46 protein-coding genes, 1 tRNA gene and 1 pseudogene (1 of these 48 only partly in view) are annotated in these 57671 nt (G+C 69.0%); 18 read left to right on the top strand and 30 right to left on the bottom strand.

From position 1 onward, the window contains the following. Positions 1-6 precede the first annotated feature (6 nt). The 5 genes from ACIA8E_RS00575 to ACIA8E_RS00595 form a co-directional block, all read right to left on the bottom strand. Positions 7-78: transfer RNA gene (locus tag ACIA8E_RS00575), tRNA-Gln, on the bottom strand. Between the two features lie 87 nt (positions 79-165). Continuing rightward, positions 166-885: an HAD family hydrolase gene (locus ACIA8E_RS00580; protein WP_399292790.1), complete on the bottom strand. Its 720-nt coding sequence runs from the start codon at positions 883-885 to the stop codon at positions 166-168. 96 nt (positions 886-981) lie between these two features. Beyond that, positions 982-2493, bottom strand: coding sequence for a glutamate--tRNA ligase (gltX, locus tag ACIA8E_RS00585; RefSeq protein ID WP_399292792.1), 1512 nt, complete (start codon positions 2491-2493; stop codon positions 982-984). Continuing rightward, the gene (locus ACIA8E_RS00590) at positions 2486-3271 is read right to left on the bottom strand and encodes a fumarylacetoacetate hydrolase family protein (RefSeq protein ID WP_030978713.1); all 786 of its coding nucleotides are present in this window, start codon (positions 3269-3271) and stop codon (positions 2486-2488) included. Before ACIA8E_RS00590 ends, gltX begins: the two co-directional genes overlap by 8 nt. A gap of 82 nt (positions 3272-3353) precedes the next feature. Then, positions 3354-3542, bottom strand: a complete 189-nt coding sequence (locus ACIA8E_RS00595) for a hypothetical protein (RefSeq protein WP_030978711.1) — start codon at positions 3540-3542, stop codon at positions 3354-3356. Positions 3543-4120: 578 nt separating this feature from the next. Here ACIA8E_RS00595 and ACIA8E_RS00600 point away from each other — a divergent pair. From ACIA8E_RS00600 to ACIA8E_RS00635, 8 genes are all read left to right on the top strand, one after another. Continuing rightward, a complete protein-coding gene (locus ACIA8E_RS00600) occupies positions 4121-7831 on the top strand; it encodes a nitrate- and nitrite sensing domain-containing protein (RefSeq protein WP_399292795.1) in 3711 nt (1236 codons plus the stop codon). Positions 7832-7840: 9 nt separating this feature from the next. Further along, positions 7841-8254 (top strand): roadblock/LC7 domain-containing protein, encoded by a 414-nt coding sequence (locus ACIA8E_RS00605; RefSeq protein WP_024495006.1) that lies wholly within the window; start codon positions 7841-7843, stop codon positions 8252-8254. Between the two features lie 134 nt (positions 8255-8388). Continuing rightward, on the top strand, positions 8389-8796 hold the full coding sequence (locus tag ACIA8E_RS00610) for a DUF742 domain-containing protein (RefSeq protein ID WP_030978706.1): 408 nt from the start codon (positions 8389-8391) through the stop codon (positions 8794-8796). Next, entirely contained in the window at positions 8777-9358 is a 582-nt protein-coding gene (locus ACIA8E_RS00615) for an ATP/GTP-binding protein (protein WP_073738725.1), read from the top strand. Before ACIA8E_RS00610 ends, ACIA8E_RS00615 begins: the two co-directional genes overlap by 20 nt. A gap of 361 nt (positions 9359-9719) precedes the next feature. Then, on the top strand, positions 9720-12902 hold the full coding sequence (locus ACIA8E_RS00620; RefSeq protein ID WP_399292797.1) for a nitrate- and nitrite sensing domain-containing protein: 3183 nt from the start codon (positions 9720-9722) through the stop codon (positions 12900-12902). 10 nt (positions 12903-12912) lie between these two features. Next, positions 12913-13326 (top strand): roadblock/LC7 domain-containing protein, encoded by a 414-nt coding sequence (locus ACIA8E_RS00625; protein WP_030980891.1) that lies wholly within the window; start codon positions 12913-12915, stop codon positions 13324-13326. Positions 13327-13415: 89 nt separating this feature from the next. Next, positions 13416-14081: a DUF742 domain-containing protein gene (locus ACIA8E_RS00630; protein WP_399292799.1), complete on the top strand. Its 666-nt coding sequence runs from the start codon at positions 13416-13418 to the stop codon at positions 14079-14081. Beyond that, on the top strand, positions 14062-14643 hold the full coding sequence (locus tag ACIA8E_RS00635; protein ID WP_014048542.1) for an ATP/GTP-binding protein: 582 nt from the start codon (positions 14062-14064) through the stop codon (positions 14641-14643). The genes ACIA8E_RS00630 and ACIA8E_RS00635 overlap by 20 nt, the downstream gene beginning before the upstream one ends. 85 nt (positions 14644-14728) lie before the next feature. Here ACIA8E_RS00635 and ACIA8E_RS00640 read toward each other — a convergent pair whose 3' ends face one another. From ACIA8E_RS00640 to ACIA8E_RS00650, 3 genes are all read right to left on the bottom strand, one after another. Next, positions 14729-14935 carry an acyl-CoA carboxylase subunit epsilon gene (locus tag ACIA8E_RS00640; RefSeq protein WP_399292801.1) on the bottom strand — a complete coding sequence of 69 codons (207 nt, stop codon included), beginning with the start codon at positions 14933-14935 and terminating at the stop codon, positions 14729-14731. 63 nt (positions 14936-14998) lie between these two features. Then, positions 14999-16582 (bottom strand): acyl-CoA carboxylase subunit beta, encoded by a 1584-nt coding sequence (locus ACIA8E_RS00645; protein ID WP_030928728.1) that lies wholly within the window; start codon positions 16580-16582, stop codon positions 14999-15001. A gap of 518 nt (positions 16583-17100) precedes the next feature. Further along, positions 17101-20973: an endo-alpha-N-acetylgalactosaminidase family protein gene (locus ACIA8E_RS00650; protein WP_399292803.1), complete on the bottom strand. Its 3873-nt coding sequence runs from the start codon at positions 20971-20973 to the stop codon at positions 17101-17103. Between the two features lie 349 nt (positions 20974-21322). Here ACIA8E_RS00650 and ACIA8E_RS00655 point away from each other — a divergent pair, with 349 nt between their 5' ends. Beyond that, entirely contained in the window at positions 21323-22549 is a 1227-nt protein-coding gene (locus ACIA8E_RS00655; RefSeq protein ID WP_399292805.1) for a glycoside hydrolase family 64 protein, read from the top strand. An 80-nt stretch (positions 22550-22629) separates the two neighbouring features. Here ACIA8E_RS00655 and ACIA8E_RS00660 read toward each other — a convergent pair whose 3' ends face one another. Continuing rightward, positions 22630-23154 (bottom strand): hypothetical protein, encoded by a 525-nt coding sequence (locus ACIA8E_RS00660; protein ID WP_399292807.1) that lies wholly within the window; start codon positions 23152-23154, stop codon positions 22630-22632. A 237-nt stretch (positions 23155-23391) separates the two neighbouring features. Here ACIA8E_RS00660 and ACIA8E_RS00665 point away from each other — a divergent pair, with 237 nt between their 5' ends. The 5 genes from ACIA8E_RS00665 to ACIA8E_RS00685 all read left to right on the top strand — a co-directional run bounded on the left by ACIA8E_RS00665 (position 23392) and on the right by ACIA8E_RS00685 (position 28069). Next, positions 23392-24009, top strand: a complete 618-nt coding sequence (locus ACIA8E_RS00665; protein WP_399292809.1) for a YceI family protein — start codon at positions 23392-23394, stop codon at positions 24007-24009. 130 nt (positions 24010-24139) lie between these two features. Continuing rightward, entirely contained in the window at positions 24140-24793 is a 654-nt protein-coding gene (locus tag ACIA8E_RS00670) for a class I SAM-dependent DNA methyltransferase (protein ID WP_399292811.1), read from the top strand. Positions 24794-25168: 375 nt separating this feature from the next. Then, entirely contained in the window at positions 25169-26530 is a 1362-nt protein-coding gene (locus ACIA8E_RS00675; RefSeq protein WP_399292813.1) for an SGNH/GDSL hydrolase family protein, read from the top strand. Between the two features lie 315 nt (positions 26531-26845). Next, complete coding sequence (locus tag ACIA8E_RS00680; protein WP_399292815.1) at positions 26846-27745, top strand: aldo/keto reductase; 900 nt, start codon at positions 26846-26848, stop codon at positions 27743-27745. Positions 27746-27895: 150 nt separating this feature from the next. Continuing rightward, on the top strand, positions 27896-28069 hold the full coding sequence (locus ACIA8E_RS00685; RefSeq protein WP_158711173.1) for a hypothetical protein: 174 nt from the start codon (positions 27896-27898) through the stop codon (positions 28067-28069). A gap of 162 nt (positions 28070-28231) precedes the next feature. Here ACIA8E_RS00685 and ACIA8E_RS00690 read toward each other — a convergent pair whose 3' ends face one another. The 9 genes from ACIA8E_RS00690 to ACIA8E_RS00730 form a co-directional block, all read right to left on the bottom strand. Continuing rightward, on the bottom strand, positions 28232-29602 hold the full coding sequence (locus ACIA8E_RS00690; RefSeq protein ID WP_399292817.1) for a hypothetical protein: 1371 nt from the start codon (positions 29600-29602) through the stop codon (positions 28232-28234). 62 nt (positions 29603-29664) lie between these two features. Then, positions 29665-32766: a glycoside hydrolase family 3 protein gene (locus tag ACIA8E_RS00695; protein WP_399292819.1), complete on the bottom strand. Its 3102-nt coding sequence runs from the start codon at positions 32764-32766 to the stop codon at positions 29665-29667. A gap of 155 nt (positions 32767-32921) precedes the next feature. Then, a complete protein-coding gene (locus ACIA8E_RS00700) occupies positions 32922-34340 on the bottom strand; it encodes a GH1 family beta-glucosidase (protein ID WP_399292821.1) in 1419 nt (472 codons plus the stop codon). A gap of 27 nt (positions 34341-34367) precedes the next feature. Then, positions 34368-35381 carry an ABC transporter ATP-binding protein gene (locus tag ACIA8E_RS00705; RefSeq protein ID WP_399292823.1) on the bottom strand — a complete coding sequence of 338 codons (1014 nt, stop codon included), beginning with the start codon at positions 35379-35381 and terminating at the stop codon, positions 34368-34370. Then, entirely contained in the window at positions 35378-36355 is a 978-nt protein-coding gene (locus ACIA8E_RS00710) for an ABC transporter permease (protein ID WP_399292825.1), read from the bottom strand. Before ACIA8E_RS00710 ends, ACIA8E_RS00705 begins: the two co-directional genes overlap by 4 nt. A gap of 3 nt (positions 36356-36358) precedes the next feature. Then, positions 36359-37339, bottom strand: a complete 981-nt coding sequence (locus tag ACIA8E_RS00715) for an ABC transporter permease (RefSeq protein ID WP_399292827.1) — start codon at positions 37337-37339, stop codon at positions 36359-36361. After that, positions 37336-38382, bottom strand: a complete 1047-nt coding sequence (locus ACIA8E_RS00720) for an ABC transporter ATP-binding protein (protein WP_383367930.1) — start codon at positions 38380-38382, stop codon at positions 37336-37338. The genes ACIA8E_RS00715 and ACIA8E_RS00720 overlap by 4 nt, the downstream gene beginning before the upstream one ends. 20 nt (positions 38383-38402) lie before the next feature. Then, positions 38403-40079, bottom strand: coding sequence for an ABC transporter substrate-binding protein (locus ACIA8E_RS00725; RefSeq protein WP_399292829.1), 1677 nt, complete (start codon positions 40077-40079; stop codon positions 38403-38405). A gap of 204 nt (positions 40080-40283) precedes the next feature. Further along, entirely contained in the window at positions 40284-41258 is a 975-nt protein-coding gene (locus ACIA8E_RS00730; protein WP_399292831.1) for a LacI family DNA-binding transcriptional regulator, read from the bottom strand. Positions 41259-41538: 280 nt separating this feature from the next. Here ACIA8E_RS00730 and ACIA8E_RS00735 point away from each other — a divergent pair, with 280 nt between their 5' ends. Beyond that, on the top strand, positions 41539-43407 hold the full coding sequence (locus ACIA8E_RS00735; protein WP_399292833.1) for a ricin-type beta-trefoil lectin domain protein: 1869 nt from the start codon (positions 41539-41541) through the stop codon (positions 43405-43407). A 73-nt stretch (positions 43408-43480) separates the two neighbouring features. Here ACIA8E_RS00735 and cimA read toward each other — a convergent pair whose 3' ends face one another. Both cimA and ACIA8E_RS00745 read right to left on the bottom strand, forming a co-directional pair. Further along, positions 43481-45088, bottom strand: coding sequence for a citramalate synthase (gene cimA / locus ACIA8E_RS00740; RefSeq protein WP_399292835.1), 1608 nt, complete (start codon positions 45086-45088; stop codon positions 43481-43483). 278 nt (positions 45089-45366) lie between these two features. Beyond that, complete coding sequence (locus ACIA8E_RS00745) at positions 45367-46704, bottom strand: MFS transporter (protein ID WP_399292837.1); 1338 nt, start codon at positions 46702-46704, stop codon at positions 45367-45369. Between the two features lie 58 nt (positions 46705-46762). Between ACIA8E_RS00745 and ACIA8E_RS00750 the strand changes: the two genes are divergently transcribed. Continuing rightward, positions 46763-47065: a hypothetical protein gene (locus ACIA8E_RS00750; protein ID WP_399292839.1), complete on the top strand. Its 303-nt coding sequence runs from the start codon at positions 46763-46765 to the stop codon at positions 47063-47065. A gap of 12 nt (positions 47066-47077) precedes the next feature. Here ACIA8E_RS00750 and ACIA8E_RS00755 read toward each other — a convergent pair whose 3' ends face one another. The 6 genes from ACIA8E_RS00755 to ACIA8E_RS00780 form a co-directional block, all read right to left on the bottom strand. Continuing rightward, positions 47078-47677: a TetR/AcrR family transcriptional regulator gene (locus ACIA8E_RS00755; protein WP_399292841.1), complete on the bottom strand. Its 600-nt coding sequence runs from the start codon at positions 47675-47677 to the stop codon at positions 47078-47080. A gap of 97 nt (positions 47678-47774) precedes the next feature. Next, the gene (locus tag ACIA8E_RS00760; protein WP_399292843.1) at positions 47775-48794 is read right to left on the bottom strand and encodes an agmatine/peptidylarginine deiminase; all 1020 of its coding nucleotides are present in this window, start codon (positions 48792-48794) and stop codon (positions 47775-47777) included. A gap of 19 nt (positions 48795-48813) precedes the next feature. Beyond that, positions 48814-50496 carry an urease subunit alpha gene (locus tag ACIA8E_RS00765; RefSeq protein ID WP_399292845.1) on the bottom strand — a complete coding sequence of 561 codons (1683 nt, stop codon included), beginning with the start codon at positions 50494-50496 and terminating at the stop codon, positions 48814-48816. Then, positions 50496-51191: an urease subunit gamma gene (ureA, locus tag ACIA8E_RS00770; RefSeq protein ID WP_356391558.1), complete on the bottom strand. Its 696-nt coding sequence runs from the start codon at positions 51189-51191 to the stop codon at positions 50496-50498. Before ureA ends, ACIA8E_RS00765 begins: the two co-directional genes overlap by 1 nt. A 300-nt stretch (positions 51192-51491) precedes the next feature. Then, positions 51492-52580, bottom strand: coding sequence for a branched-chain amino acid aminotransferase (locus ACIA8E_RS00775; RefSeq protein WP_399292847.1), 1089 nt, complete (start codon positions 52578-52580; stop codon positions 51492-51494). A 241-nt stretch (positions 52581-52821) separates the two neighbouring features. After that, a complete protein-coding gene (locus ACIA8E_RS00780; protein ID WP_399292849.1) occupies positions 52822-53862 on the bottom strand; it encodes a 3-isopropylmalate dehydrogenase in 1041 nt (346 codons plus the stop codon). A 128-nt stretch (positions 53863-53990) separates the two neighbouring features. Here ACIA8E_RS00780 and ACIA8E_RS00785 point away from each other — a divergent pair, with 128 nt between their 5' ends. Further along, entirely contained in the window at positions 53991-55565 is a 1575-nt protein-coding gene (locus ACIA8E_RS00785) for a purple acid phosphatase family protein (protein ID WP_399292851.1), read from the top strand. A gap of 17 nt (positions 55566-55582) precedes the next feature. On the opposite strand, the gene ACIA8E_RS00790 is transcribed toward ACIA8E_RS00785, so the two are convergent. After that, positions 55583-55711 carry a hypothetical protein gene (locus tag ACIA8E_RS00790; protein WP_093772350.1) on the bottom strand — a complete coding sequence of 43 codons (129 nt, stop codon included), beginning with the start codon at positions 55709-55711 and terminating at the stop codon, positions 55583-55585. A gap of 184 nt (positions 55712-55895) precedes the next feature. Further along, positions 55896-56183: pseudogene (locus tag ACIA8E_RS00795) on the bottom strand (LysR substrate-binding domain-containing protein); the annotation flags it as partial. Between ACIA8E_RS00795 and ACIA8E_RS00800 the strand changes: the two are divergent. Beyond that, positions 56119-56475 (top strand): phospholipase domain-containing protein, encoded by a 357-nt coding sequence (locus ACIA8E_RS00800; RefSeq protein WP_399292853.1) that lies wholly within the window; start codon positions 56119-56121, stop codon positions 56473-56475. The pseudogene ACIA8E_RS00795 and the gene ACIA8E_RS00800 sit on opposite strands and share 65 nt — an antisense overlap. A 133-nt stretch (positions 56476-56608) precedes the next feature. Here ACIA8E_RS00800 and ACIA8E_RS00805 read toward each other — a convergent pair whose 3' ends face one another. Next, positions 56609-57154 carry a GNAT family N-acetyltransferase gene (locus tag ACIA8E_RS00805; RefSeq protein WP_399292855.1) on the bottom strand — a complete coding sequence of 182 codons (546 nt, stop codon included), beginning with the start codon at positions 57152-57154 and terminating at the stop codon, positions 56609-56611. A gap of 190 nt (positions 57155-57344) precedes the next feature. Further along, positions 57345-57671 carry the final stretch of an L-glutamate gamma-semialdehyde dehydrogenase gene (gene pruA, locus ACIA8E_RS00810; RefSeq protein ID WP_399292857.1) on the bottom strand. Its footprint extends 1305 nt past the window's final position, so the window shows 327 of its 1632 coding nt (coding positions 1306-1632); the start codon falls outside the window, past its right edge — the gene reads right to left on this strand; it ends in the stop codon at positions 57345-57347.

A 57671-nucleotide genomic window follows, 5' to 3' on the forward strand; every position in this document is an offset into this window, starting at 1 on the left:
TCTGCGCTGGGCTACCAGGACTCGAACCTAGAATGACGGTACCAGAAACCGTAGTGTTGCCAATTACACCATAGCCCACCAAAACTCAACCCCCAGAGGGGATTTTGTTTGGCTTGCGCCTCCCGGCCGGATCTTTCGGCCCGCTCGGGCGGCGCAGGAAGAACATTACCTGAAGGTGTCCGGCGCTCCAAAACGGGTATTGCCCGCCAAGAGCCCGGGGAGCTGCTCAAGGCCGGTGATCCGGACCAGCTCGGGCCGTCCGCCACGCCCGTCCCTGTCCAGCCAGACCCCTTTCAGCCCGGCCGCCACGGCCCCACCGGCGTCGATGTCCGGGTGGTCGCCGACGTACACCACGTCCTGCGGCGCCAGCCCGAGCGTGTCGCAGGCGGCGTGGAACGCCCCGGCCTCGGGCTTGGAGATGCCGAGCTCCACCGCGCACACCACGGCCTCGAAGCGGTCCCGCACGCCGAGGGTGCGCAGTTTGCGGTCCTGGTTGATGATGCTGGAATTCGACAGGACAGCATGCCGGTAGCGGTCGGCCAGCAGGTCCAGAGCCGGCACCGCGTCCGGGAAGAGCGCCCAGGCGGCCTCGTAGTGGACGACGTGCCGGCCGAACCAGTCGTCGGCCTCCGCGTCCGTCAGCGAGCGCCCGAGGAACGCACGGACCCGGTCCCGGCGCTGCCCCCGGAAGTCGGTCTCCCCGGCCGCGAAACGCGCCCACTGCACGTCGGTGATGGCCCGCCATGCGTCGAGGGCCTGCTCGACCGACGTGTATCCGGCAGGCAGGCCCTCGCTCGCCAGATGTTCGCGCATACCGACACGGTCGGCGCCCGTGTAGTCGAAGATCGTGTCGTCGATGTCCCAGATCACGGCTCGGATCGGCATGGGACCACGCTACCGCTCAGCCGGAGCTCGGCCACGCGGAAGGGGGCGGCCTCCGGATGAACCGGTGACCGCCCCCTTCGGGCGTACGCGAGACGCTTACGCGGCCAGCTTCGCCAGTGCCGCGTCGATCCGGGCGAGCGTCTTCTCGCGCCCCAGGATCTCAAGGGACTCGAAGAGCGGCAGACCGATCGTGCGGCCGGTGACGGCGACGCGTACCGGCGCCTGGGCCTTGCCGAGCTTCAGGCCGTGCTCCTCACCGGCGGCGAGGACGGCGTTCTTCAGGGCCTCGGCGTTCCACGCGGCGTCGACCAGCTTCGCGCGGGCGGTGACGAGCAGGGCGTCGGAACCCTCCTTCATCGCCTTGGCCCAGGACGCCTCGTCCTCGACCGGCTCGTCGAGGAAGAGGAAGTCGACGTTGGCCGTGATGTCCGAAAGGACGGTGACACGGGTCTGGGCGTAGGGGGCGATGGCCTCGAACCGGGCGGCGTCGAAGGCCTCCGGGGCCCACGGGGCGAACGGGGCCTTCAGCCAGGGACCGCACGACTCGGTGAAGGTCTTCACGTCGAGCATGCGGATGTGCTCGGCGTTGATGTGCTCGCACTTCTTCAGGTCGAAGCGCGCCGGGTTGGCGTTGACGTCCTTGATGTCGAACGCCGCCACCATCTCCTCGATGGAGAAGATGTCGCGGTCCTCGGCGATCGACCAGCCCAGCAGGGAGAGGTAGTTGAGCAGTCCCTGGGAGAGGAAGCCGCGCTCGCGGTAGAGGTTGAGCGAGGCCTGCGGGTCACGCTTGGAGAGCTTCTTGTTGCCCTCGCCCATGACGTACGGCAGGTGCCCGAAGACAGGGGTCTCCTTGGCGATGCCCAGCTCGATCAGCGCCTTGTAGAGGGCGATCTGGCGCGGGGTGGAGGAGAGCAGGTCCTCGCCGCGCAGTACGTGGGTGATCTCCATCAGCGCATCGTCGACCGGGTTGACGAGCGTGTAGAGCGGGGCGCCGTTGGCCCGGACGATGCCGTAGTCCGGCACGTTCTCCGGCTGGAAGGTCAACTCGCCGCGGACCAGGTCCGTAAAGGTGAGCGCCTCGTCGGGCATCCGGAAGCGGACGATGGACGTCCGGCCCTCGGCCTCGTACGCGGCGGTCTGCTCGGCGGTCAGGTCGCGGCAGTGGCCGTCGTAGCCGGACGGCTTGCCGGCGGCGCGCGCGGCGTCGCGGCGTGCGTCGAGCTCCTCGGTGGTGCAGTAGCAGTGGTACGCGTACCCGCCGGCGAGAAGCTTCTCGGCGACGTCCTTGTAGATGTCCATGCGCTGCGACTGCCGGTACGGGGCGTGCGGGCCGCCGACCTCGGGGCCCTCGTCCCAGTCGAAACCGAGCCAGCGCATCGAGTCGAGCAGCTGGTCGTACGACTCCTCGGAGTCGCGGGCCGCGTCGGTGTCCTCGATCCGGAAGACCAGGGTGCCGCCGTGGTGCCGGGCGAAGGCCCAGTTGAAGAGGGCGGTGCGGACCAGACCCACGTGGGGGTTGCCGGTCGGGGAGGGACAGAACCGTACGCGGGGGGGTACCCCCTGCTCGAGCGAAGCCGAGAGCTTGGGGGAGTTCGTGTTAGCCACGCTTGATCACCTTGTTGGTGAGAGTGCCGATGCCTTCGATGGAGACGGCGACCTCGTCGCCGACGTGCAGGGGTCCGACCCCTGCCGGAGTGCCGGTGAGGATCACATCGCCCGGGAGCAGCGTCATGGCCTCCGTGATGTGGACGACCAGATCCTCGATGGAGCGGATCATTTCGCTCGTACGTCCCAGTTGACGTTGCTCGCCGTTGACCGTGGCCTGAATGGCGAGGTCGCTGGGGTCGAGGTCGGTCTCCACCCAGGGGCCGAGCGGGCAGGACGTGTCGAAGCCCTTGGCCCGGGCCCACTGCTTCTCGCGCTTCTGGGCATCGCGGGCGGTGACGTCGTTGGCGCAGGTGTAGCCGAAGATGACGTCCTTGACGCGCTCACGCGGCACTTCGCGGCACATCCGGCCGATGACCACGGCCAGCTCGGCCTCGTAGTGCACTTCGTTGGAGAAGGAGGGGTACTCGATGGCGTCCCCGGAGCCGATCACCGACGTGGTGGGCTTGAAGAAGGCGACCGGTACGTCCGGGACCTCGTTGCCGAGTTCTGCGGCGTGCTCCGCGTAGTTGCGGCCGATGGCCACGACCTTGTTGGGGAGCACGGGCGGCAGCAGCCGGACCTTGCTCAGCGGGACCTTGGTACCGGAGAGCTCGAAGTCGGCGTACGGGATGCCCTTGATGATGTCGAGGACGAGGTCACCGGAGTCGACGGTGCCGTCGCCCTCAACCGCGCCGAAGGCGACATTGCCGTCGATGGAGAACCTGGCGATGCGCACGGGATGCTGTCGCCCCTCACTTGCTGGCTGGCTGAAGACTGACGCCCCAGGCTAACGCGGGTGAGGGGGACAATCGCGCGCATTACTCGGCGGTGGCGGCCATCGCCGGGGCTTCCATCAGGATGGTGCGACGCGGGTTGGCCGTCTGCGTCGGCAGGTCGACGGCGTGCTCCGGCTGTTCCGGCGTCTGCAGCACTTCGGCGTCCTTGAGGTGCGCCAGCGTGGTGCGCCGGGGGTTGGCAATGTTGCGGAACATCATCGTCGTCTTCATCTGCCGTTGAGACCCTGTCGGTACGGGCGCCTCCCGGAGGGGCGCGGGTTGTCGGATTTGCCATCCCTGTAAAGCGTCAGGCTAAACATCCAATTCCCTCCGGATCCCCGGAAGAGACGACGATCATCATGTGAGTTTGCTCACGAAGCAGTCGACAATTACCTCATTCCGGGCGCCCGATCTTGATCGAAGAAACGGACATTGCGTCACTGAATGAACCATTCCGCTGCTGATCATGTCGACTGGGACACCCCTCACCCCCACCACATCCGCCCATGATGAACCAGTTTGCCCCTAAACACTCTCCACGACTTGTTACCTGGCCATCACAACGTGTCACTCCGGTCACAGCGTGACGCGGGGGCCTTGTTGGAGATCCGGCACTGTGCTGGAATTCCACGCACCGCCGCGGGTTTCAGGCCGGCGCGCAGGGGCGCAACGCAGCGCCGAGTGGCGGCGGGAAGGGGAAGAGCGCCGGTCACTCACGACCACCATGGGGCGGGAAAAACGCCCCACGACGCCGACACCGTCCCGCCCGTCTACGCGGGGGGACGCCTGGTCCAGAGGTTGCGACGCTAGTGCAGGGACGTTTCAAGAGGGATGGCAGCGCTGCGGCGGAACAGGAGCCGCACGGCGGGACCGACCGCGGTTCCTCGCCCCAGCACGCCCAGAACCCCGGACCGGCCGCGGCCGGCGACAGCAGCGAGCGCGCCCCGCGCTCGGCCGGCCCGGCGAGCAGCAGCGCCGATCCGGTCACCCCGCTCATGCCCCGGGGCGCCGTCAGCACGGGCTCGCGACTAGCTCTTCGGAACTGGCGCATCAGTACGCGCCTGATCTCACTGCTCGCCCTTCCTGTAGTCGCTGCGACCACCCTGGGTGGTCTGCGCATCAACGACTCCATGAACGACATACAGCAGCTGGACCACATGCAGCTGCTCACCCAGATGACCAAGCAGGCGACCACGCTCGCCCAGGCGCTCCAGGAGGAGCGCGACCGGTCGGCCGGTCCGCTGTCCAACGGGGTCAAGGCCGACGACTACAAGGTCGCCGAGCCGCGCAAGCGGACCGACCGGGCGAAGTCCGCGTTCTTCGACGCGACGAACGCGATCGGCAACACCGACGGCGACGAGGCCCTCGAAGGCATCTACTCGAGCGTTTCGCAGATCGCCAGCCAGCTCAGCCAGATCCGCGACATCCGCAAGGACGCGTACACGCCGGGCAGCCCGAGCCTTCAGACCGTCGACGCGTACAGCCAGTTGATCACCTCGCTGCTGAGCCTCTCGCAGGACATGGCGCAGGCGACCAGCAACCCCGAGATGATCAAGCGGACCCGCGCCCTGGCGGCGTTCTCCTCCGCCAAGGAGTACGCGTCGGTCCAGCGGGCGATCATCGCCGCTGCGCTGCCGGGCGGCGGTGGCCAAAAGGGTTCCCACCTCGACCAGAACGACCGGCAGTTCGGCCGCGCCGCCCTCCACAAGGAGACGCTGGCGCTGAAGTCGTTCAACGTGACCTACTCGGCCTCGGGACAGAACGCCGAGGAGCTGACAGCGACGCTGGAGAACGGCAACAACCCGGAGATCAAGGCCGCCGACACCTATGCGCAGAAGGTGCTCGACAGCCCCACCGGCATGGCGGGCACGGCGCAGCGTTCGTACCTGGACTGGTACGAACAGAGCTCCACCAAGATCCAGGCGATGAAGACCATCGAGGAGACCCTCCTCAGCGACATGGAGGGCAAGGCCCGCGAGCTTCGCGACCAGTCGCAGCGCGAGGCCATCATCAGCGGTGCGCTCATCCTGCTGGTGCTCGGTGTCTCGCTGGTCGGCGCCTTCGTCGTCGCCCGGTCCATGATCCGCTCGCTGCGGCGGCTGCAGGACACCGCCACCCGGGTCGCCCAGGACCGTCTGCCGGAGCTCGTCAAGCAGCTCTCCGAGGCGGACCCGCAGGACGTCGACACCTCGGTCGAGTCGGTCGGTGTGCACTCCCGCGACGAGATCGGCAAGGTGGCCGCGGCCTTCGACGACGTGCACCGTGAGGCCGTCCGCCTCGCCGCCGAGCAGGCGCTGCTGCGAGGCAACGTCAACGCGATGTTCACCAACCTCTCGCGGCGTTCGCAGGGTCTCATCCAGCGTCAGCTCTCGCTCATCTCCGAACTGGAGTCCCGCGAGGCCGACCCGGACCAGCTGTCGTCCCTCTTCAAGCTCGACCACCTCGCGACCCGTATGCGCCGTAACGGCGAAAACCTCCTCGTCCTCGCGGGCGAGGAGCCGGGCCGCCGGTGGACCCGCCCCGTCCCGCTGGTCGACGTTCTCCGTGCCGCCGCCTCCGAGGTGGAGCAGTACGAGCGCATCGAACTGGCCGCGGTGCCCGCCACCGAGGTCGCCGGCCGTGTGGTCAACGACCTCGTGCACCTGCTCGCCGAGCTGCTGGAGAACGCCACGTCGTTCTCCTCTCCGCAGACGAAGGTCCGGGTCACCGGTCACGCGCTGCCCGACGGGCGGGTGCTCGTGGAGATCCACGACACCGGTATCGGCCTCTCCCCCGAGGACCTCGCGGCGATCAACGAGCGGCTCGCTTCGCCGCCCACCGTGGATGTCTCGGTCTCGCGCCGCATGGGTCTGTTCGTGGTCGGCCGGCTGTCCCTGCGTCACGGCATCCGGATCCAGCTGCGGCCGTCCGACTCCGGTGGCACGACCGCGCTGGTCATGCTCCCTGTCGATGTCGCGCACGGCGGCAAGCAGCCGGCACCGAAGCCGGCCGCGGGCCAGCAGCGCGCCGCCGGCAACGGCGCCGTTGCCGGCACCGGCAACCGGCCGGGGCTCGGCGCGGCTGCCGGTGCGCAGCGCGGACAGGTCGGTGCGGGCTCCGGTCCGCGGGCCGCACTGCCGGCGCGTGACGGCGGCGGTCCTCGCCAGCCGCAGAACCCGCAGGGCCAGCCGAATCAGCAGGGTCAGCCGAACCAGCAGCGTCAGCAGAACGCCGGGTTCCAGAGTGCCGGGCTCTCGGGCACCGGCCCGCAGGACTTCGCGCGGCAGGAGCCGCCGCGTCAGAGCGGCGGGCTCTCCGGCGCCTTCGGCGGCGGCGCCCGGCTCGGTGCACCGGGCGGTCAGGGCGATCCCGGCCGTACGGACCAGGGCCAGTCCAACCTGTTCGGTCAGAGCCGGCCGGGGCAGTACGACCAGCCTGGCCACCAGAGCGGTCCGTCCGGACGGCAGGCGCCGCAGCCACAGCAGGCCCGGCACAACACCCCCGACAACCAGGGCGGCTTCCAGCAGTCCGGCGGCCCGGGCAACCCCGGCCGTCAGCTGCCGCCCGTCGGTGGTCCCCGTGCCGAACTGCCCGGTGGCAACCCGCAGCCGCAGCGCCCGCAGACCACCAGCTGGGGCACCGAGAACCCGTCGGTGCCGCGGCGCAACCCGCTCGACGCCCCGCGCGGTCACGAGGAGCCCGAGTCCACCGGCCAGTTCCAGCGGCCGATGAACCCGGCCATGGGCCAGCGTCCCCCGCTGGACGACCGGCAGGGTCCCGGCTCCACCGCCGAGTTCGCCCGTCCGGACTTCTCGGCCCCGGCCCCGCAGGGCCACCTCCCGCAGCACCAGGACCCGGCGGGCACCGCGCAGTTCGCCCGTCCGGACTTCGGCCGTCCGCAGCCGTCGCAGGACCAGGGGCTGCCGGCTCCGCGTCCGCACGGCCGGGACAACGAGGACTTCCGTGCTCCGCGTCCGGCTGCCGCTCCCGCGGCTGAGGGGCAGTACCGTCCGGTCCTGCCGCCGCAGCCGCAGCCCGAGGCGCTGCCTCCGGCGGGCCCCGGGGACGGTCGTACGCCGCTGTACGACACCCTGGAGACGAACTGGTTCCACGGCCCGCAGCAGGGCGGTCAGCAGCAGCCCGCCGGGCCGCAGGCACCGTCCGCCCCGCAGCAGGCCCCCCAGGACCGTCCCGCTGCCCCGATGCCGCGTCGCGGTGCGGGTGACACGGGCGCCACCACCAGTACCTGGCGTACCTCGCCGAACGACGAACTCGTCCGGCAGGCGGAGCGGGCCAAGAAGCCCGCAGCAGGCGGAATTACCACTTCCGGTCTGCCACGCCGGGTGCCGCGTGCCAATCTGGTGCCGGGCACCGCCCAGCAGCAGAGCCACCAGTCGGGACCTCAGGTTTCGCGTGCGCCCGATGATGTGCGCGGGCGACTGACCAATCTCCGCCGGGGTATCCAGCAAGGTCGGCAGGCCAACAACGGCTCGTCGACCGGCAGTTTCCCACTCGGCCCCACTCACCAGCAGGAGCGTTAGTTGAGCCCGATGAGTCAGGCCGCACAGAATCTGAACTGGTTGATCACCAACTTCGTGGACAACACCCCCGGGGTGTCGCACACGGTGGTGGTGTCCGCCGACGGACTCCTGCTGGCCATGTCCGAAGGATTCCCGCGGGACCGTGCCGACCAGCTGGCGGCCGTCGCTTCCGGGCTGACCTCGCTGACCGCGGGCGCCTCCCGGATCTTCGAGGGCGGCGCCGTCAGCCAGACCGTGGTGGAGATGGAGCGCGGGTTCCTCTTCCTGATGTCCGTCTCGGACGGCTCCTCGCTGGCCGTGCTCGCCCACCCGGACGCCGACATCGGTCTGGTCGGGTACGAGATGGCCCTGCTCGTCGACCGCGCGGGAACAGTCCTGACCCCCGATCTCCGCGCCGAGCTCCAGGGCAGCCTGCTCCACTGAGGCGGCCATGAACCGGTGACCGACGCGATCCCCCCAGGTACCGCACTCCCACCATCGACCGTCCGGCCGCTTCAGCCCCCCACCGGCCCCTTCAGACGGCAAGCCGACACCAAGCTGTCACGCCCGGAGGATTCATGACCCCGCCACCCGCCTCACCCGATCCGTACGGCGCACTGCACCACGCGTCGTACGAAGGTGAAGGCGACCAGCCGCTGGTCCGTCCGTATGCCATGACCGGCGGCCGGACCCGGCCGCGCTACCAGCTCGCCATAGAGGCGCTGGTGTCGACCACGGCCGACCCGGCGCACCTGGGGACGCTGCTCCCGGAGCACCAGCGGATCTGCCACCTCTGCCGTGAGGTCAAGTCGGTGGCCGAGGTGTCGGCACTGCTGTCGATGCCGCTCGGTGTGGCCCGGATCCTTGTCGCGGATCTGGCGGAAGCCGGCATGGTGGCCATCCACCAGCCGGGCAACGGAGAGGCCGGCGGCGCGCCGGATGTGACACTGCTCGAAAGGGTGCTCAGTGGACTTCGCAAGCTCTAGCGGCGGTGCGGCCCGGGCCACCACCTCGGCGAAGATCGTGGTGGCGGGTGGTTTCGGCGTGGGTAAGACCACGTTCGTCGGTGCCGTTTCGGAGATCAACCCGCTGCGTACGGAAGCCGTGATGACGTCCGCGTCCGCGGGCATCGACGATCTGACGCACACCGGCGGCAAGACCACCACGACGGTGGCCATGGACTTCGGCCGTATCACCCTGGACCAGGACCTGATCCTGTACCTCTTCGGTACGCCCGGTCAGGACCGGTTCTGGTTCATGTGGGACGACCTCGTCCGCGGCGCGATCGGCGCCGTCGTCCTCGTCGACACCCGGCGTCTCGCCGACTGCTTCCCGGCCGTCGACTACTTCGAGAACAGCGGACTGCCGTTCGTCATCGCCCTCAACGGCTTCGACGGACACCAGCCGTACACCCCCGACGAGGTGCGCGAGGCCCTGCAGATCGGCCCCGACACCCCGATCATCACGACGGACGCCCGCCACCGCGGCGATGCGAAGAGCGGCCTGATCACGCTCGTCGAGCATGCGCTGATGGCTCGGCTCAAGTAGCCGAAGGCTCGCCGCAAGTCGGTATAGGGATACGGAAGTTGCTGTAGTCGCACGGGGGTGGACTGTGTCCTTTGACACGATCCACCCCCGCGTTCATAACGTTTCGAAAGAGAATTGCTCCGGCTCCAACACCCGATGCATTCGCCTGGTGTCACTGTGCTCACATGAGCCCCGCCTTTTGACGGGGCTCGCTCTTTATGCCCGTTTTATCTGAGGCCTGGACCACTCGGAATGGCTGATTCCGACTGTTTGGAACGCGGCCTGTCCCCGTGCTGCAATTCGACGAAACTCCCGAGTAGTACGGCCCTGAACGAGAAAAACGGCACAGCGTAGGTGCCGACGCCGAGAGGTTGTTGGTCGAGTGAGGCGTAGCAACGAGGGCTCCGCGGCGCAGCGGGAGCGGGGCAACTTCACCCCGCCGCCGCGCACCGCGGCGCCACCCGCCGAAGTGTCCGAAGAGGCACCGGCCGGCGGCAGCACAAGTCGGCTGTCCCCGCGCAACTGGCGGGTGCCCACCCGGCTGAACGCGATCCTTCTGATCCCTGTACTGGTCGGCCTGGTCATGGGCGGCTTCCAGGTGAAGGGGTCGATCGACACCTGGAGAGAGGCCCAGGACGCCGAGAAGACCGCGCTGATCGTGCGCGCGGCCTCGGTGTACGGACAGGCGCTGCTCAACGAGCGTGACCTCTCCGCCCGGTCCCTGCTGTCGAACCAGCGCGACGCAGCCGTCGTCGGCCAGGTGTACGCCGCCACGGACGCGGCCGCCGCCAAGTTCGACGAGGCCGTACAGGGCATGCCGAAGAAGCACGGCCTGGAGCGCCGTCTTCAGCTGTTCAAGCAGGAGGAGCCCAAACTCCCCGACCTGCGCAAGGCCGCCTACGCCGAGGCCATGGACCCGGTGAAGACGGAAGAGGGCTACGTCAAGGTCCAGCACTCCCTGATGGAGTTCTGCAACGAGCTCGGCCTCGGCACCGGCAACATCACGAGCTACGGCCGTACGGTCTACGCGATCGAGCTGGCCAAGGCCGCAGAATCGCTTCAGCGCTCCATCGGTATGCACCTGCTGGTGCGCCCGAGCCAGGAGAACGGCAAGTTCAACGCCCAGGTCAAGGCGTTCGGCTCGTACAACTACCTGGAGCAGATCGCCCTCGGCGAGTTCGTCTCCGGTGGTACGGAGGCCGACGCTGCCCGCCTGAAGCAGGTGATGGCCGCCAAGGCGGCCGACGGCGCCAAGAAGCTGAAGGCCGCGAAGGCACAGGCGGACGCGGCAGGTCTGCCGTTCGTCGCGCCGCCCAGCATCGACGGCTCCGTCTTCGACGGGATGGCCCAGCAGATCGGTCAGGGCCAGCAGCCCGACAAGCTGGCCCGGAAGGGCATCACGCCCGAGACCTGGATGGCCGCCTCCACCGCCAAGTTCGACGGCTACACCACGGTCGAGGACGAGCTCGTCGACAAGGCGGTGACCGAGGCGGCGGACATCTCGTCCAGCGCCAAGACCGACGCCATCGTCAACGCCGCGATCGTGATCGTGGCCCTGCTGGCCGCCTTCATCCTGGCCGGCCTCGTGGCCCGCCAGATGAGCCGCTCGATGCGCCAGCTGCGTACCGCCGCCTTCTCGATCGCCGAGCAGCGGCTGCCGATGCTCGTCGACCAGCTGTCGCGGACCGAGCCGGGCCGGGTCGACACCCGCGTCCAGCCCATCCCGATCACCACCCGGGACGAGATCGGCGAGGTCGCCCGCGCCTTCGACCAGGTGCACCGCGAGGCGGTTCGGCTGGCTGCCGAGCAGGCCATGCTCCGAGGCAACGTCAACGCGATCTTCACCAACCTGTCGCGCCGCAACCAGTCGCTGATCGAGGGCCAGCTGACCCTCATCACCGACCTGGAGAACAACGAGGCCGACCCGGACCAGCTGGAGAGCCTGTTCCGGCTGGACCACCTGGCCACCCGTATGCGCCGCAACGGCGAGAACCTCCTCGTCCTCGCCGGCGAGGAGCCGGGCCGCCGCTGGAACCAGCCGGTTCCGCTGGTCGACGTCCTGCGGGCCGCCTCCTCCGAGGTGGAGTCGTACGAGCGCATCGAGCTCTCCGGCGTTCCGGAGACCGAGATCCACGGCCAGGCCGTCACCGACCTCGTGCACCTGCTGGCCGAGCTGCTGGAGAACGCCACCACGTTCTCCTCGCCGCAGACCAAGGTCCGCGTCACCGCGACCCGGCTGCCGGACAGCCGCGTGATGGTCGAGATCCACGACAAGGGCATCGGCCTCACGGCCGAGGACTTCGCGGACATCAACCACAAGCTGGCCAACCCGCCGACAGTGGACGCCGCGGTGTCCCAGCGGATGGGTCTCTTCGTGGTCGGCCGGCTCGCCGACCGGCACGGCATCCGGGTCCAGCTGCGCCCCTCGGGCGAGCAGGCCGGAACCACCTCGCTGGTCATGCTGCCGGACGCGATCACGCACGGCGGCGGCGGTGAGCTCGAACCGCTCGCCTCCCAGGACGACTTCACGGTCTCCTCGATCATCCCGCGGCAGCAGGCCTTCGAACCTCTTCCGCACCTGCCCCAGATGCGTACGGCGGCGGAGCTCGGCTTCGACGACTCGCGTTACGAGGACCCGGCGGTCGACCCCGCGCAGCTGGACCCGGTGGGCCGCTCGCTGATGCGTGAGGAGCGCCGGGCCGCGCTGGAGGCCCAGACGGGCGGCGAACGCCCGCAGTTCCAGGAGGACGCGTTCCAGGGCAATGCGTACCAGGACGCCTCCTACGCCGAGGACACGTACGCACAGGACCCGCAGCAGGAGCAGTACACGCAGGCGGCGTACGACAGTTCCTACGACGCGTACAGCGGCGACAGCGGCTACGCCGAGCAGTCCGACTACCCGTCGCAGGGCGGCTATACGGAAGCGGCATATGCCGCTTCCGAGAGCGCTCAGCGGGGCTACGAGGACCAGTTCGCCACCCAGCCCCACCAGGGAGAGTGGGCAGATCAGGGCGCGTATCAGGGTGCGTACGAGCCCATATCGCAGGCCGAACCGGAATCTGTTCCGAGCGCTCCCGCCGAGCCGCAGGAGCGCGTAGGCTTCGACCGTTCGGGTCCCACCCCGAACGTCGGCAGCGAGATGACCGATGCCGGTCTGCCGCGCCGGGGCGGTCAGCAGCACTGGCAGCCCACGGGCCGCGGAAACGACCAGTCCGTCGCAGCGCAGCAGCAGCCGCAGCAGCAGGAATTGCCGCAGAGGCCGTCGCCCGCGCCGCAGGACGGGAACGGCTCCGACGACTGGCGCTCGACGAACGACGAGCGCTGGGAGCGGGCCGACAAGCTCCGGGAGCCGAAGGCGGGTGGGGTCACCCCGTCCGGCCTTCCCCGGCGAGTGCCCAAGGCCAATCTGGTCGAGGGCACGGCGGAGCAGACCCAGCAGGGCGGCCCTCAGGTCTCCCGCGCCCCTGAGGACGTCCGGGGCAGGTTGAGCAACCTGCGCCGGGGCATTCAGCGGGGACGTAACGCTGGTTCGGACACAAGTAATACCTACAACCAGGAGCGTTAGTGTGAGCCCGATGAGCCAGGCGGCGCAGAATCTCAACTGGTTGATCACCAACTTCGTGGACAACACCCCCGGGGTGTCGCACACGGTGGTGGTCTCCGCCGACGGACTCCTGCTGGCCATGTCCGAAGGATTCCCGCGGGACCGTGCCGACCAGCTGGCGGCCGTCGCTTCCGGCCTGACCTCGCTGACCGCGGGCGCCTCGCGGATCTTCGAGGGCGGCGCGGTGAATCAGACAGTTGTGGAGATGGAGCGCGGATTCCTCTTCATCATGTCCATCTCCGACGGATCTTCGCTGGCTGTTCTCGCCCACCCCGACGCCGATATCGGTCTGGTTGGATACGAAATGGCCCTTCTGGTCGATCGTGCAGGCACGGTCCTCACCCCGGACCTCCGTGCCGAACTGCAGGGAAGTCTTCTTAACTAGTAGACAGACAGTGCGTCATGCGTCACCGCACCATAAGGTGCGGTGGCGCGGCCCCACTGGGACCGGGACCGGCAGTCGGAGGAGGAATTGTGGCAACACCCCCAGGCGGACACCAGTACGACGGTGGTCAGCAAGTACCGGGCGAGCACGGGGACAACCGTTACAACTTCCCCTCCACACCCAGCAGACAGGGCTCGCAGCAGCCTTATGAGCCCCAGCAGCCGTACCCGCGTCGGCAGACGCAGGACGGTGGGTGGCAGCAGGCGCAGGACGGTGGGTGGCAGCAGGACGGTGGGTGGCAGCAGCAGCCGCCGCAGCACCCTCAGCGCCCGCATCGGATCGAATCGCCCCAGCAGCCCCGTATTCAGACGGTGCAGCCGCGTCGTCCCGCCGAGCCCGCCGCTCCCGCCGCCCACAACCCGCTGGTCCGTCCGTACGCCATGACCGGCGGCCGGACCCGACCGCGATACCAGCTCGCCATTGAGGCGTTGGTCAGTACCACGGCCGATCCGTCGCGGCTGCAAGGGCAGTTGCCCGAGCACCAGCGGATCTGCCGGCTGTGCTTCGAGATCAAGTCGGTTGCCGAGATCTCGGCGCTTCTCACGATCCCCCTCGGCGTTGCCCGGATCCTCGTAGCCGACCTGGCCGAGGCCGGACTCGTCGCTATCCATCAGCCCGGCGGCGACGAGTCCGCCGGCGGCCAGCCAGATGTGACACTGCTCGAAAGGGTGCTCAGTGGACTTCGCAAGCTCTAGCGGCGGAGCAGCCCGCTCCACTACCTCCGCGAAGATCGTGGTGGCAGGGGGCTTCGGCGTGGGTAAGACCACGTTCGTCGGTGCCGTTTCGGAGATCAACCCGCTGCGCACCGAAGCCGTGATGACGTCCGCGTCCGCGGGCATCGACGATCTGACGCACACCGGGGACAAGACCACCACGACGGTGGCCATGGACTTCGGCCGTATCACCCTGGACCAGGACCTGATCCTGTACCTCTTCGGTACGCCCGGTCAGGACCGGTTCTGGTTCATGTGGGACGACCTCGTCCGCGGCGCGATCGGCGCCGTCGTCCTCGTCGACACCCGGCGTCTCGCCGACTGCTTCCCGGCCGTCGACTACTTCGAGAACAGCGGACTGCCGTTCGTCATCGCCCTCAACGGCTTCGACGGACACCAGCCGTACACCCCCGACGAGGTGCGCGAGGCCCTGCAGATCGGCCCCGACACCCCGATCCTCACCACGGACGCCCGCCACCGCGCGGATGCCAAGAGCGCGCTCATCACGCTCGTGGAGCACGCGCTGATGGCGCGCCTGCGGTAGGCTCCGGCAGCCATACGAAGAGGCCCCGCACTCCCGAGGGAGTGCGGGGCCTCTCGCATGCTGCGGGCCGTCTGCTGGGCCGCTGTCAGCCCTGCCAGGAGTGCGGGGCGCGGAAGCCCGGGGTGCGCTCGAGGCGGCGCCAGCCGGCGTGGGTACGGCCGCGGTGGGCCGGGGCGGCGGCGGGGGTGGCGGCGGCGCGGGCGAGCAGGACCGCGGTTATCGCGGCCAGCTCCTCGGGGTCGGCAAGACCCTTCTCGACGCGCAGCACGGACTCGGCAGGAGTGGCGCTCATGGATGTCTCTCCGTCTTCTCGGCAGTACGTGGCGGGCTGTGCGGGGTGGTGCACCGACCGCGGCTACTGCGGGGGGTTGCCGTGCTTGCGGGACGGCAGATCGGCGTGCTTGGACCGGAGCATCGCGAGCGAGGCGATCAGCACCTCGCGCGTCTCGGCAGGGTCGATGACGTCGTCGACCAGTCCGCGCTCTGCGGCGTAGTACGGATGCATCAGTTCGGCCTTGTACTCCTTGACCATGCGGATCCGCATGGCCTCCGGGTCCTCGGCGTCGGCGATCTGCCGACGGAAGATGACGTTGGCGGCACCTTCGGCGCCCATGACGGCGATCTCGTTGGTGGGCCAGGCGTAGGTCAGGTCGGCACCGATGGACTGGCTGTCCATCACGATGTACGCACCGCCGTACGCCTTGCGCAGGATCAGCGAGATCCTCGGCACCGTGGCGTTGCAGTACGCGTAGAGCAGCTTCGCCCCGTGCCGGATGATTCCACCGTGCTCCTGATCGACGCCGGGCAGGAAGCCGGGTACGTCCAATAGAGTGATGATGGGAATGTTGAATGCATCACACATCTGGACGAAGCGGGCCGCCTTCTCGGACGCCTCGATGTCCAGGACCCCCGCCAGGGACTGCGGCTGGTTGGCGACGATGCCGACGACCTGACCGTCGAGCCGGGCCAGGGCGCAGATGATGTTGCGGGCCCAGCGCTCGTGGATCTCGAGGTAGTCGCCGTCGTCGACAAGCTCCTCGATGACCTTGTGCATGTCGTACGGGCGGTTGCCGTCGGCGGGCACCAGGTCGAGCAGGACGTCGCCGCGCCGGTCGGCCGGGTCGTCACTCGCCACGGTGGGCGGGTTCTCCCGGTTGTTCGACGGGAGCATCCCGATCAGGTACCGGACCTCGGCGATGCAGGTCTCCTCGTCGTCGTACGCGAAGTGCGCGACGCCCGAGGTCTCGGCGTGCACATCGGCGCCGCCGAGCCCGTTCTGCGAGATCTCCTCGCCGGTGACCGCCTTCACGACGTCCGGTCCCGTGATGAACATCTGGGAGGTCTCGCGGACCATGAACACGAAGTCGGTGAGGGCGGGGCTGTAGGCCGCGCCGCCCGCGCACGGGCCGAGCATCACGCTGATCTGCGGGATGACACCGGAGGCCCGGGTGTTGCGCTGGAAGATGCCGCCGTATCCGGCGAGCGCGCTGACGCCCTCCTGGATCCGGGCCCCTGCGCCGTCGTTCAGCGAGACCAGCGGGGCACCCGCCGAGATCGCCATGTCCATGATCTTGTGGATCTTCGTGGCGTGGGCCTCACCAAGTGCGCCGCCGAAGATCCGGAAGTCGTGCGCGTAGACGAAGACCGTGCGGCCCTCGACCGTGCCCCAGCCGGTGATGACACCGTCGGTGTACGGCTTCTTCTCCTCCAGGCCGAATCCGGTTGCCCGGTGCCGGCGCAGCTGCTCGACCTCCTTGAACGAATCCGGGTCCAGGAGCAGCTCGATGCGCTCACGGGCCGTCAGCTTGCCCTTGGCGTGCTGGGCCTCGGTCGCCCGGTCACTCGGTCCGCGCCGCGCCTGCTCACGCAGTGCCAGCAGTTCGGCCACCCGGCCACGGGTGTCTGTCGGCTCGCCCGGGGTTTCGTCCACAACGGTCATGTATCGACCCTACGAAGCCGACCAAGAGAAACGTGCCGTCGACTCTGCACAGTCTCCCGACCCGTTTCCTGGTGGAGCCGGACAGAACCCTTGCGCCATGCAGGCGAACCACCAGCCCGCGACCGCCCCCGTTTGTGTGGGCTCCACAAAGGCTCACTGTGTCGTACTGCACATACCGGTGAGTCCGAGGTACACACCGGTGGGTCCCCTGGGCGTCCATCGCCCGTGCGTACTGCGCCTGGCGGAAGTCCTCCGGACGGCCCACGACCGGTTCGCCCAAGTGGGTGACGGTCAGCCGCACGGCCTCGCGGAAGGCGTCCCGCACGGCTGCGGGCACGACGTCCGGGGCATCCGGACGGAGCAGGACCCGACGGGGGTGGAACCAGTCACTGATCGGCCTCTCCCCCGCACCGCCCTGGCGGACACGGCGGAGTCCGGTGAGAATACCCCGGCCTTACGGGAAGGGGGGTGGGACCGGGATCGGTCCCACCCCCCTTCTCTGCTCACTGCCGGCTCAGTCAGCTTCCACAGTGGAACCGCGCGTTACCCCAGTCCGCGTGGTCGTTGCCGTTGCCGTCGCCGCCGTCCGCGACGACCAGGTCGACGTACTTCGCGCCGGTGACGTCCGCCGTGAGCGACCAGGCGGTGTCGGCCGCCTTGAGGACCGGCGACTTCACCTTCTCCGTCCCGTCGGCCCCGACGCTGAACTGCACACTGCCGGCTGTCTTCTGCACATCGTCCACGCCCACCTCGGCGGTGAACGACGTGCACCTGCCGCCCAGGTAGTAGCGGATGTTCGCCGGGGCGTGGCTGCCGAGGCCCTTGGCGTAGACGGTGCCGCCGATCGTCAGCGGAGTGCCGTCTCCGACGCCCGTCTCACCGTTGGAGAGATCGCGCTCGACCGGTCCCCAGCCGTTGCTCGACGCCGTCCAGTCCAGGTCGCTGGCCCAGCTGTCCGTGGTGGGCGGCGGCGGCAGGGTCCGTACGGACGTCTGCGCACCGAGGGTCCGCTTCGCCCCGCCGACCGTGTATGACGCCTCGGCGCCCAGGCCGTACGTCCGGTACTCGGCGTCCACCGGCGGGGTGACCTGCCAGCTTCCGGTGACCTTGGCTCCCGCCGCCACGGAGTCGAAGGTGACGGCGCCCACAGGCTCCGCCTTCCAGCCGTCGGGGACCGTGAGGCCGACCGACACGCCGGTCGCAGCCGTCGCCTCGTAGTTGGTGAAGCTCGCCTTGACGACGTTGGCCGTGCCCGGCTCCAAGGTCTCGGCGGCGGGGTCGACGCTGAGCGTGCCGCAGGCGGCCTGCTCACCGGCGGGGGCGTGACCGAGGTCGGTCACGGTGAACCCGTCCAGGACGAAGTCGGCGCCCTCGGGTGCGTCATCGCGCTTGCGGAGCCCGGTCCAGGTGTCGCCGCAGCCCGCTGTGACGGTCTCGGCGAAGTGCCCGTCGGTGCGCTGCTGCCCGATCGCGGTGGTCCGGGTCTCGACCGAGTCGGGGTCGCCGTCGGCCGTGATCCGGTCGTAGCCGTCCACCCACTCGTAGGCGCCGGCGTGGCTGGACTGGTAGTCGTACTCGATCCTGTACCGGTGGCCGTCGGCCATCGGCACCGTCCAGGGCGCGGTCCGGTAGACGAGTCCGCTGTTCTCCTCATGGGCCTTGAGGGATTCCTTGCCGCCGATCACGTCGTCGACGAGCTTCCCGTTCCAGCCGGCCTGGGTGTACGGGGCGTGCAGCTGGGAGATGACGGTCCGGGGGTCGGTGGAGCCGCCCGCGTCGCCCTTGAGGAAGGGGCCCCAGCCCTGGTCGACGTCCTCGAAGTCCTCGTACACGACGGTGTTCTTCTTGGTCACCGGAGCGTTGGCGACGATCCGTACGTCATCGGCCCGCACCGTCGCGGCGCTGCCGTCGGCCGCTTCGATACGGAACGTGGTGCGGCCGTCCGCGGGGGCCGTCAAGTTCACCTTGACCCGCTGGAAGTAGGTGCCGTGCCAGTCCGAAGCGGCGACGTAGTCCTCGGCCGTGGAACGGTCCACGGCGACGGACCTGCCGCCGATCGAGAGCGTCGTGTGCCGGGTCTTCCCGGGCTGGACCTCGATCAGCGCGGAGGCGGTGTAGCGCGCGCCGGGCTTGAGGCCGGAGATGCGCTGCGCGACGGCGGCCGTGCCGCCGCCGGAGAGCTTCGCGCTGTTGCGGCCCTGGTCGTCGGTGTCACGGGCGACGGTGCCGGTCTTCGACCAGTCGTCGAGCCCGTTGTCGTTGAAGCCGGGGTCGTCGACCGCGCTGCCCTCGCCCCACTCCGGGTCGGCGGCGGCGGGTGCGTGGTCCGGGTAGAGGACGTACGGCTGTCCGGCGGTGGCCGTCAGCGTGATCTTCCCGTCGACGGGCCGGACCGTGCCGGTCTTGACCCGGCCGTTGTCGGTGAGCTTGTAGACGGTGTACGTGCCCTTGGACGGCACCGACCAGCTGCTCGTACCACCGGACTTGCTGTAGTGGTAGAGCTTCTTGCCGCCGTCCCACGGCAGCAGGTAGTCGGTGCCGCTGAGCACCTTGCGGCCGTGGTCGTAGAAGGTCCGCCTGCCGTCCTCGACCGTGCCCCGGACACTGCCGGTGAACGTGATGTCGTTGCCGTCCCAGCGGGTGATCTTCTGCTGCTGGAGGTACTTGGCGGGCAGGTTGCGCTGCCAGATGTTGTCGTAGAAGGCGTTCCAGTCGGTCTCGCCGGTCCAGCCCTCGAACTCGTCGATGGCGGTCTGGCCGAGGACCGGGTCGTTGTTCCAGACGTCCTTCTCGCTGTTGCGGATGAACCGGATGATCTGCGAGTTGAGGCCCTTGTTGGTGGCGCCGCCGTAGTCGAGGTCATTGGCCCAGTGCGACCAGAGCGAGCCGCGCTCGAACTTGTCGGCCCACTCGGTGGCGACGTTCCAGCCCTGCTTCTGCACGGACTGCAGGGTCTTGTCGGCGATCCAGCCGTGCGTGTAATAGACGTCGATGTAGAGCAGGCTGAGGTTGGGGTCGGTCTCGTCGCGCAGCTGCTGGAAGCGGCGGGCCAGGTTGCCGCTGTTGATGTCGCTCCGCTGGTCGATGTAGTAGCTCTGACCGAGCCAGTTCCAGCCGGGCTTCGTCCTGTCGACGAGCTTCTCGTCGAAGGCGTGGGCATCCGCGTACGCCTCGGTGGCGTTGACGTGCACGCCGAAGGTGGCACCCCACTTCTTGCCGTCCTTCAGCAGCGTGTTGAGGTCCTTCAGCCCGCCGGCGCGCTTGTTGTAGTTACCGCCGTAGTCGGGGTGGGCGGAGTCGTGGCCCTCGGAGGCGTAGCCCTTGAGCAACGCCAGCTGACCGAGGCCGTCGGTGGCGAGCGAGACCCGCTTGACGTCGTCGAGGGTGCGCAGGAACGGGTGGGTGGCCTGGCTGGCGAAGTTGAACGGGATGTGGGTGATCACCCGGTTCGCGGTGTCGTCGCTGCCGGGCGCGGTGACGCCGATGGTGCGGAACGCGACGGCGCCGTCCTGCCAGTCGACGGTCTTGTCGCCGTTGGCGTCGGGGGTGACGACGACCTTGGCCCAGGGCAGGTTCGCGCCGCTCTCCGGCTTCGGTGCGCCGTCGCCGCGGTAGGTCCACTGCCCGGACCAGACGCCGACCCGGACGGTGCCGTCGTCGGCCTTGCGGGCCTGGTGCCAGAACCGGGCGTCATCGCCCCCGGTGGCGCCGGACGGCTTGTCGTACGAGGAGTTGGACTCGACGGCCGCGGCGAGCGAGCCGGTGTTGACGATCGCGTACGAGGCGCCGACCGGCGCCTTGTCGGCCGCGGTGTCCCCGGTGACCCGGTCGAAGACGTCGGCGGTCTTCGTCGAGTCCGGGTCGAGGCGGGTGAACGCGGTGGCGGCGCCGGTGTCCGCGGAGCCGACGGAGACCAGGTCGTGGCCGGGGATGTCGATGGTGCCGACCCGGAACGTCTCGGTGTCACGGACGGCCGTCACCTTGAAGGTGGTGGTGCGTCCGGAGACCGAGAGCGAGGCGTCGATCTCGACGCCGGGCAGGTCGGGGAAGGTGAGCGTGTACCGCGCGGTCGTGGCGGTGACCTCGGGCGCACCCTTCGGCTGCACCGCGTGCGCGGCACCGTTGAGGGTGACGGCGGTGACCGGCTGTGTACTGCCGAGCAGTTGGTTGCCGCTGGCCCGGTCGGTGTACGAAAGGACGCGCGGGAAGTCGTCGGCGACAGCGACCGAGAGCTGCGGGGATCCGATGACGGCGGCGTCCGCGGGGACGGCCGTGCCGGCTGCGGCGGGGGGCGGGGTGGCGGCTGCGGCGGGGAGTGCGGTCCCCACGAGCGCCAGGACGGCGGCTGAGGCGGCGGCGACAGCGCCCGCCGAAGTGAATCTTCGCGACATGTGCCCTGAGTAGTCCCCATGTCGGGACACCGTCAACGACGTGGGGCCCCGATGTGCGTGCCAGTCCAACAACCGCGATGCGTAAGTCCAAGTGGCCGGTGTACGGGCCGAGACGGGTGCGGTGTTCACTTCCTGATCACGCAGTCAGGACCCACCCCGCAACCGCCCGCCAATTACCGTTCACACGCGACGAGTTGTGAAGAATTCTCATTCTTGAGAGCGCTCTCAGTCACAACCCTTGACGCTGATGGCGGCCGTCGCAAGAGTGGTGCGCACCGCGGACGCCCCTTGTTCCACCTCCCCGCACGATCGTTCCCGTCCGCGGCCCCCACACCTCAGGAGTCCCCCCGTGATCTCGCGCAGACTGTTCCTGACGGGCGCCGCCGCCACCGCGACCGCGCTCACCTACCCCGCATGGGGAAGCGTCCTCAGCCCGCATGCGTCGGCGGCCGCCGCCACCTGCGAACTGGCCCTGGAGAACCGCTCGCTGCCCGGCACGGTCCACGCCTACGTCACCGGCCATGAGCAGGGCACCGACCGCTGGATGCTGCTGCGGGCCGACGGCAGCGTCTACCGCCCCGACTCCCCCGCCGCACCGCAGACCCCGCTGCCGGTCGACTGCGCCATCCCGCTGAAGCCGGCCGGCGCCGGACCCGTGGTGCTGACGCTTCCTCAGATGTACGGCGCCCGCGTCTACTTCGTACGCAACGACAAGCTGGACTTCTTCCTGAACCCCGGCCCCGCGCTGGTCGAGCCGGCGTTCGCGACGTCCGCCGACCCGAACTACGGGCGGACCTGGTCGTTCTGCGAGTTCACCTTCAACCCGCAGCAGCTGTACGCGAACATCAGCTACGTCGATCTGGTCACCGCGCTGCCGATCGGCCTGACGCTGGCGGGCGACACGACGCACACGGTCGCGCCGCTTCCGAACGGCGCCGTGCAACGGATCGCCGACGCCCTGACCGCCCAGGCGGCGGCCGACGGACAACCGTGGGACGAGCTGGTGACCCGCGGCACGGACGGCAGCGTGCTGCGGGTGATCTCGCCGCAGAACCTGATGGCACCGTATTTCGACCGGCCGGACCAGATGCCGTTCCGGGACCTGTTCACCGCACAGGTCGACCAGGTCTGGGAGAAGTACCGGGGTACGGATCTGCGGATCGATCTCCAGGGCGGTCGGGGCGTACGGGCCGGCCGGGTCGTCGGCGACATCCTGACCTTCGACGGCGGCCACACCTTCACCAAGCCGGCGTCGAAGGACATCTTCACCTGCAACCACGGACCGTTCACCAACAACCCCGGCGACTCCGACGACAAGAAGGCGCTGCTGGCGCGACTGGCGGCGGGCTTCAACCGGTCCCTCATGCTCTCGCACCCCGACCAGCCGAACGGCACGACGGTGGCGGACTACTACCAGGGCGCGGTGACGAACCACTGGTCGCGCGTGGTGCACGCGAACACCCCGATCGGGTACGCGTTCCCGTACGACGACGTGCGTCCCGAGGGTGAGCCGGACGTCTCCGGGGCCGCGAACGACGGCAACCCGCGGCGGTTCACGGTGAGCGTGGGCTCCTGAGCCCACGGAGCAGAACGGAGAAGAACAGCCAGGTGCCCCCGCCCGAGACCTTCCGGGCGGGGGCACCTGCGAGTACCGGCTCAGCAGCCGCCGCAGTTGTAGTACAGGACGTCCCAGTGGTTGCCCTCGTCCGCGTAGATGTTGCCGGAGCCGGACTGGTACTGGGGAGCGCCGTCACCACGGAGCCCTATGTAGCTGAAGACGCCGTGGATGTAGTTGGTGAGGCAGGTGGACTTGCCGTAGTCGAGCTTGTAGCCGTTCCAGTGCGAGTACGTACCGCTGGCGTGCCCGGTCTCGGTGCCACCGGTGATGTTGAGCGCGCAGCCGGTGGCGCTCTTCAGGGTCTGGGCCCCCTGGGCGGTGGCGAGGTTGAGCTGATCGAAGGACGTGCAGGTGGCGTTGTTCCGGTTCGAGCAGCCGCCGGAGGACGACCAGGTGATACCGGACGAGCTGAACCGGGAGGTGGCCTGTGCGTGCGTGAGCTTGGTGACGGCGTGGGCCTCGGTGGCGCCGCTGCCGAGAACGCCGACACCGGGGACGAACAGGGCACCGAGGACGAGGGCGAGGGCGGTCAGGACGGGGCGCAGTGTCATACGGGACACCATGGGGGACTCCTCCTGCTCATGACAACAAGGGCAGGGAGATAGTGCCCGAGTTCTACGCGCGTCCGCCAGAGGGCATCGGGTGCCGATGAGGCGAACGCCATCACCCCTGTGGACGCGCCACCGAAAACAGTCGGGCCCAGATGTTGAACTTTGAACTAGGTCCGGCTACAGTCGATGTCGTTGAAGGTTAAACAATGACCTCGACCCCCGCTCGATCAAGTCCCCCGAGGAGGAGCCATGGCTCTGTTCAACCGCAAGTCCGCCGCCGCCCCGTCCGCCACCGCCACCGCCGTGGACCCGGCCCTGACCGCGCTGACCGGCACGTACACGATCGACCCGTCGCACAGCAGCATCGGCTTCACCGTGCGTCACGCCATGGTCACCAACGTCCGCGGCTCCTTCGGCGACCACGAGGGCACGCTGACGCTGAACGGCGCCGACCCGCACCACTCCACCGCTTCCATCGACGTCAAGATCGCCAGCGTCGACACCGGCATCGCCGACCGCGACGGCCACCTGGTCAGCGGCGACTTCTTCGACGCCGAGAAGTTCCCGCGCATGACGTTCCGCTCCACCCACGCCGAGCAGCTCGGCGGCGACCAGTACCGCATCACCGGTGACCTCACCATCAAGGACATCACCCGTCCGCTCGCCATCGACCTGGAGTTCAACGGCTCCGCCACCGACCCCTACGGCAACGAGCGTGTCGGCTTCGAGGGCAGCGCGGAAATCCTCCGCTCCGACTGGGGCCTGACCTGGAACGCGGCGCTGGAGACCGGCGGTGTGATGGTCAGCGACAAGGTCAAGCTGAACTTCGACATCTCCGCGATCAAGGCCGCCGCCGCGCAAGCCTGATCCCCGGAAGCACTCCGACCCGAGCGCGCCCGTCTTCCACTCCCCCGCCGGGGAGGAAGGCGGGCGCTCGGCATTACCTTCCGTCACGGTTCCAGTGCTTTCCCGGGCGAGGAGCAATAGGGTCTGCGGCGTGGCCGAGCCGTCCTACCTACGCGAAACCCGGGTGTCCTACGACACCGTTGCCGCCGACTACGCCGAGCTCGTACCTCCCGCATTCGAGGCCGATCTGCTGGGGCGCTCGATGCTGGGCGCATTCGCCGAACTCGTACAGGGAGCCGGCGGCGGCCCGGTCGCCGACGTGGGTTGCGGACCCGGCCACGTGACAGCGCATCTCCGCTCCCTCGGCCTGGCGGCATTCGGTGTGGATCTGTCTCCGCGGATGGTCGAAGTGGCCCGGCGGGACCACCCGGGTCTGCGGTTCGACGTCGGAACGATGACAGCCCTGCAGTCGGCGCACGGCGAACTCGGCGGCATCGTCGCCTGGTACTCCATCATCCACACGCCGCCAAAGGTGCTGCCGACGGTCTTCGCAGAATTCCACCGGGTACTGACCCCTGGCGGCCACCTGCTGCTCGGCTTCCACGTCGGCGACGAACGACGGCGCAAGGAGAAGGGGTACGGCGGCCACGCGATGAGCCTCGACGTCCACCTGTTGCCGCCCGACCGCATCGCCGAGTCGGCGACCCGAGCCGGGCTCGTGGTGGACGCCACGCTGATCCGTGAGTCGGAAAGCGCGCCCATTCCGCAAGCCTGCCTTCTGGTGCGCAAACCGAGGAATTCATAACCGTCGGACGACAGCGGCACGAGTCGGTCAGGTCACGCGTCACGGCATCAATTCCTCGGTGTGCCGGCATTTTTCCAAGACGCCCCGGGAGCCGGTTGGAAATGCGCGGAGCCGTCGCTCCGCTCGACATGCGGACAACCCCGGTTCTGCGCACTCCGCACTCCGGACACGCGCGCCTCACAGGCATTTGACGAACAGTCAGTTCGCGATGCAGGCACCTTGCGTCGCATCGCACCCCTTTCCAACTCTTCGAAAGTTTCGACACTTCACCGACTCAAGTCTGATCCTGCAAGGCTTCTTGACACCCAGTAACCAGCCCGTTTACCGTCACCGCCACAGCGTGCGTGGATCATTGTGATGGAGGGGACGCAATCCATGGCCCGAAAGTTTTCGATCGCCGGCCTGACCGTAACAGTGGCTCTCGCGGCCACAGTGGCGACGGCCTCTGCTGTAGGAGCCGTGGGTACGGAGGGCGCCCACAAGGCACCGGGCCTGTCCGTTGACGCAAAACCGCAGCAATTGAACAACCACTGGGTGAATACCTGGACGTCGATGCCGCAGTTGACCGAGCCCGCCAATATGCCGCCCGCGCCGTTCACGCAGGACAATCTGGTCCTCGCCGACAGCACCCTGCGGCAGACCGTCCGCATGGCGGTCGGGGGACGGCAGATGCGACTGCGCTTCTCCAACGCGTTCGGGGGTGCGGCACTGCCCATCACCGCGGTCTCGGTCGCGCTTCCCGCCGGCGGGCGGGCCGGCGACAGTGCGATTCAGTCGGAGACCTCCCGGAAGGTGACCTTCCACGGCCGGTCGTCGGCGGTCGTTCCGGTCGGGTCGGAGATCGTCTCCGACCCGCTGGACTTCGAGCTGGAGCCCGGGTCCAACCTTTCCGTGACCATGTACCTGGCCGAGGGCCAGGCGTCCAACTCCATCACCTCGCACCCCGGTTCCCGGACCACGTCATTCATGCAGGCCGGCAACCACGTCGGGGACACGGACCTGGCCGGGGCGGCATCGACCGCTCACTGGTACTTCCTGAGCGGTGTCGAGGTGTGGTCCAGAGACACCACTGCGGCAGCTGTCATGCTGGGCGACTCGCTGACCGACGGCCGGGGCTCCATCACCGATATGAACAACCGCTGGCCGGACCAGCTGCAGGACAGGTTGCGGTCGCACCGGGACACCGCCGACACCGCGATCCTCAATCAGGCGGCCGGCGGCAACCGGGTACTGAACGACGGCCTGGGCCCCAACGCCCTGTCACGGGTGGACCGTGACGTACTGGCACAGAGCGGAGTCGAGTGGCTGCTCGTCTTCGAAGGCATCAACGACATCGGCACGGCCGATGCCTCGGAAGCCGCCCAGAAGCAGGTGGCGGACGATCTGATCGCGGCCTACGACCAGATCATCGTCCGGGCGCACACGCACGGGATCCGGGTGTACGGGGCAACACTGACACCCTTCGGTGGCAACACGCCGTACGACGACACGGACGGATACCGGGAGCAGGCCCGGCAGACGGTCAACAAGTGGATTCGCACCAGCGGCCGGTTCGACAGCGTGATCGACTTCGATCGCGCGGCGCGTGACCCGCAGAAGCCGGGACAACTCCTGCCGACGTACGACGACGGCGACCATCTGCACCTGAACCCGACCGGCTACCAGGCCCTGGCCGACGCCGTTCCGTCCCGGCTGTTCCGGCAGGAGCCGCTTCCGCAGGGCTTCGGCTTCAACTAGGGCCGAGCCGGTTCCGGCCCGACGCCAACAGCCGCACCACACATCCGTGGTGCGGCTGTTGGCGTCGGGTTTTCCGGGCGACGAAAAGCCGGAAGCGCGGGCGACCACTGGACGGGCCGTCAGTCCGGGCGATACCCTGCATACACGAAGATCAGAAAGGAAGACACACCTTCTATGGCTAACTTATCAGCTATCGAGCAGGGGCGCAAGCCATCGCGACCCGTGCTGCAGCCCACGTAAACCAGCCGCCAACTTTCCGGCCACGTGGCGATGTTGCCCCCACTGCGTCCCCAACTCCACCTGAAGGGTTACCTCATGGCCTCCGATACGATCACCGCGACAGCCTCTGGCAGCTGGAAGCTCGGTGACCTGACCGTCAACCGGATCGGATTCGGCGCGATGCGCCTGACGCAGATCGGCAAGGCGTTCAGCGCCGACAGTCCGTCCAGCGATCGCAGCCGGTCGATAGCCGTGCTGCGCCGCGCGATCGACCTCGGCGTGAACCACATCGACACCGCCGCGTTCTACTTCTCGCCGCTGCGCTCAGCCAACGAGCTGATCAACCGGGCGCTGGCGCCGTATCCCGAAGATCTCGTCATCACCACCAAGGTCGGTCCGGTGCGGGACGCTGCAGGCGCGTGGCGGACGCCGGCGAGGCCCGACGAACTGCGAGGCCAGGTCGAGGAGAACCTGCGCCAGCTGGGCCGCGACTATCTCGACGTGGTGAACCTACGCGTGATGGGCCAGGAGTCCATTTCCGAGCACTTCGGCGCGCTGGCCGAGCTGCGCGAAGCGGGGTTGGTCCGCCACCTCGGAGTCTCCGGTGTCACACCGGAACACCTCGCCGAGGCACAGGCCATCGCCCCGGTGGTCTGTGTGCAGAACCGGTACGGCATCGACGCGCACAGCGCGGACGACGACGATCTCCTGCGGGCCTGCGGCGAGATGGGCGTCGCTTTCGTGCCGTTCTTCGCGATCGCCGGCGCGGGACGCGAGCAGGGCGCGAACGCCGCGGGCGACGACGAGCTGCTCGCCGTCGCCCGCGCACACGGAGCCACGGTCGCGCAGGTCCGACTGGCCTGGACGCTGCACCAGGGCCCGCACGTCCTGGCCATACCGGGCACCGGCGATCCGGACCACCTGACCGCCAACGTGGCAGCCGGAGCGCTGCGGCTCTCGCGGGACGAACTGGCAGGGCTGACCAGGAACCGTTGACCCCATTGGGCTCTCTGGAGTCGCTGGTTGTACGAACACGGTGTGGTCTGGCATTGCGCACCGCGATGAGAAGCGGGCGCCGGCTGGCGCAGCCCGTGCTGAGACGCCGGGACGGCTCCTGTCCGTGTACACCGAGAAACGGAGAACTCAATGCCGCACAACGAGGGTCAGCGCGTGGAGTACCTGGACCAGGAGAACAAGAAGTGTCAGGGCGAGATCACCAAGGTCAGCGGCAGCGGACCGGCGACCACCTACACCATCAAGAACGAGAAGACGCACCGTGACGACAAGGTCCGGGAAATGCAGATCGAGCAGGATCTGTAACAACACCTGCCCCCGCTGATGCGCTGCCCGGACCCGCCTACGCCGGGTCCGGGCAGGCCGCTGATCCTGGGAAAGTACGAGGGCGTCCGCACCCGCGTGAAGCGGCTGTGCGGTCGCCCTCGTCGCTGAGCACAGGGACCTGCCGGTGCGCAGCTTCAGCTCTCAGAAGCCGCCGCCACCGAAGTCGCCGCCCCCACCGAAATCGCCACCGCCGCCGAATCCTCCGCCGTCGCCCCCGCCGCCGAAGTCGGACGGGTCGAAGTCGGAGCCGGAGTAGTCGCCACCCGAGTAGTCGCCGCTGCCGAAGTCGCCACCGCCGTAGTCCGCCGCGTAGGCCGGGGACGAGAGCATCGAGCCGAGCAGCGTGCCCACCAGCAGGCCGGGGAGCAGGCCGCCGCCGAAGTAGCCGCCCGCCCAGGGACCGTACGCCGGGCCTGCCTCCCAGTACGGGCGGCGACGGCCGTCACCCGTGTCGACGGTGCGGCTCAGCGGGTCCTCGCCGTCGCGCAGCCGGATCTCGTCCACGCCGCAGACCGGGACCTCGCGCGGTGCGCCGCCGGACGGCGTCCACAGGGCATCGGCCACCGAAGGGCCGTGGCGCGGGTCGAAGAAGCACGGTGGGCGGCGGTCCGGGAGGGGGCTGCCTGTGCGGCGGGCTTCCAGGACGGCCAGGGAGAAGCGGCCGTCCTCCAGGGCCTGGGTGACCCCGCGCACGTCGGACGGGTGCTGGGCCTTGTCCATACGGGACTTCGCGCTCTCGTACGAGTCGAGTGCCCGCTCGTAGTCGGCGCGCATCGCGTCGTCGGCGCCGGTTTCCGCCGGGTGGAAGTCGAGGCGGTCGAGGGTCTCGCCGTATGCGGTGATGTCCTCGTCCACGACGACCCGCAGCTTGTCGAGCGCCGCCCGTTCCTCCTCCGCCTTGCGGCGGCGGTTGCGGCGGACGATCGCGTACGCGGTCCCACCGCCGATCACGGCGAGCGCGCCGACCGTGATCAGTGCGGTAACGCCGGATCCCGTGTCGTTCGAGCCGCCGCTCCAGGAGGCGGGGGCGTGGCCGCGTGCCTGGGCGACGGCCTGGTCGACGAAGGTGCTGAGCTGGGTGGTGGCGTCCGTGGCGGTGCCGGGGGCCTGCAGCGCCGCGGAGAGGTTCTGGCGGGCCGTGACGGACATGACCGACCGGTCCGCGCCCAGCCTGAACGTGTCGCCGAGGCGGATTCCGTACACGCCGGTGATCCCGGTGTCGTTACGCAGCGTCCGCAACACCGTGGCCTCGGGGAACGCGGAGGTCCGCGGCAGCACAGCCACGAAGACCGGCTTGTCCGCGTCCTTGATCTTCTTGGTCAGGGCGTCGGCCTGGCTCGCGGACAGCTGGTCCGCCACTGCCGGATCGACGTACACCGGGCCCTGGCGCAGGGCCCGGGCCACATCGTTGATCGTCGTGGCGCTCGGCGCAGCCGGGGACATGGCGAGCATGGCTGCCGACAGCATCAGCAGCAGGCCGGCCAGCAGGGTCGGGAACAGCCTGTTCCGCATATATCGACGCTAACCCAGGTGGGCGACAATTGCTCCGCCCACCTGGGTCAGCCCCGTCTCTGTTACCGCTGTGCGGCCCGGTACGCCGTCCTCAGCTGGGCCACCGCCCCGGTCAGATCACCGGTGAGCAGCAGATGGTCCGCGTCGGCGAACGGCTTGGACACCGCCGCGGTCGGCTTCCCGCCGATCTTCTGCTGCACCAGCAGGCGGGCCTGGTCGACGATCGCCTTGCCGGCCTCGGACTTCCCCAGCCCGGCCTTTTCCGCGAGCTGTGCGGCGACAGCGAGCGCGCCCAGGGTCAGTTCGCCGCCCGTCGGGGCCTTCTTCAGCGTGGTCAGGCCCCAGCCGTACGGGAACTGCGGGTCGTACGTCGCGTCGCCGACGTTGATCGGCAGCTGCGACTCGGACTTCGGCCAGGTGACCGGCAGCTGTCCGGTGAAGGCACGCTTCCCGTACAGCACGTCGGCCACTCCGTCGCCCTCGGTGCCCGGCAGCCAGGACGCGACGAGTCCGTCGATGTCACCGAGCCGGTCGCCGATGAGCTGCGGGCGGCCGGAGACCACCAGGACCGCGCACTTCATCGCGGCGCAGACCTTGTCGATCGCGGCCTTGTCGGCGGCGGTCAGCTCCAGGTCGTTGCCGTTGCCGACGTCACCGATGCCTTCGGCGTACGGGGTCTCGCCGACCACGACCACACCCACGTCGTAGCCGTCCGTGGATGCCGAAGCGTCCTTGGAGTAGGTGACCGAGGCCGCGTCCGTGGCGTCCTTCTTCATGGCCTCCAGGATCGTCGTACCCGTGGTGATCCTGCCCGAAGAGCCCTGCCAGCTGACGGTCCAGCCGCCGGCCTGGTTGCCGATGTTGTCGGCGTTGGACCCGGCGACGTACACCTTCTGGGATGCCTTGAGCGGCAGCACTCCGCCGTCGTTCTTGAGCAGGACCTGCGACTTGGCCGCTGCCTCGCGGGCCACCGCGCGGTGTCCGGCCGAGCCGACCTGGTCGATGTCGGCCGTGTCCGCGTACGGCTTCTCGAAGAGGCCGAGCCGGAACTTCTGGGTCAGGATGCGGGTGACCGCGTCGTCGATCCGGGCCTGGCTGATCCGGCCCGCGGTGACCTCGTCCTGGAGCGTCTTCGTGAAGTCCTGGTACGCCGTCGGGACCATGATCATGTCGAGTCCGGCGTTGATGGACGTACGGACGTCGCTGGCGTAGTCGCCAGGGATCTGGTCGATGGCCTGCCAGTCACTGATGACGAAGCCCTCGAAGCCCATCCGGTCCTTGAGCACGCCGTTGATCATCTCGGCGTCGGCGTGCATCTTCACCGGACCCTGGTCGTCGCCGATGATGTCGAGCGAGGAGTACGACGGCATGACCGTGCCGACTCCGCGCTTGACGGCCTCCTCGAACGGGGCGAGGTGCACGGCTTCGAGCTCCTGCCGGGTGACCTTCGTGACGCCCTGGTCGATGGTGTACGAACCGGTGGTGGACGAGCCGAACTCCGTACCGCCGTCGCCGACGTAGTGCTTGGCGGTGGCCAGGACCTTGTCGTTGCGGTGCAGGTCCTTGCCGGACGCGCTGCCCTGCATGCCCTGGATGACCGTCTCCATGGACTCGACAAGTGCCGGGTCCTCACCGTACGACTCGTAGGAGCGGCCCCAGCGCTCGTCGCGGGTGACGCAGAGGCAGGGTGCGAAGTCCCACGGGATGCCCGTCGCGCGGACCTCGTCGGCGGTGACCGCGCCGGTCCTCTCGGCGAGCTTCGGGTCGCGGCCGGCACCGATGCCGATGTTGTGCGGCATGATCGTGGAGCCGATGACGTTGTTGTGCCCGTGCACCGCGTCCACGCCGTAGATCAGCGGGATCTGGAAGCGGGTCGCCTGCGCCCGGAGTTGGTAGGCGTCGACCATCTTCGCCCACGCCTCGGGTGTGTTCGGCGTCGGGACGGAGCCGCCGCCGGAGAGAAGCGAGCCGAGGTCGTACGTGGCGATGTCACCCTGCGACTTCAGTGCGTTGCGCTCGGCCTGCGTCATCTGGCCGGCCTTCTCGGCCGGCGACATCCGGGAGAGGAGGTCGGCGACGCGCTTCTTCACCGGGAGCTTCGGGTCGAGGTACGGCAGCCCATGGGCGTCGATGACGACCTGCGGGTTCTCCTTGGGCGGTTTGGCGCCGGTGACGGTGAGTTCGAGCGGGATCGTCTCCGCGGACTCGGCTGCGCCGTCCTTCCTGGTGGCCACCGAGATCCGGTGCGAGGTCCCGGACGCGGTGCCTGCCGGGAAGGTGTACGTGCCGGTGACCGGCGTGTAGTCCTTGCCGGCCTCGGCGCTGCCGCCCTTGGTCTCGTACGCGACGGTGACGGGTTCCTCGATCGGTACGGAGCCGGTGGTGGCGACGGAGACATCGATGTCCGCCGTGCCGCCCTCCTTCACCGTACGGACCGCCGCGTCCGTGACGACGCTCGCCTTCAGGGCCGCGTCGGCCTTCCCGTACAGCTCCACACCGTCCATGGCGAACGAGCCGGGGGCCCCGGTCGGCAGCGTGACGGCGTAGCCCCACATCTCGTCGAGGCCGAGGACCTGGTCGATGCCGCCGACGGGCTGGTAGTCGGTGCGGTACGTGAAGTCGGTGAACGGGATCTCGACCTGGTGCCAGCCTTCCCAGTCGTCGGTGAACGACGTGGTCCACAGCTCGGACGCCTCGCCGTTGGCGCCGCCGTCCTTGATCTCGAAGTTGATCCTCTTGCCCGAACCGGGCGGCAGCGGTGCGGTGTTCTGGCCGTACCACCAGAAGCGGATGCCCTTGTGGGCCGACCAGTCGTGGGCGGGCTGGTCGGCGGCGAAGTCGTGGCTGAGGCCGCCGTAACCGCTGATGTTGTACGTACCTTCGAGGACCTTGGCGCCCTCGGGGGCGTCGGCGCGGTCCTTCAGGGCCAGGGTGGGCGGGTCGTCGGAGTCGCCGCCCCAGGTGAAGATGCCGTCGGCGGGCTGGTTGGCGAACGGGACCTCGCCCTCGAAGCGGTCGACGAGGACGGGCGCCGGGTCGTCCGCCGTCGCCGCAGTGGCACTCGGGACGGCTCCGGCGAGCAGCCCGGCGAGGACGGTGACGGCGGCCAGCGCGGCCGTCGTCGGTCTGGCCCGGCGGCGGGCGCGGTGGGTGCGTGGTGGCATTGCGGCTCCTTCGGACACTGAAAAAGTGCTTCTGCTACGTCTTCTGCTCGACTCGCATCCAGTCGGTCTCCGCCCTCACACCGCCCTGCGCGATGCGGTCGACGCGGGGCTGCGGGAGGCATCGGCAGGGCTGGGAGACCTGGTTGTTGCCGCAGTTACGCGCCGCGGGTGAGGCGGATCGTGTCGCGGTACCACTTGGCGCTGTCCTTGAGCGTCCGCTCCTGGGTGTCGTAGTCGACGCGGACGATGCCGAACCGCTTGTCGTAGCCGTAGGACCACTCGAAGTTGTCCATCAGCGACCAGGCGAAGTAGCCGCGGACATCGGCTCCTTCGGCGCGGGCCGCAGCGACGGCGGCGATGTGGTCGGCGAGGTAGGTGGTGCGGTCGGCGTCATGGATCTCGCCGTCCTCGGAGACGGTGTCGTCGAACGCGGCGCCGTTCTCGGTGATGACGGTCGGGATGCCGTAGTCCTTCTGCAGCCGCACCAGCAGGTCGGTGAGGGCGGTGGGGGTGATCTCCCAGTCCATGGCGGTACGCGGCAGGTCACGCTCGATGCCGCGGGTGACCGGCAGGCCGTCGGCGTCCACCGGGGACCCCTCCTCCGTGACGCCGGAGAAGAGCGTGCCGCGGTAGAAGTTGACGCCGAGGACGTCGAGCGGGGTGGAGATTATCTCCAGGTCGCCGTCCTGGACCGGGAGTTCGACGTTCTGCAGGGCGAGGTCGGCGATGACGTCCTCGGGGTAGACGCCCTTGGCCACCGGGTCCAGGTAGAGGCGGCGGCCGAGCCCGTCGGCGCGCCGGCAGGCCTCGGCGTCCTCGTGGCTGTCGGTCTCGGGGGTGGCGGTGCCGAGGTTGAGCGTGATGCCCAGTTCCAGGTCGTTGCCGCGGGCGGCGGCGGTCTCGCGGATGTGCCGGGAGGCGAGCCCGTGGCCGAGCAGCAAATGGTGGACCGCGTGGATCGCCTCGCCGAAGTTCGTACGGCCGGGGGCCTGGTTGCCGTACGCGTACCCGAGCATGGCCGAGCACCAGGGCTCGTTGAGCGTGGTCCAGTGCTTGACCCGGTCGCCGAGCGCGTCGTAGGCGAGGGCGGCGTACTCGGCGAACCGGTACGCGGTGTCGCGGGCCGGCCAGCCGCCCGCGTCCTCCAGCTCCTGCGGCAGATCCCAGTGGTAGAGGGTGATCCAGGGGGTGACGCCCTTGGACTCCAGCTCGTCGATCAGCCGCTTGTAGAAGTCGAGGCCCTTGGCGTTGGCCGGGCCGCGGCCGCCGGGCTGGATGCGCGGCCAGGCGAGCGAGAAGCGGTACGTGTCGACGCCCAGGTCCGCGATCAGCCGCACGTCCTCGGGCATCCGGTGGTAGTGGTCACAGGCCACATCGCCGTTCTCGCCGCGGACGACCATGCCCGGCACCCTGCAGTACGTGTCCCAGATCGACGGGGTTCTGCCGTCCTCGGCGGCCGCTCCCTCGATCTGGTAGGCGGCGGTGGCGACGCCCCAGCGGAAGTCGGCGGGCAGACCGGTAACGGGCTCGGCGGCGATCTCGCGAGCGTATCCCTGAGGGATGACGAGGTTCATGGTTCTCCTGTGGTGTGCGTGGGGTCTCTACGAGCGGGGGGCGGCGGTCGCCGGGGCCGGCTGGTGCAGCCAGCAGGCCACCGTGCGGGAGCCGTCCCCTTCCGGCCGGTCGAGCACCGGCACGTGGGTGGCGCACGGCTCGAGTGCCTTGCCGCAGCGGGGATGGAAGGCGCAGCCGGCCGGCATCGCGGACAGATGCGGGGGCGAGCCGGGGATGCCGGTGAGTTCTCGGCGGGGACCGTGCAGAGCCGGGAAGGAGTGCAGCAGGCCGTCGCTGTAGGGGTGGCGGGGGTCCTGGTAGATGTCGGAGGCACCGGCCTCCTCGACGATCCGGCCGCCGTACATGATCGCGATCCGGTCCGAGAACTCGATCAGCAGCGAGATGTCGTGCGTGATGAAGACGACCGAGAAGCCCAGCTCCTCGCGGAGCTTGACCAGTTGGCGCAGGATCTGGCGCTGCATGACGACGTCCAGGGCCGTCGTGGGCTCGTCCATGATGACGATCTCGGGCTCCAGCGCAAGCGCCATCGCGATCATCACGCGCTGGCGCATGCCGCCGGAGAGCTGGTGGGGGTAGGCGGAGAGCCGGTCCGCGGAGATGCCGACCAGCGTCAGCAGCTCCTTCGCGCGTGCGGTGCGTTCGGCCCGGTTCATCTCCGGTCGGTGTGCCTTGAGCACGTCGGTGAGCTGACTGCGGACCGTGTGCACCGGGTTGAGCGAGTTCATCGCTCCCTGGAAGACGATCGACAACTCCTGCCAGCGGAAGGCGCGGAGCTCGGGGGCGGTCAGGGTCAGCAGGTCGAGCGCTTCGCCGTCGCGCCGGTGGTAGTGGACCTCGCCGCCGGTGATCACTCCGGGCGGCGAGAGGAGGCGGGTGACGGCGTACGCCAGGGTGGACTTGCCGGAGCCCGACTCGCCTGCCAGGCCGAGGACCTCGCCGCGGTGCAGGGTGAGGTCGATGTCGCGCAGCGCGTGCACGGCGGCGTCCCCGGTGCCGTAGTCCACGTTCAGGCCGCTGATGGTGAGGACGGGCTCGCTCATGAGCGGGTCTCCTTCTCCGTGGTACCGGTCCGTGCCACGGGGGTGAAGCCGACCCGCATCCGGACCTTCCGGGACGCGCCCGTCTCCGTGCGCAGCCGCGGGTTGACGAACTCGTCGATGCCGAAGTTGATCAGGGCGAGCGACATGCCGAGCAGGGCGATGCAGAGTCCGGCCGGGACGAACCACCACCACGCACCCTGGGCCAGTGCCTGGTTGGACTGCGCCCAGAACAGGACGGTCCCCCAGTTCCAGTTGGAGATGTCGGCGACGCCGATGAAGGCGAGGGTGATCTCGGACAGGATCGCGAAGATCACCGTGCCGACGAAACCGGACGCGATGACGGCCGTCAGGTTCGGCAGGACCTCGAAGAGGATGATCCGCCAGGTGGACTCGCCGGTGGCGCGGGCCGCTTCGACGTAGTCCCTGCGGCGCAGCGACAGCGTCTGGGCGCGCAGGACGCGCGCGCCCCAGGCCCAGGAGGTGAGGGCGATGACGGTGGCGATCAGGAGGTCGCCGGTGTCGGAGACGAGACTGGCGATGATGATGATCAGCGGCAGCCCCGGAATGACCAGGAAGACGTTGGAGAGCACCGAGAGCAGCTCGTCGGCGGTGCCGCCGAGGAAGCCGGCGCTGACCCCGATCAGTACGGACAGGATCGTCGCGAAGATCCCGGCGACGAAACCGACGACCAGGACGCCGCGGGTGCCGACGAGGATCTGCGAGAGCACGTCCTGTCCGGTCTGTGTGGTGCCGAACCAGTGCGCTCCGGAAGGCGGTTGGAGCAGTGCATTACTCATGCTGTCGGGGTCGTAGGGGGCGATCCACGGCCCGATGACGGCGACCACGACGAAGAAGAGCAGGATCCCGAGGCCGACGACGGTCTTGCGGCCGCGCAGGAAGCGGAGCCTGCGCTTGCTCGGCGCCGGGGTCTCGGTCGCGTCGAGTACGGCGACCTCGGCAGCGGTGACGGCCATGTCCTAGGCCTCCCTTCGGGTACGGGGGTCGAGGACCATGTAGATCACGTCGGCGAGGAGATTCGCCGCGAGGACGGAGAGCGTGATGATCAGGAAGATGCCCTGCATCAGGGGGTAGTCCTTGGCAGCCACACCCTGGAAGAGCTGGTAGCCGATGCCCGGGTAGGAGAAGACCATCTCCACCAGCAGCGTGCCACCGACGATGAAGCCCAGGGAGAGGGCGAAGCCGGAGATGTTGGGCAGGATCGCGTTGCGTGCCGCGTATCCGAACATCACCCGCCGCTCGGAGAGCCCCTTGGCCTGGGCGACCATGACGTAGTCCTCGCTGGACACCGTCACCATCATGTTCCGCATGCCCAGGATCCAGCCGGCCATTGCGCTGAGCACGATCGTCAGGCCCGGCAGCGCGGCGTGGTAGAGCGCGCTGGAGACGAACGGCCAGTCGAAGGCCGGCACCAGGGCGTTGTCGTATCCGCCCGCGGCCGGGAAGAGCGGCCACTTCACGGCGAACAGCGCGATCGCGATGAGTCCCAGCCAGAAGTACGGAATGGCGGAGATGAACGTGGTCACGGGCAGCAGGCTGTCCATCCAGGAGCCGCGCCGCCAGCCGGTGAAGACGCCGATGCCGGTGCCGAGCGCGAAGCTGATCAGGGTGGTGACACCGACGAGCGCCAGCGTCCACGGCAGCGACTGACTGATCACCTCGCTGACCGGCGTCGGAAAGAAGGTGAAGGACAGCCCGAGGTCGCCGTCGAGCAGATGTGACCAGTAGTCGGTGTACTGCTCCCAGAGCGACATGTGTTTGTCGAGACCGAAGAGCGCCGTGAGCGAGGCGATGGCACTGGTGTCGAGCTGGCCCTGGAAGCGGGAGAGGAGCGCCTGGACCGGGTCCCCGGGCATCAGGCGCGGGATCAGGAAGTTGATGGTGATCGCGGCCCACGCGGTGACCAGATAAAAGGCGAGCCGTTGCAGCAGATACTTCACTTCGCAGCCTCCTTCTGGTGGTCGTCGGCGGCTTCCGCGGCTTCCGCGTACAGCCAGCAGGCCGCCCACTGGCCGTCCGCCAGGTCGAAGCGCGGCGGCAGTTCGGTGCGGCAGCGCTCCATCGCCTTCGGGCAGCGCGGGTGGAACCGGCAGCCGGCCGGCGGGGCGATCAGCGAGGGCGGTTCGCCACTGCCGGTCTCCTCCTGTTCCTCCTCGGCGACCACCCGGTCCGGGTCGGGTGCCGAGGCGATGAGCAACTGGGTATAGGGATGTGCGGGGCGCTGGGTGACGGTCTCGCTGTCCCCGCCCTCGACGATCCGCCCCGCGTACATCACGAGCGTGGTGTCCGCGAAGTAGCGGGCGGAGGCGATGTCGTGGGTGATGTAGAGGATCGCCAGATGGAGGCGTTCCTTGAGGTCCCGCAGCAGGTTGAGGACGCCGAGCCGGATGGAGACGTCGAGCATCGAGACGGGCTCGTCGGCCAGGAGGACCTTCGGGTCGGCGCCGAGCGCTCGGGCGATGGCGACGCGCTGCCGCTGGCCACCGGAGAGCTCGTGCGGGAACTTGTCGAGGTACTGGGCGGCAGGGGTGAGCTGCACTCGTTCCAGCAGTGCGGCGAGTTCGGTCCCGGTCGCCTCCCGGCCGTGGATCTTCAGCGACCGGGTGAGGTGGTAGCGCACGGTGTGCACCGGATTGAGCGAGGCGAACGGGTCCTGGAAGATCAGCTGGACCTGTCGTACGTACGAGCGGAAGGACCGGCCACGGCCCGCCTTCACCGCCTTGCCGCCCAGCCGGATCTCACCCTCGGTGAGCGGATACAGCTGGGAGAGCAGCCGGGCGACGGTGGATTTCCCGGAGCCGGACTCCCCTACCAGGGCCGTGACGGTGCCGCGCCGCAGTTGCAGCGAGACGTCGTCGACGGCGTGGACGGTGCGGCGATGGCGTGCGACGAGATCGCGGCCGGTGCGGCGGACGGGGAAGTGCTTGGTGACTCCGCGTGCTTCGAGCACGATGTCGTCGGTCTGATCGGTGGTGGTGGTCATGGCCGGTCCGTTTCCCCGTACTACTTGGAGGGCTTGAGCTTCAGCACGATCTGCAGCGCTGAGGGCTGCGTGTGCTGCGGCGGGGCGTACGGGTCGGCCTCGGTGGGCCAGCCCACCCAGTTCTTCGTGGAGTACTCGGCTCCGATGGGGGCGGCGGCCGTCGGGATCATCGGCGCCTGCTCGACCATGATCTTCTGGAGCTTGTTCATGGCCGCGGTGCGGGTGGCCTCCTCGGTGGCGTTGGCGAAGTCCTTGAGCGCCTGGGTCGCCTCGGGGCTCTTGAAACGGCCGAAGTTGCCTGTCTGGGAGGCCTTGCCGATGGGCTGGAGGATCGCGCCGTCCATGATGTTCTGGTACATGTCGTACGGGGTCGCACCGCTGTTGGTCCAGTGCAGGGTGGCGTCGAAGTTGCCGTTTGCGACGTCCGCACCCCAGGCCTCGGCGGTCTGCGTCTTGACCTTCGCCTCGATGCCGAGTTGCTTGATGTTGTCCTTGATGATGGAGAGCCCGGTGATGTAGTCGTTCCAGCCGGCCGGGTCGGTGAACGTGAGCTTCACCGGCTTGCCGCTCGGGTCCTTGAGCACGCCGCCGGAGAGCTTGAACCCGGCGTCGTCGAGGACCTTCTTGGCGCCGGCCACATCGGGTGCGGTCGTGGCGCTCTTGTACTCGGGCGCCAGGAACGAGTCACCGGCGGGCAGCGGGATGCCGGTCGGGTTGGTGATCTCCGGGTAGAGCGTCGCCTCGGCCTGGGTGTAGATCGCCTTGCGGTCGACGACCATCGCCATGGCCTTGCGCAGCGCCGGGTTGTCGAAGGGCTTGCGGGCGGTGTTGAACCACAGTCCGTGGATGCCGAGGCCCGAGGGGAACCACAGCTTGTGGTTCTTGGGGTCCTTGTTGATGAACAGTTGCTTGTAGTTCGGCATGAAGACGAACGACCACTCGAGCTTTCCGCTCGCCAGCGCCGTGGTCGCCGCGCTGTTGTCGTTGTACGCGCTGTACCGCAGCTCCTTGACCTTCGTCGCGCCCTTCCAGTACGTGGGCGTGGCGGTCAGCGTGGTGGTCTGCGGGGTGAACGTCTTGAGCTTGTACGGGCCGGAGCCGACCGGGTTCCGGTTGGGCCAGGTCTCCGGGTCCTTGACGCCTTCCCAGATGTGCTTGGGAACGATGAAGGTCTGGATGATCTTGTTCTGGTTGACGTACTGGGAGTCCTTGAAGGTCAGGACGACCTTCTTGCCCTCGATGGCGACGCCGTCGAACGGGATGCCGTTCCAGTTGAGCGCCGAGTGCGTCTTCAGCAGGTTGAACGTGTACTCGACGTCATCGGCGGTCAGCGGCTTGCCGTCGGCCCACTTCGCCTTGGGGTCGAGGCTGAAGGTGACCTTGGTGAAGTTGTCCTCCCACTTCCAGTCGGTCGCCAGCCACGGCTCCGCCTTGTCCGCGGGCTTGATCTGGTTCGTCATCGCCAGCGGCTCGTAGATCATGTAGCGGTAGCCGAGCGTGGCGCCCGCCGAGGTGTTCAGGAACGGGTTGCTGTTGTTGGTCTGCGGTCCGTCCGGCTTGCCCAGGGTCAGCACGCCGGAGGCGCCGCCACCCCCTTTGTTGGCACCCGAGTTGGCGGACGAGCAACCGGTGGCGAGAGCGACCACGACGGTGGCTATTGAGAGCGCTCTCAGTACGGGGCGGCGGCGTGCGGACATGGCGACTCCAGGAAGGACTGCGGGTCCTGAGGATCCGGGACGGAGGGCGGTCGGCGCTCGGCGCGCCGGGTACGGATGGTGCGGGTGGAGCGGGTGGAGCGGGTGGAGCGGGTGGAGCGGGTGGAGCGGGTGGTGCCGAGGGTGCGCGGGGAGGCGCGTAGGCGACAAGAGGTGCGGCGGCCGGGAGGGAGCCCGGCGGGACCGCTACGGCGCCGAGAGGCGCACGACCAGTTCGGTGGGCAGCACGACCGGTCCGTCGGGGGTGGCCGTGCCGCCGAGATGGGAGAGCAGCAGCCGCGCGGCCGTCTCACCCATCTGCCGGGTGGGCTGGCGCACGGTGGTCAGCGGTGGTTCGGTGTGCTCGGCCATCGGGATGTCGTCGAAGCCGACCACGGCGATGTCGTCGGGCACCGACCGGCCGGCCGCGCGCAACGCCCGCAGCACGCCCGCCGCGCTGATGTCGTTGTGCGCGAAGACCGAGTCGAACTCCGCGCCTTCGGTGAGGAGTTGTTCCACGGCCTGCCGGCCGGACCGTTCGGTGAAGTCCCCGTGCACGACGAGATCGGTCGGCAGGACCGTACGGAATCCGTCCAGCCGGTCGCGTACACAGCCGAAGTGCTGGGGGCCCGTGAGAACCAGGGGCCTGGTGCGTCCGGCGGCCAGCAGATGGCGGGCGGCGGACGCGCCTCCTTCGTGATTGGTGGTCACGACGGAGGGGAACTCGGGGTGGTGGCCGCGATCGTCGATGAGCACGATCGGCAGGCCACCGCGGTGCAGTGCGGTGAGGTGGTCGAGGGTGTTCTCGGGTTCGACGACGACGAGTCCGTCGAAGGCACGCGCCGACACCTGGCTGGTGAAGCGCTCCACGGACTCGGCACCCCGGTTGCAGGTGAAGAGCAGCAGCCCGTAGTCGGCGGCCTCGACGGTGTCGACGACACCTTGGAGTACTTCGCCCATCCACGGCCAGGCGAGCGAGGGCACCAGCATGCCGACCGTACGGCTGCTGCCGCGGGCCAGTCCGACGGCGCCCGAGCTGGGCACGTAACCGAGCTGTGCGATCACTTCGCGAACACGGGCCGCCGTTGAACCGTCCACCTCGCCCTTGGCGTTGATGACCCGGGAGACGGTCGTCTTGCTGACGCCGGCCTCACGGGCGACATCGGCGATGGTGACACGCATCGGGGGCCTCCGGGACAAGGCGGAACAGGGGTGCGGTACCGGTACCGCAACCGGTTCCGGAACCGGTACCGGCGTTGCGGCGTGAGTTAACCCCGCTGGAACAGTGCCGTCAATACTTCACGTCGACATTGGTCCGTACCCATATCCCCAGCAGGCAGGACGCGTTGCGCGTTCAAGTCATGAACGCGCGCCCCCTTGACGCGCGCCCGCAACGGCAGTTCACTCACGCCTCGATCGATGGCAACTCCCCCACAGTCCCTGCCGAGAAAGGCAGCAGCCCATGATCAGCTCAAGCAGAGCGGCTCGCGCACTCGTCGCCGCAGTGCTCGCGACCGCGGGTCTCAGCGGGCTCTCGTCCGGTACGGCGCAGGCCGCCGGAGAGACCGTGAACATCGCGCTGACCACGACGGACGACGCCGGTGGCCGGCATGTCACCCGTGGCCTGGAAGCCCAGGCCCCGATCGCCTTCGGCTCCGGGAACGGTGGCAGCGGTACGAACATCACGGTCGACGAGAACACCCGCTACCAGACGTTCACGGGCGGCGGCGCCTCGTTCACCGACACGGCCGCGTACTTGATGAAGAGCAGCGGGGCGCTCAGTCAGGCGACCCGCGACGCGACGATGAAGAAGCTGTTCTCCCCCACCGAAGGCATCGGGCTCTCGTTCGTACGCAATCCGATGGGCGGCTCGGACCTCGCCAGGACCGGCTACACGTACGACGACGTACCGTCCGGCCAGACCGACCCGTCGCTGGCGAAATTCTCGATCGCACACGATCTGGAGGACGTGCTCCCGCTGACCGAGCAGGCCAAGCAGCTCAACCCGGCGCTGACGACGGTCGCGTCGCCGTGGACCGCGCCGGCCTGGATGAAGGACAGCGGCCAGCTGAACGGCGGCTGGCTCAAGGCGGAGAACTACGGCGCCTACGCCGACTACTTCGTGAAGTACCTCCAGGCGTACAGGGACCAGGGCGTTCCGGTCGATTACGTCACCGCACAGAACGAGCCGACCTGCTGTTCCGGCTATCCGTCGATGAGCTGGAACGGCTCTGGGCTCGCCTACTTCACCAAGACCGAACTGCTGCCGAAACTCCAGTCCGCCGGGCTCGCCACCAAGGTCCTCGCCCACGACTGGAACTGGGACACCTACGACGCCTACGCGGCGGCCACGGTGGACGACCCGGCGGTGCGCAACCACCCGAACTTCGGCGGGGTCGCCTGGCACGGCTACGGCGGTGACGTCACCAAGCAGACGACCGTGCACAACCAGTACCCGGCGATGGACGCCTTCCAGACCGAGCACTCCGGCGGCACCTGGATCGCCGACCAGCAGCGCGAGGACATGCTCAACATCGTCGACTACACCCGTAACTGGGCGAAGTCGGTGACCAAGTGGTCCCTGGCCGTGGACCAGAACCGGGGTCCGCACAACGGCGGCTGCGGCACCTGCGACGGGCTGATCACCGTACACAACGGGGACAGCAGGAGCGGGCAGGTCGACTACAACATCGAGTACTACACGATGGGCCATCTGACGAAGTTCGTCCGGCCCGGCGCGCAGCGGATCGCCTCGACGGCCAGCTCCACCGTGCCCAATGTGGCCTGGCGCAACCCGGACGGTTCGAAGGCGCTGATCGCGTACAACGGCGGTACGTCGGCGCAGCAGATCACCGTCAACTGGGGCGGCCAGAAGTTCACCTACTCGCTGCCGGGCCGCACCTCGGCGACCTTCACCTGGTCCGGTAGTCCGTCCGGCTCCATCGGCACCTCGGGCGTCTTCTCGGGCCCTGCGGGCAAGTGCCTGGACGTCGCGGGCGGCAGCAGCGCCGACGGGTCGGCCGTCCAGCTCTATGACTGCAACGGCTCGGCGGCACAGCGCTGGACGGTCGCAGCGGACGGTTCCATCCAGTCGCTGGGCTCCTGCCTGGATGTGACGTCCGCGTCGACGGCCAACGGAGCAAAGGTGCAGCTGTACACCTGCAACGGTTCGTCGGCGCAGCGCTGGACGTACAACTCCTCGACGGGTGACGTCGTCAACACGGCCGCGGACAAGTGTCTGGACATCACCGACCAGTCGACGGCGAACGGGGCCCGTGCCCAGATCTGGACCTGCACAGGAGCCGCCAACCAGAAGTGGCATCTCCAGTAACAGGGCCGATCTGTCCGGGGGGAGGGGCGGGCCCGCGGAGACTGCTCCGTGGGTCCGCCCCTGGCCGGGGCGGCTACTCCGCGGGCTCGACCCCGGCCCGCAGCAGGCCGTAGGTGTACGCGTCCTCCAGCGCCTGCCAGGACGCCGCGATGACGTTCTCCGCGACGCCGACGGTCGCCCAGTCGCCGGTGCCGTCGCCCGTGGTGATGAGCACCCGGGTGGTGGACTCGGTGCCGGTGCGGCCCTCCAGGATGCGGACCTTGTAGTCGACCAGCTCCAACTTGGCGAGCTGCGGGTAGATCCGCTCCAGGGCGACGCGCAGCGCCCGGTCGAGTGCGTTGACCGGGCCGTTGCCCTCGGCCGTGGCGACGAGACGCTCACCCTTGGCCCAGACCTTCACGGTCGCCTCGTTGGCGTGGGTGCCGTCGGGGCGGTCCTCGACGATCGCGCGCCAGGACTCCGTACGGAAGTAGCGGCGTACCCGGCCCTCGACCTCGGCGCGCAGCAGCAGTTCGAACGAGGCGTCGGCGGCCTCGTACGTGTAGCCCTTGAGCTCACGCTCCTTGACCCGCTCGACGACGCGCCCGACGAGCTCGCGGTCGCCCCCGAGGTCGATGCCGAGCTCCTTGCCCTTGAGCTCGATGGAGGCGCGGCCCGCCATGTCGGAGACGAGCATCCGCATGGTGTTGCCGACCAGCGCCGGGTCGATGTGCTGGTAGAGGTCCGGGTCGACCTTGATGGCGGAGGCGTGCAGCCCGGCCTTGTGGGCGAAGGCGGAGACACCCACATAGGGCTGATGCGTGGAGGGCGTGAGGTTGACGACCTCGGCGATGGCGTGCGAGATGCGGGTCATGTCGGCGAGTGCACCGTCGGGGAGGACTGCCTTGCCGTACTTCAGTTCCAGGGCGGCGACGACGGGGAAGAGATTGGCGTTGCCGACCCGCTCGCCGTACCCGTTCGCGGTGCACTGGACGTGCGTCACGCCCGCGTCGACAGCGGCCAGGGTGTTGGCGACCGCGCAGCCGGTGTCGTCCTGGGTGTGGATGCCGAGCCGGGCGCCGGTGTCGGCGAGGACGGTGGAGACGACGGCCTGGATCTGGGCGGGGAGCATCCCGCCGTTGGTGTCACAGAGGATGACGACATCGGCGCCGGCCTCGGAGGCGGCCCGGACGACGTCCTTGGCGTACTCGGGATTGGCGCGGTAGCCGTCGAAGAAGTGCTCGCAGTCGACGAAGACCCGGCGGCCCTGTTCGCGCAGGTAGGAGACGGTGTCGCGGACCATCTCCAGGTTCTCGTCGAGCGTGGTGCGCAGCGCGAGTTCCACATGCCGGTCGTGCGACTTGGCGACCAGCGTGATCACCGGGGCGCCCGACTCCAGCAACGCCTTGACCTGCGGGTCCTCGGAGGCCTTGCCGCCCGCTCTGCGGGTCGCACCGAAGGCGACCAGCTCGGCGTTCTTGAACTCGATCTCCTGCTGGGCGCGGGCGAAGAACTCCGTGTCGCGGGGGTTGGCTCCGGGCCAGCCGCCCTCGATGAAGCCCACGCCGAAGTTGTCCAGGTGCCGGGCAATGGTCAGCTTGTCCGCGACCGTCAGGTTGATGCCTTCACGCTGTGCACCGTCGCGCAGTGTGGTGTCGAAGACATGGAAGCTGTCATCGGTGGCCTTGGCCTTGGTGGTCATGCTGATCTGACTCCTGTCGGATGAGTGGATCCGGACGATCGGGCTCCACTTGCCCCCATCATCGCGCGCGCATCGGCCCGGCCGAGGTGAGGGCCGGAAAACGAAAAAACCCCTCGCGGGTGCGAGAGGTCTGCGCGCGGGTCTGGGGCACGGTGGCCGCTCCGCATCTGGTGGTACGGAACGGTCACTGCGGACCGGCGCGCCTGTTGCCAATAATCATGACGAACAAGGACACAGAGGCAGTCTCGCACAGCACCGCCTCCGTGCCGTTGCCCGTCTCAGGATGCGGGCGTGACGCTCGTCGCCCTGGACGGCTCCGTCGCCTGCCCGGTCTTCCGGTCTGCCGCGCCGACCCGGCCCAGGTCGATGTCGCGGGTCTCGCGCATCGTCAGATAGACGACGAGGGAGACCGCGGCGCAGCCCGCCACGTACCAGTAGAAGCCCGACTCGATGCCCGCGTCCTTGAACCAGAGCGCCACATATTCGGCGGTGCCGCCGAAGAGGGCGTTGGCGAGGGCGTACGGGAGGGCGACCCCGAGTGCGCGGATGCCGGTCGGGAAGAGCTCGGCCTTCACGCAGGCATTGATCGACGTGTAGCCGGTGACGACGACCAGAGCGAGCAGCGCCAGGCCGAACGCGGGCCAGAAGGTCCCCGCGTTCTTGAGCATCGTCATGATCGGCACGGTCAGGAACGTGGAACCGACGGCGAAGGTGATCAGCAGCGGGCGGCGGCCGACCCGGTCGGAGACCATGCCGGCCAGCGGCTGGATGCACATGAAGACGAACAGGGCGCAGAAGCTGACGAGCGAGGCGGTGGACTTCTCCATGCCGGCGCTCTTGGAGAGGAACTTGGTGAGGTATGTCGTGTACGTGTAGTACGCGACGGTCCCTCCCATGGTCAGCGCCATCACAAGGAACGCCTCGCGCTTGTGCTTCCACAGCGCCTTCAGCGTGCCCCGGTCCTGCTGGGCGGCCGCGCCGGACTCGGCGTACACCTCGGTCTCCAGCATGGAGCGGCGCAGATAGAAGACGATGGCCGCGCCGAGCGCACCGACGACGAACGGGATGCGCCAGCCCCAGCTGTGCAGCGCCGCGTCGGACATGTTGCGCTGCAGAACGATCTGCAGGCCGAGTCCGACGAGCTGTCCGGCGGTCATGGACACGTACTGGAAGCTGGAGGCGAAGCCGCGCCGGTGGGGTGCGGACGCCTCGGTGAGGTAGGTGGCGCTGGCTGCGTACTCGCCACCGACCGAGAGGCCCTGGAGGAGCCGGGCCACCAGCAGGACGGCGACGCCGCCGTACCCCGCCACGGCGTAGGTCGGCGCGATGGCGATGAGGATCGCGGAGGCCGACATGAGGGTGACGGTGAGGGTCAGCGCGGCCTTGCGTCCCCTGCGGTCACCGATCCGGCCGAGCAGCCAGCCGCCGACCGGTCGCATGAAGAAGCCGACGGCGAAGATGCCCATGGTGTTCATGAGATTCGCGGTCTCATTGCCTTCGGGGAAGAACGAGTCCGCGAAGTAGACCGCGAAGGTCGCGTACACGAACCAGTCGAACCACTCGACCATGTTGCCGGCGGAGCCGACCCAGATTTTCTTCCACTGCTCTCGTCCCATGGTCTGTCACCGTGCCCCAACGGCCAGGAACGTAACAAGAGTGCATAGGGCAACGATCATGCGTACTTACGTGCGTTGCGTTCACGGCCGGGCGAACAGCCGCATCGGCGGCGGCGGTCCGGTCCACCCGATCGGCGACGGGGCGGCGCGGTTGCCGGCGGTAGGGATCCGCGGTGACCTCGCAGCCGCCCACCGACCCGCCGTTATCGCCGTCGGCGCGGTGGTGGTGGTGGCGCTGGGGCTGGTCGTGCCGCTGCGCGCCATCGGCGGCGACAACCCGGCCGGCGGCTCCTCGCCCCCTGCGGGCACCGGCGCGACCACGACCCCGCAGCCCACAGGAAGCCGGCTGCCGCAACGGTGACGGGCGGCGGCGTCAGGCCAGCGAATCGTCCAGGAACTCCCGTACATGGGCGAGGATTCCGCCCCGGTCGGTGCCCGGCAGGCCGATCGCCACATGGATGCTGAACCCGTCGAGCAGGGCGCGCAGCCGGGTCGCGTACCGCTCGGCGTCGACGGCCCGGAACTCCCCGAGCGAGGCGCCCTCCGCCAGCAGCGCCACCAGGTCCCGGTGCCAGGCCCGCTCGATCGCGGCCTGCCGGGCACGCGCGTCGGCGTCTGCGTTCTGCGAGCGGTTCCAGACCTCCAGCCAGAGCGTCCAGTGCGGATCGCGGTGACCGTCGGGGATGTACAGATCGACGTACGCGTCGAGCCGCTCGCGGACCGGGATCTGCCGGGCCAGCAGTTCCCTGCGCTGTGCGCCGAGCCTGCCCTCGCTCCACTCCAGGGCCTGCAGCAGCAGCTCGTCCTTGGTGCGGAAGTAGTAGAGGAGATGCCCGCTGCTCATGGAGACCTCACGGCCGAGACCGGCCATGGTGAGGCCGTCCAGACCGCGTTCGGCGATGGTGGCCATGGCCGCGGCCAGCACCTCCTCCCTGGGCGGGGCGGTGTTGCGGCGGCGCGGGCCGGGGGTCATCGGAGGGCTCCCACGGTCCAGCCGTCCGGCACCGGGTGGATGCGCCGGAGCGCCTGACCCTGTGCGGCGTGCCGGACGTCGCTCTCCATGAAATCCATCAGACCCTCGGCTGCTGCTGCGTGATGCAGTGGATGCCTCCACCACCCGCGAAGATCGTACGTGCGTCGACCAGGGTCACGGTCCGCTCGGGGTAGAGGCGGCGGAAAATACCCGCGGCGATCTCGTCGCGGGGGTCGTCGAATCCGCACAGCACCAGGCCGCCGTTGCAGACGTAGTGGTTGATGTACGAGTAGTCGACCCAGTGACCGTCCTCGTCCCGCACCACGGTCGGGGCAGGGACCTCGACGACCTCCAGGTGACGGCCCCGGGCGTCGGTCCGCGACCTGAGCATCTCCACGTTCTCCTTGCAGAGCTCGTGGTCGGGGTGGGACGGGTCCGGCTGGGTGTGGACGACTACGACTCCGGGGCCGGCGAACGCGGCGACGATGTCGACATGGCCGAGGGTGCCGAAGCCGTGCGGCGGGTAGTCACCGGTCAGACCGCACTTCAGCCAGATCGCCTTCGTGGTGCCCAGCCTGGCGTGGATCTCGGCCTCGACCATTTCCTTGGTCCAGCCCGGGTTGCGTTCCTTGCCGAGTTGGACGGTCTCGGTGAGCAGGACGGTGCCCTCACCGTCGACGTGGATGCCGCCGCCCTCGTTGACCAGCGGCGAACTGTGCACGGGGACCCCTGCGAGATCCGCGACATGGCGGGCGATCTTCGCATCGTGTTCCCAGGTCGCCCAGTCCTGTGCGCCCCAGCCGTTGAAGACCCAGTCCACGGCGGCCAGTCGGCTGCCGTCGGTGACGAAGGTCGGACCGATGTCACGCATCCAGGCGTCGTCCAGTTCGCGCTCGACCAGGTCGATGTCCGGGCCGAGTGCGGCGCGGGCGCCCTCCGCCTGGCCGGGACCGACGACCATGGTGACCGGTTCGAAGCGGCGTACGGCGCGGGCCACCGAGGCCCATGCCCTGCGGGACTCGGCGAGGTCGCCACCGGTGAACGTGACGTTGGGCCCCGGCCAGGCCATCCAGGTGCGCTCGTGCGGGGCCCACTCGGGCGGCATACGGAAGGTCATGTCGTCGGACTCCTCGTTCTTACAGGAAATAGAGGCGGTTGAGGGAGATCGATTCGGCGGGTCCGGAGCGCACCGGGTCACCGTCCAGCGTGACCAGCCCGCTGTGCCCGTCCACCGCCACGTCCCCGATACGGGAGTTGAGCCGGAGATCGGCCGGACCGATCCCACGGGTGCCGCGAACGGCGACCCTGCGCCGTCGTGTCGGCATCAGGTCGGAGCCCAGATCGGTCGCGGCCTTTGCCACGAAGGCCACCGAGAGGTCCGCGGGGGTCGCCCCGTACGCCCCGAACTGCGGTCCCAGGACGAGGGGTTCACAGGTGTCGGTCGCGGCGTTGGGGTCTCCCGTCACTCCGTAGGCCGGGAAGCCCGACTTGAGCACGAGCTGCGGCTTCGCCCCGAAGTACTGCGGCTTCCAGAGCACGATGTCGGCGAGCTTGCCCACCTCGATCGATCCGATCTCCTGCGCGAGACCGTGTGCGATGGCGGGGTTGATCGTCAGCTTCGCCATGTAGCGCAGCACCCGGGCGTTGTCGTCGTGCGCGCCGTCGCCCTCCATCGGGCCCAGCTCGGCCTTCATCTTCCCGGCCATGGCGAAGGTGCGGCGCACGGTCTCGCCCGCGCGCCCCATCCCCTGGGCGTCCGACGAGGTGATGCCGATCGCGCCGAGGTCGTGCAGCACGTCCTCGGCACCCATCGTCCCGGCCCTGATCCGGTCCCGCGCCATCGCGGCGTCCCCGGGCAGGTCGGTCTTGAGGTCGTGGACGGAGACGATCATCCCGTAGTGCTCGGCGACCGCGTCCCGGCCGAACGGAAGGGTCGGGTTGGTGGAGGAGCCGATCACGTTCGGGACGCCCGCCATCTTGAGGACGTTCGGTACGTGGCCGCCACCGCAGCCCTCGATGTGGAAGGCGTGGATCGTCCGGCCGTCCAGGACCCGCAGGGTGTCCTCGACGGAGAGACATTCGTTCAGCCCGTCGCTGTGGAGGGCGACCTGTACGTCGTGTTCCTCGGCGACCCGCAGGGCCGTGTCGAGCGCCCGGGTGTGCGCGCCCATGTCCTCGTGCACCTTGAAGCCGGACGCGCCGCCTTCGGCGAGCGCCTCCACCAGCGGCGCGTCGTCGGAGGACGAACCGCGGGCCAGGAAGCCGATGTTGACCGGCCACGCGTCGAAGGCGTTGAAGGCGTGGCGCAGCGCCCACGGCGAGTTGACTCCGACGCCCCAGACGGGGCCGAACTCCTGGCCGATGACGGTGGTGACACCGGAGGCGAGCGAGGCCTCCATGATGCGCGGCGAGAGCAGATGGACATGGGTGTCGACGGCGCCGGCCGTCGCGATCATGCCCTCGCCGGACACGATCGTGGTACCCGTACCGACGACGACGTCCACACCGTCGAGCGTGTCCGGGTTCCCGGCTCGTCCGATCGAGCAGATCCGGCCTTCGCGGATGCCGATGGAGACCTTCCGGATGCCCAGCGCCGCGTCGATGACCAGCACATTGCTGATGACGACGTCACAGGTGTCGCGTACGGCGGCGGCCTTGAGGTGCAGGCCGTCGCGCGCGGTCTTGCCGAAGCCGGCCAGGAACTCGTCGCCGGGCGCCTGCGCGTCCGACTCGACGCGCACCACCAGGCCGGAGTCGCCGAGGACGACCCGGTCGCCGGCGCGCGGCCCGTGGACCGATGCGTATGCGTAGGGGTCCATCAGGCGTCCTCCGCCCCGAGATAGCCGCAGGCCGCCGCACGCCGCAGGGCCTCTTCCTTCGCTCCGGGCGCGTCCAGCGGACCGTCGACCAGGCCCGCGAAGCCGATCGCGATCCGGGCACCACCGATCGGCAGCAGGCCGACCTCGGTCTCGCCACCCGGATCGAAGCGGACCGACGCTCCGGCGGGGACGCACAGCCGCATTCCGTACGCCGCGGCCCGGTCGAAGTCGAGCCGCGGGTTGGCCTCGAAGAAGTGGAAGTGCGAGGTGACGCTGACCGGGACGGTCGCGGTGTTGCGCACGGTCAGCCGCAGTTCGGGCCGGGGCTCGGCGTGCGGCGGTGCGGGCAGTACGGCGCCGGGCGCGGCGTCCGCCGGCCGGACTCCGGTGCCGGCGCCTATGGGGTCGGAGACGACGGCGAGCCGGGAACCGTCGTCGAAGACGGCCTCCACATGCACCTCCGTGACCACGTCCGCCACGCCGGGCAGGACGTCGTCGGGTCCCAGCACGCTGCGCGCGGCCTCGATCGCCTCCGCGAGTCGCCGCCCGTCCCGGGCCGCCTCGCAGACGGTGTCCGCGATGAGCGCGGTCGCCTCGGGGATATTGAGCCTCAGTCCACGCGCGCGGCGCGCCCGTGCCAGTTCGGCGGCGCCGAAGAGCAGCAGCCGGTCACGCTCGGTCGGGGTCAGTCGCACGTCACCACACCTCCTGTTTGAGCATCACTCTAATCATGAATTCCCCGTGTGAGAACCATCGGCAAAGCACCGTACCCGAGGTCACATAGAGCGGCACTCAAATCGTCGGACTGGGGGTCGCCTCATGCCGGTGGAACAGCGCGGGGTCGAGACCGTCCCGGAACCGGCGGAGCGCTCCACGCGACCCCGTCCCGTCATCCGTCCGCTCGGGGCTACCGGCCCGTGGGGCGTCCGCACGCAGAAACGACTTCGCCCGCCCTGGCGGCTGCCGGGGCGGGCGAAGTCGTACGGGACCGTGAATCACCCGAGCGGGTGCATCCAGCCGTGAGTGTCTTCCGCGATACCACGCTGGACGTCGAGGAGCCGGTCGCGCAGCTTCATCGTGACCTCGCCGGGCTTGCCGTCACTCTGGGTCCACTCGCCGCCCGCGGACTTGACGATGCCGACGGGCGTGATGACGGCGGCGGTGCCGCAGGCGAAGACCTCGGTGAGGGTGCCGTTCTCGGTGTCGGCGCGCCACTGGTCGATGGAGACGCGGCCCTCCTCGGACTCGTAGCCGAGGTCACGGGCGACCCGGAGCAGGGAGTCACGGGTGACACCGGCGAGCAGCGAGCCGGTCAGGGCCGGGGTGACGATCTTGTTCCCGTACACGAAGTACAGGTTCATGCCACCGAGCTCCTCGACCCACTTGTGCTCGACCGCGTCGAGGTAGGCGACCTGCTCGCAGCCCTTCTCGGCAGCCTCGGCCTGGGCGAGGAGGGACGCGGCGTAGTTGCCGCCGGTCTTGGCGTCGCCCATGCCACCGGGGACGGCGCGGACCCGGTTCTCGGAGAGCCAGATGGAGACCGGCTTCACGCCACCGGGGAAGTAGGCGCCGGCGGGCGAGGCGATGACGATGAAGAGGTACTCGTTGGCGGGCTTCACACCGAGGCCGACCTCGGACGCGATCATGAACGGGCGCAGGTAGAGCGATTCCTCGCCGCCGTGCGCCGGAACCCATGCCTTGTCCTGCTGGACCAGCACGTCGCACGCCTCGATGAACGTCTCCACCGGCAGCTCGGGCATGGCGAGACGGTGCGCGGAGCGCTGGAAGCGCTTGGCGTTGGCCTCGGGGCGGAACGTGGCCACCGTTCCGTCGGGCTGGCGGTAGGCCTTGAGCCCTTCGAAGATCTCCTGCGCGTAGTGCAGGACGTTGGTGGCGGGGTCGATCGACAGCGGGCCGTAGGGGACTAGCTGGCCGTCGTGCCAGCCGCGGCCTTCGGTCCACTTGATGATCACCATGTGATCGGTGAAGTAGCGGCCGAATCCGGGGTTGACCAGGATCGCCTCGCGCTCCGCGCCGGACAGCGGGGTCGAAGAAGGCTTGAGCTCGATCGTGGGCGTCGTCATGAGTGCGTGTCCTTCACCGGTTTTGTGTGTGAGGGACCGCGCTCACGCCGCTCCTGTCAGACAGGTGCTAGGACGTCCGAGCTTCATCGCAAGCCACGGCCCCGTTCGATTATCGCTCGATGGGGGCCATGCACGAAATGACGTGAATGCGGTCCAGGGATCGATGGTGGCACCCGGGACCACACAGGAGAAGCCGCCGGGTGCGGTTGCGACCCGGCGGCTTCGAAGTGGAGTCGTCGGGTCAGCCGGCTACGCGTACCGCGAGCGCGTCGCCGATTTCCGAGGTCGTACGAGGGGTGTCGCCACGTTCCGCGAGGTCGGCGGAGACGGCGTCCTCGATGCGCACGGCCTCGGCCTCGTAGCCGAGGTGGCGCAGCAGGAGGGCGACGGAGAGGATCGCGGCCGTGGGGTCGGCCTTGCCCTGGCCCGCGATGTCCGGGGCGGAGCCGTGGACCGGCTCGAACATCGAGGGGAACTCGCCGCTCGGGTTGATGTTGCCCGAGGCCGCGACGCCGATGCCGCCGGAGACGGCCGCGGCGAGGTCGGTGATGATGTCGCCGAAGAGGTTGTCGGTGACGATCACGTCGAAGCGCTCGGGCTGCGTGACGAGGAAGATCGTCGCCGCGTCCACGTGCAGGTAGTCGGTGGTGACGTCCGGGAACTCGGCCGCGACCTTGTTGAAGATGTTGGTCCACAGGTGCCCGGCATGGGTCAGCACGTTGTTCTTGTGGACCAGCGTCAGCTTCTTGCGCGGGCGGGCCTGGGCGCGGGCGAAGGCGTCACGGACCACACGCTCGACACCGAACGCGGTGTTGACCGAGACCTCTGTGGCGACCTCGTGCGGGGTGCCGGTGCGGATCGAGCCGCCGTTGCCGGTGTACGGGCCCTCGGTGCCCTCGCGGACCACGACGAAGTCGATCTCCGGCTGACCCTTGAGCGGGGTCGCGACACCCGGAAGGAGCTTCGACGGCCGCAGGTTCACATGGTGGTCGAAGAGGAAACGGAGCTTCAGCAGGAAGCCGCGCTCCAGGACACCCGACGGGACCGAGGGGTCACCGATCGCGCCGAGCAGGATCGCGTCGTGCTGCTTGAGCGCCTGGGCATCCGCGTCGGTGAGGGTCTCACCGGTCGCGTGGTAGCGCTTGGCGCCGAAGTCGAACTCCTTGGTCTCCAGCTTCACATCCTGCGGGAGAACAGCATTGAGGACCTTGAGGCCCTGAGCCACGACCTCCTGGCCGATACCGTCACCAGGGATCACTGCGAGATTGATGCTGCGAGACATGTCGGCACCTTACTGCTCGTCCCACCCCATGACATTTTACGTCCACCATACGGACACATGGGGAGCTGTACGTGTACCGTTCACGCACTCGACGGGAGTGCGTCAACCGACGGGTGGATGTTCGGGCCATGGACATCCCTCGCTTCGGAATTCCCGAGAAGCTCGCCGACCGAATGAGCATGGCTGAGCAGCACGACTACCTGCGCACCCGGCTCACCCGGCGTGGCGCGCTCCGCGCCGGTGCGGCGACCGCGGCCGTCGTCGGCGCCGGCCTCTCCACCGGGCTCGCCGCCTCGCCCGCCTACGCCGCGCCCACCGTGCTCTCCTCGCGCGGCTCCTCCACTCAGGTGGACGGTTCGCTGGTCGCCCCGTTCGGCCGGCATCTCGCGTACGGCGCCGACCCGAAGACGCAGATGCGGATCTCCTGGCAGGTTCCGTTCGCCGTCGGGCGCCCGTACATCCGGATCGGGCTCAAGCCGTGGGCGCTGAGCCGGAAGATCGACGCCGAGGTGCGGCATCTGACGACCCCGCTGCTCAACGACGGCAAGATCGCGGCCGCCGAGCAGCTCTACGTACACGCGGGACTGGACCGGCTGCAGCCCGGCACGACGTACTACTACGGCGTCGGCCACGACGGCTTCGACCCGGCCGACACTCGCAACCTGGGCACGCTCGGTACCTTCACGACCGCGCCCTCGCACGCCGAGCGCTTCACCTTCACGGCCTTCGGCGACCAGGGTGTCAGCTACCACGCCCTCGGCAACGACCAGCTGATCCTGGGCCAGCACCCGGCCTTCCACCTGCACGCGGGCGACATCTGCTACGCCGACCCGTCCGGTTCCGGCCAGTCGAGCGACACGTACGACGCCCGCACCTGGGACCAGTTCCTGGCGCAGACGGAAACCGTGTCGAAGACCGTGCCCTGGATGGTGACCACCGGCAACCACGACATGGAGGCCTGGTACTCGCCGGACGGCTACGGCGGCCAGAACGCCCGCTGGTCACTGCCGGACAACGGCCCCGACCCGGTGGGCCAGCCCGGCGCCTACTCGTTCGTGCACGGCAACGTCGGCGTGGTCGCGCTCGACGCCAACGACGTCTCGTACGAGATCCCCGCCAACTTCGGGATCAGCGACGGCGGACAGACCCGCTGGCTCGACCGGCGCCTCGGTGAGCTGCGGGCGCGTCACGACATCGACTTCATCGTCGTGTTCTTCCACCACTGCGCCTTCTCGACGACCAACGCGCACGCCTCGGACGGCGGGGTGCGGGACGCCTGGGTACCTCTCTTCGAGAAGCACCAGGTGGACCTGGTCATCAACGGCCACAACCACGTCTACGAGCGCACCGACGCGATCCTGAAGAACGCGGTCGCGCGGAAGGTGCCGATCGGCGAGCGCACCGACCCGACGCGGGACGGCATCGTGTACGTCACGGCGGGCGGCGCGGGCAAGGCGCTGTACGACTTCCCGGCGCCGGACACGTACGAGGGGCACGTCAAGGACCAGGAGAGCGTGAACACGTACCACGTGGTCAAGGGCGGCGGCAGGGCCACCGAGACCGTGGAGTGGTCGCGGGTGCGCTACACCGGCTTCTCGTTCCTCGCGGTCGAGGTCGAGCCCGGGCGGCACGCCCGGATGAAGGTCACCGCGCTCGCCGAGTCGGGCGAGCGCATCGACCACTTCGAGATCAGCCGCGGATGAGTTGAAGCCCGCCGGTCTCAGTGACCGGTGGAGCCGCCGTTGTCCCTGCGGTCGAGGGCTCGCTGCAGGGCGGCGGCGGCATTCTGGCGCTCCGACTCGGTCGGGCGGTGGGTGTGACGGACGCGGCGGACAGTCGTCTCGGCCATGGTGGATCGACTCCTTGAGATCGCGAGGATTTCGAGATCGAAAAATCGTGAACGTGATTTCGAGATCGGGATTTCGAGGCGCCGGAAGGGGCGGGGAGCGGATGCCGCAGGGGTTGCCTGCATGGGGGCACGTGCTCACGACCGCCAGTCGCTGGATCTAGCGAGACGTTCGGCTTCTACAAAGCTAGGGCAGCCCGGCCGGTCTGTCTCCACAATTACTCGGACTTCCTACTATCTGAGACGGAGGTTTGGCGCCGCCCGCCCGCAGTTCTCGGATCAGGGCCCGCACGGCCGGCGATCGTGCCTGCTCAGAGGTGGTGACACAGCCGACGGACCGGGTCGGCCGTGCCGGTCCGAGAGCGGTGATCCCGACGTTGGCGGGTACTCCCTCCAGGGAGAGCTGCGGCATGATCGCCATTCCGAGACCACGGGACAACATCGAGAGCACCGCTCCGTCGTCCTCGGTCGCCACGTTGCCGCAGGGCCTCCCCCGGCCCGGGCGAGGCGGCAGGACCGCCATCCGGTTCCGGCTGTGCAACGCGTCCACGGCAGCGGTGAAGTTCACCACCAGATCGAACAACTACCGTGCCGACGGCCCGTGGACGTACACCGTGCCTGCGGGCGGTTCCACGGAGGACTACTTCAACGCCGTCGCCGGGCAGAACGGCTGGTACGACTTCACGGTCACGGCCGACGCGGACAGCACATGGTCGCGCCGGTACACGGGCCACATCGAGACGGGGGCGGCGAGCATCAGCGGCTGACCGTCAGGACCTGACGGTCACACCCCGGCGGTCAGGCCCTGCGGACCCACCGCCCCGCAGCAGCTGCAACCGCGTCTCTTCTGCTTGCAGCGCCCCCGCGGTCCGGGACGCGGGGGCGCTGCGGCGGGTCCCGTCACAGCACATCGCCGTCGCGCCAGTCGAAGATCAGCTTCCGGGACGTGGAGGGCAGCGGGCGTCCGGCCGCGCCACGGACGTACGTGCTGCCCTCCTCGTCCGGCAGCGGCGCCACGCCGCTCAGCCCCTGCACGCCGATCTGCCCCTGCCACACCTGCCAGCCGCGCGCCGCGTACAGCGCGGCCCCGGTGGCGGAGGCGGACAGTGCCCCGAAGGCGTAAGCCCCGTCGATGACCCGCTCCAGCGCCGTCATCACCCGGTCGCCGAGCCCCTCACGCCGCCGGTCGGCGCGGACCGCCACGCCCTCGACATATCCGATGCGGTACGAGCGGTGGGCGTGGATCACCCGGCGCTGGACGACACTCCCGTGCGCAAGGAGCCCACTGCCGTCGCGTGCGTAGGTGTGGATGCCGCCAAGGGTGTGGTCCCAGTCGTCGTCGCTGAAGCCGCCCTCGAAGGCGGTGTCGAGGAGGGCGCGGATCCCGTCGCGGGCGGTCGGGGTCAGCTCGTAGGTGTGCACGGTGTGCCACAACGGCTCAGTCATGTCCCCCAGCCTCTCAGGCACCTGCGCCAACGGGTCTTCGGTGCGCATTTGAGTAGTTGCCACGTGTCGAAGAGTGGCGCGCCGAACGAGAGTTGGCCCCATGAAATGGAATCCGCCCCCGTCCGACTGGGGGAGCCGGACGGGGGCGGGATCTGTGGCGGGGTGCGGGTGCGCCGCACCCCGGAGGGCGTCAGCCCTGGTGGGGGTAGGTGTAGTCGGTCGGCGGGACCAGCGTCTCCTTGATGGCGCGGGTCAGCGTCCAGCGCTGCAGGTTCTGCGGGGCGCCCGCCTTGTCGTTCGTGCCCGAGGCACGGCCACCGCCGAAGGGCTGCTGGCCGACGACGGCACCGGTCGACTTGTCGTTGATGTAGAAGTTGCCCGCCGCGTAGCGGAGCTTCTCCATCGTGTACGCGGCCGCGGCGCGGTCGCCCGAGATGACCGAGCCGGTCAGCGCGTAGTCGGAGACCGACTCCATCTGCTCCAGCATCTCGTCGTACTTGTCGTCCTCGTACACGTG

The sequence above is a fragment of the Streptomyces sp. NPDC051664 genome, assembly GCF_044453545.1.
Classification (GTDB): Bacteria; Actinomycetota; Actinomycetes; order Streptomycetales; family Streptomycetaceae; genus Streptomyces.

Coding starts and splice junctions, on each gene's coding strand:
- ACIA8E_RS00580 (WP_399292790.1), bottom strand. CDS start 885: ATGCCGATCCGAGCCGTGATCTGGGACATCGACGACACGATCTTCGAC.
- ACIA8E_RS00595 (WP_030978711.1), bottom strand. CDS start 3,542: ATGAAGACGACGATGATGTTCCGCAACATTGCCAACCCCCGGCGCACC.
- ACIA8E_RS00605 (WP_024495006.1), top strand. CDS start 7,841: ATGAGTCAGGCCGCACAGAATCTGAACTGGTTGATCACCAACTTCGTG.
- ACIA8E_RS00610 (WP_030978706.1), top strand. CDS start 8,389: ATGACCCCGCCACCCGCCTCACCCGATCCGTACGGCGCACTGCACCAC.
- ACIA8E_RS00625 (WP_030980891.1), top strand. CDS start 12,913: ATGAGCCAGGCGGCGCAGAATCTCAACTGGTTGATCACCAACTTCGTG.
- ACIA8E_RS00640 (WP_399292801.1), bottom strand. CDS start 14,935: ATGAGCGCCACTCCTGCCGAGTCCGTGCTGCGCGTCGAGAAGGGTCTT.
- ACIA8E_RS00645 (WP_030928728.1), bottom strand. CDS start 16,582: ATGACCGTTGTGGACGAAACCCCGGGCGAGCCGACAGACACCCGTGGC.
- ACIA8E_RS00650 (WP_399292803.1), bottom strand. CDS start 20,973: ATGTCGCGAAGATTCACTTCGGCGGGCGCTGTCGCCGCCGCCTCAGCC.
- ACIA8E_RS00660 (WP_399292807.1), bottom strand. CDS start 23,154: ATGGTGTCCCGTATGACACTGCGCCCCGTCCTGACCGCCCTCGCCCTC.
- ACIA8E_RS00665 (WP_399292809.1), top strand. CDS start 23,392: ATGGCTCTGTTCAACCGCAAGTCCGCCGCCGCCCCGTCCGCCACCGCC.
- ACIA8E_RS00675 (WP_399292813.1), top strand. CDS start 25,169: ATGGCCCGAAAGTTTTCGATCGCCGGCCTGACCGTAACAGTGGCTCTC.
- ACIA8E_RS00680 (WP_399292815.1), top strand. CDS start 26,846: ATGGCCTCCGATACGATCACCGCGACAGCCTCTGGCAGCTGGAAGCTC.
- ACIA8E_RS00685 (WP_158711173.1), top strand. CDS start 27,896: ATGCCGCACAACGAGGGTCAGCGCGTGGAGTACCTGGACCAGGAGAAC.
- ACIA8E_RS00690 (WP_399292817.1), bottom strand. CDS start 29,602: ATGCGGAACAGGCTGTTCCCGACCCTGCTGGCCGGCCTGCTGCTGATG.
- ACIA8E_RS00695 (WP_399292819.1), bottom strand. CDS start 32,766: ATGCCACCACGCACCCACCGCGCCCGCCGCCGGGCCAGACCGACGACG.
- ACIA8E_RS00700 (WP_399292821.1), bottom strand. CDS start 34,340: ATGAACCTCGTCATCCCTCAGGGATACGCTCGCGAGATCGCCGCCGAG.
- ACIA8E_RS00705 (WP_399292823.1), bottom strand. CDS start 35,381: ATGAGCGAGCCCGTCCTCACCATCAGCGGCCTGAACGTGGACTACGGC.
- ACIA8E_RS00710 (WP_399292825.1), bottom strand. CDS start 36,355: ATGGCCGTCACCGCTGCCGAGGTCGCCGTACTCGACGCGACCGAGACC.
- ACIA8E_RS00720 (WP_383367930.1), bottom strand. CDS start 38,382: ATGACCACCACCACCGATCAGACCGACGACATCGTGCTCGAAGCACGC.
- ACIA8E_RS00725 (WP_399292829.1), bottom strand. CDS start 40,079: ATGTCCGCACGCCGCCGCCCCGTACTGAGAGCGCTCTCAATAGCCACC.
- ACIA8E_RS00730 (WP_399292831.1), bottom strand. CDS start 41,258: ATGCGTGTCACCATCGCCGATGTCGCCCGTGAGGCCGGCGTCAGCAAG.
- ACIA8E_RS00735 (WP_399292833.1), top strand. CDS start 41,539: ATGATCAGCTCAAGCAGAGCGGCTCGCGCACTCGTCGCCGCAGTGCTC.
- cimA (WP_399292835.1), bottom strand. CDS start 45,088: ATGACCACCAAGGCCAAGGCCACCGATGACAGCTTCCATGTCTTCGAC.
- ACIA8E_RS00745 (WP_399292837.1), bottom strand. CDS start 46,704: ATGGGACGAGAGCAGTGGAAGAAAATCTGGGTCGGCTCCGCCGGCAAC.
- ACIA8E_RS00750 (WP_399292839.1), top strand. CDS start 46,763: ATGCGTACTTACGTGCGTTGCGTTCACGGCCGGGCGAACAGCCGCATC.
- ACIA8E_RS00755 (WP_399292841.1), bottom strand. CDS start 47,677: ATGACCCCCGGCCCGCGCCGCCGCAACACCGCCCCGCCCAGGGAGGAG.
- ACIA8E_RS00760 (WP_399292843.1), bottom strand. CDS start 48,794: ATGACCTTCCGTATGCCGCCCGAGTGGGCCCCGCACGAGCGCACCTGG.
- ACIA8E_RS00765 (WP_399292845.1), bottom strand. CDS start 50,496: ATGGACCCCTACGCATACGCATCGGTCCACGGGCCGCGCGCCGGCGAC.
- ACIA8E_RS00775 (WP_399292847.1), bottom strand. CDS start 52,580: ATGACGACGCCCACGATCGAGCTCAAGCCTTCTTCGACCCCGCTGTCC.
- ACIA8E_RS00780 (WP_399292849.1), bottom strand. CDS start 53,862: ATGTCTCGCAGCATCAATCTCGCAGTGATCCCTGGTGACGGTATCGGC.
- ACIA8E_RS00785 (WP_399292851.1), top strand. CDS start 53,991: ATGGACATCCCTCGCTTCGGAATTCCCGAGAAGCTCGCCGACCGAATG.
- ACIA8E_RS00790 (WP_093772350.1), bottom strand. CDS start 55,711: ATGGCCGAGACGACTGTCCGCCGCGTCCGTCACACCCACCGCCCGACC.
- ACIA8E_RS00800 (WP_399292853.1), top strand. CDS start 56,119: ATGATCGCCATTCCGAGACCACGGGACAACATCGAGAGCACCGCTCCG.
- ACIA8E_RS00805 (WP_399292855.1), bottom strand. CDS start 57,154: ATGACTGAGCCGTTGTGGCACACCGTGCACACCTACGAGCTGACCCCG.